The sequence below is a fragment of the Paenibacillus sp. FSL H7-0357 genome (assembly GCF_000758525.1).
In the GTDB taxonomy this organism is placed as follows: Bacteria; Bacillota; Bacilli; order Paenibacillales; family Paenibacillaceae; genus Paenibacillus_AQ.
On record NZ_CP009241.1, the window covers coordinates 7,102,844 to 7,160,514 of the forward strand.

Genomic DNA, 57,671 nt, shown 5'->3' on the forward strand with positions numbered 1-57,671 from the left:
AGAAATCCCGCTCGATGTATGAGCTGCTGGATCAGTTTTTTCAATTGGCGAAGATTGAAGCCGGGGATCTCCCCCTGCAAAACGTCCCCATAGACATGAACAGATTGGTCAAGGAAATGCTGGTCGGCCTCTATCCTTCTTTTCTCAGCCTGTCACTGGAGCCTGTTGTGGAGATTCCGCAAAAACGCTTGTATGCGCTTGGTGATAGCATGGCTGTGGAACGCATCGTAGGCAATTTGCTGTCCAACAGCTTGCGGCACGGGGCTTCCTCCGGAATAATCGGGGCGCGGCTCACCGAAACGGAGGATCACATTTCGCTTGAAATCTGGGATAACGGACCAGGAATTTCGCCAGGGAATTTGAAGCTTATTTTCGAAAGAATGTACACGCTTGAACCTGCCCGCACATCCGGCAGCAGCGGCAGCGGCTTGGGACTCACGATAGCCAGACAGCTGGCGCTCAAGCTGGGGGGAAGTCTCCATGCCGCTTCGATACCGGGGGAACGCACCTCTTTTATTTTGCAGCTGCCTAAGGCTTCCTCCTGCTGAATTGTGGAATATTAAAGAAAAAGTAAGAATTAAGTCATAGTTAAGTAAGGGTATTCCTCTAAGCTGAGTCCATACCTTTACTGAGGAGAGACAATCAATGATTCCTATTCTGCAAACCCGTGACTTAAACAAGCGCTACCGAAACTCGGCCGTAGTTGAAAATTTGAACCTGACCGTGCGCCAAGGTGATATTTATGGTCTTCTCGGCCAGAACGGAGCCGGCAAAACTACGACCCTGCGCATGATTTTGGGATTAATCCAGCCTACCTCCGGCAGCATCGAATGGCTTGGTAATCCGCTGCACAGAACGCTTTACAGCCGGATTGGCTCTATTATCGAAACTCCGGGATTCTATCCACATCTGACAGCCGCCGAGAATCTTGAAATTCACCGCCGGATGAGCGGCATTCCCGAGAGGGAATCCGTGATGGAGCATCTGAAGCTGGTCGGTCTGCAGCAGGCCGCACATAAAAAGGCAAAACAGCTCTCACTCGGCATGCGCCAACGCCTCGGCATTGCCCGTTCACTCATGCATCGTCCGGACATGCTCATCCTGGATGAGCCGATTAATGGGCTTGACCCCCTTGGCATTAAGGATACCCGCGAGCTTATTGTAGACCTGCAGAAGAAGCGGGAATTGACCGTGCTGATCTCTAGTCATATTTTGGGTGAAATCGAGCTTATGGCCAACCGGATCGGTATTATGCATAAAGGCAGACTCATTGAGCAGTTGGATTACGAAGAAATCCAGGGCAAAAACCGCCACTATCTTGAGCTTAAGGTAGACGATGATCAGCAGACGGCCGTGTTATTGGAGCAGCAGCTTGGAATTCACAAGTTCCAGGTGTGGGAAAAGGGAGTGCTCCGCTTGTACGAGGGCTTCGACAACAGCGGTGAAATCAACCGCCAGCTGGTGGTGCACGGGATTGAAGTGAAAGAACTGGCCATCCGCGCCGACTCACTCGAGGATTTCTTCATCCATGTCACCAGCCAAAAGGAGCTGAACTAAGATGCTGTACTGTGAATGGCTCAAGTTCCGAAAATCACCGCTTTTCTGGGCTCTCCCCGCAGTAAGCCTGTTTGGCCCATTGTTGTTTATGGTAATGCGCCTCGGAGAACCAATGTCCTGGGAAGGTTATCTCTCGAATGAAAAGCTGATGTATGCATTCATGACGGTAACCCTTTGGATTGCTCTACTAGCCAGTCAAATCATCTCCAAGGAATATACAGATTTTACGGCTTCTGTGTTATACACCTATCCACGCTCCAGAATGTCGATTATATTCACCAAACTAATCATAGCTTTCCTGATTTTATTGGCCAGCACGTTTATTGAATTTATAGGGATGTATATTACCATTTGGATTTTTAAAGGAGAGCCGTTGCCTACAGAACTGCTGACCGATCAATTAGCACGCGCAGGGCTGTTCCTGCTGGGTCAGCTTGCGGTTCTGCCGCTCTTTGCTCTATTTAGCCAGATCAGCCGTTCACTGCTTGTACCCGTGCTGGTGGCAGTGGCCGCTACGATTACTAATCTGAGTCTTGGACTCAGCGGCAGCAAATATTTTTGGTATTCGCCTTTTTCCGTGGTGGCTGCTCCCTATGTATCCGGTATTGGAAACATCGAGACCGGAAAGATCGTAATGCTGATTGTAATTGTGTTCCCGGTCTCGCTGGCTGCGCTGCTCATGCATACCTTCAAAATGGAAGTAAAATGACCGTTCTAAGATCTGGCCCAGGTCAAGCTGTATATTTCCGCAGTGCAGCCCAAACTCGCGCTTAGCCGGATTATCGTTTCCGCGCACGCACGGATAGTGCTTCCTGTGGTATAGATATCATCAACAATGATAATCTGCAAAGGCCGGTCCTGCGGATTCAATGATTCCAACAGATCTTCAAAACTTGATAGAACTTTAGAATCTCGGCTAGCGGCAAAAGCGTGCTTCATATCTGCCAGCCGCTCGGCCCGGGTCTTAAAGCTCTGTTTGCCGGTATGATGGGTACGGATCAGCATCGGGAGCTGTGGTATCCCTCTGCGCCGGGATAGAATCTCCGCCAGCCGTTCGGCCTGGTTGAACCCTCTCTCCACGAGCCGGGAGTCACTGACAGGAACAGGAATCAGCAAGTCGGCCTGCCAAAAACGATTCCGCTCGTTTTTTCTGGCAGGAAGTGTGGTGTTTGAGAATCTGCTCTGCACCGGACGGCTGCTGTGCATTAGCTGCTCCCGTTCTTCCTTCAGAATGGAATATGCCCTGTCCAGCATCAGGCCAAGCATTGAAACCAGCTTCTCATCGCCGCGATATTTGTACCGTCCCAGAATCTCACGCATCACACTCGTATAAGCAACCGCACTGCGGTTACACACAATTGGACCTGGCTCGCTGCTCCGGGTACAATCGGGACAGCCGACATGGCGTCCGCATTTACTGCAGCGCGGACAGCGAATCCAGGGAATAGCCGCTTCACAGCCCGCACAGATTCCAGGCAGTTCTGTTGCGGGCTGGCTGTGTTTCCCGCAGATCAGGCACTGCTGCAGGGAAGGGGCAAATAAGGATCGAATATTTGCCAGCCTCAAGAGTGAGAATTTCATATCCATTTCTCCTTGCTTATCAACCCTTGCCTGCGGGCAATGGCATTCATTGTCCGAATCTGCGAAATGGCTCCGCGCTGTGACCTTGTCCACTGCGGAGATAAGAAGATCACCGATCCATCTGGATCGTCCTTTGATCTCCCGGCCCGGCCTGCCATCTGGACAAGTGAGGCCTCATCGAACAGACCACTGTCAGCATCCAGAATAAATACATCGCTTCGCGGGACTGTTACTCCCCGTTCAAGAATCGTAGTTGTCACCAGCAGGGAGATTGCCCGGCTGCGGAATCCCGCCACCTTCTCTGCTCTTTCCGGATCCTGGGATGAGGTACCTTCAATGGTTTTGCCCGGAAAACTCCGGCGCAGAAGCGACAGCAGTCCGGCAATATGGGAAATCCGCGACACAAACACAAATATCTGCGCTTCCCGGACAAAAGAGCTGCCCAGTGCCTTCTTAAGCTTCCCAGGCAGAGTTCTGCGCTTCAAGCATTGCTGTACCGGCGCCATGGTCAGATGCTGCGGTACGGGCAAGGGATGGCCATGAAAACGCACAGGCACTCTGGCATGCGGAAGTCTGCCGTTACGTGCTTGGCGCTGCAGCTCCGGTGGCGGCGTCGCCGACAAATAGATAAAACGGCCGTCCGGCTTGCACGCATGCTCGGCAGCAAAGGCCAGCATTGGATCATTGACGTAGGGGAATGCATCCAGCTCGTCAATTATGACCAGATCAAAGCTCTGATGAAAACGCAGCAGCTGATGGGTGGTCGCCAGCACCATCTGGCTCTGGCCCCAGCGGTCCGGACTGCCGCCGTATAGCACGAAGAGCGTCCTGTCCGGGAACGCCCGGCCCAGCCGGGGAGCCAGCTCCAGTACGACGTCGCGGCGTGGCGTCGCTATCAGCATGCGTCCCCCGGCAAGCAGCACCGCCTCCAGAAGCGGGAAAGTGATCTCCGTCTTTCCCGCTCCTGTAACCGCCCAGAGCAGGAACCGCTCTGGGCCCTGGACGGCGGAGCGCTGGCGCGGCTCTGCCAGGAACCCCAGTGCAGCGCCGGCGGCTCCCGCCTGCGCGCTGCTCAACCCCCACCGGCGCGCTGCTACGGTGGGACTGACACCGGCCGTACACCGTACGGCCGGAAGGGCCGCGCTGCGCAGCAGCAGCGCGCAGGCCCGGCTGCGCCCGAGCGCGAGGCAGGCCTCGCAGTAGGCGCAGCCGGCGAGGCCGCACGCGGCGCATGCCGTGCGGCCGGTGGCGACGCTGCCGCAGCGCAGGCAGCGCATGTCCGCGCGGCGGGCGACAGCGCCGCGCAGGGGCAAGCGGAGCCGCGGCAGGCGAAGCGCCGCAGTACGCAGGAGGCTGCCTGCGCTGGGCAGCCGCGCACGGACATCCCTGCCTTTGCTCTCACTCAATTCTTCCGCCCCAACTTCCCTGCTCGTCCTCTCATTCCATGCATCAACGCCTACTCTCCTGCTCTCCCTCCCACTCCACGCATCATCTACCGTATCCCTAGCTCTACACTCACTCCATTTATCGCCCGCCACTTCCCTGCTTCCCCGCTCTCTCCTTGCCTCACCTGCAGCCTTCTGTAAGCTCTCAGTCTGCTTAGCTCTCTTTCCTACCCCCGAGCTCCATCGCCGCAGTTTCCCCTGGCTCTCTTCAGCCCTGCTGCAAGCGGCCTCAAGCTTCAGCCGCCCCTGCAAATGTGCGAGCTGCGCTGCAGCTTGCCAATTGTTTGCCAGTAGCGGATCTTTCTCCTCCAGCAGTGCTTCAACTTCAGACTGCAGCAAAGACCGGCCGGACAGTGCCTCCACTAAGCGATCCGCCTGCGCGCTGAGTGCAAAATGCTCAGTCCGCTCCTTAAAACTGGCGGTTGGATGAACCTGGGTACTGTTCTTCCATTCGCCCCCCGCTTCCCGCTCCTCATTAATCTCAGCCTGCAATAGATTAGCCAGGTAACCAGCCCAATGTTCTTCCGTCCATTCCTGCATGCCCTTCACAGGTTTGACATTGTCACGAAGTTTGACTGCCCAACCGAGCGGTAGATCCGCAGAAAGCAATACCCGTTTGTCCGCAGACTGTCCATTCCAGCCTTCACCTCCCACCCCGCTCCACCAGACATTGTCTACCTGGATATTTAGCGAAACCCACAGGTGCCAGCGTTCCTTATTCTTCACAGCATATAGGGCAACCCTCATCCGCAATCTCTCCTTAATTTATCCTGAGACACAAAAAAGCACACCACTCCATTCATGGAGAGTGTGCTTCACCCGATTCTTGCGTATTTAGTTCTCATTCGCCGCGCTCTGATTGATATCCCCCGCTTTCCGGCATCCGCATAAATGGCAGCGGAGCAGTTGTGCCGGGAAACCGCAAATCGACCAATATACCCTGCTGTAACGGGCTTTCTGCCTGTAAGCTACGATTGTGCATGAACCGGGAAACATCAATGGAGGAACCGCTGCAAGCCAATCTGGAGGCCACAGCTATCGTAGCATCACTTGAATCATCGTCCATTACTGTCACCCGAAATAACTTTCCGGTCAGAAAAGCATGAATACCGATTACCCGGATATACCACTCGACAACAGCTTCATGATTACGGGTAATGAGAATATAATGCAGCCGCTTCCCAGAACGTGCCGTCTGCCGGGTCAGTTCCCGGTTGCGCAAAATATGAACAAGGACAACTGCGGATCCGTATATAACCGCAATCCAGATTAACTGGGCTACCATGGAGATGCACCTCCTCTGTATACCGACACTATATGCCGGAGTTAAAAGGTCGGTGCCTGCCCATGGTTCCAACAAGACTGGGTATAGCCGGGTACATATTTACATCAGCGTTTTGCCAAATCGAATATAACTGTGCACTGAAACAATACGTTTGATTACAGCTGAATCGCTGCAGTCTGTTATGTAATGTTGTTCCGGATCATTGGGATTCTCCAAAACGTTCAGTTAAGGTTAAGCCTGTTATAGGGTTACCCAGCCGTATTTGATGGAATTAATGACTGCTTGAGTACGGTCGTCAACTTCCATTTTTTGCAAAATACTGCTAACATGGTTCTTAACAGTTTTCTCGCTGATAAAGAGGTATTCTCCGATCATCTTATTGCTCTTGCCTTCGGCCATCAGCCGCAGTACCTCTGCCTCGCGCCGGGTCAATGGATTGTTGTCGCCTGCAACGAATTTGACGCCTGCTTCCTTAACGGCTGTTTCGGTCATTGCTCCCGTCTCATTGAGATAGGTCATGCGCCGCAGCTGATTAATCAGCTTGCCCGTAACCTTGGGATGGATAAATGCATGGCCTTCACAGACGGAACGAATGGCGTTAATAAGCGACTCTGCCTCCATATCCTTCAGCAAATAGCCATTGGCGCCCTTGCGCAGTGTTTCAAATACATAGCTTTCATCATCATGAATCGACAAAATAATAACCTTGACTTCGGGGAACATTTCACGCAGCTTTTGAGTAGCCTCCACACCGTTCTCGATAGGCATATTGATATCCATAAGCACGATATCCGGTTTATTGACATTGCAAAACTCCAACACCTGGATGCCGTCACCGCATTCGCCAATGACTTCAATGTCATCCTCCATATTTAAAATACGTTTCAGCCCTTCACGAAACAATTGATGATCATCGGCCAAAAGAACCTTAATGGGCGATTTGCCAGAACTTTGGTTCTCCATCACATTACTCCTTTCCCTTATCCACATTCGTCGGAATGTGGATTACAATTGTTGTGCCCTGATTCTCTGCTGACAAAATTTCCATTCTTCCTTCAAGCAGTTCCACCCGCTCCCGCATGCCTACCAGTCCAAAGCTTTCACGGTTGCTCTGCTCGCTTACCTTCTTAACATTAAAGCCTAATCCATTATCCTTTACGACGATCTTAATCAGCTGCGCCTGATAAGTGATCTCTACTAGCACATAGCTGGGAAAGGCATGCTTGGCCGCATTGGACAAACCTTCCTGAACCAGGCGGTACACCGCCGCCTCCATGGCAGAAGACAGCCTGTGCTCCTTACCCCTCGTTTCAAAGGAGGTTCTGATCTTCGTCTTCTCCTCATAATCATGAACGTATTTACGGAGTGTCGGGATCAGCCCCAAATCATCGAGAGCCATCGGACGTAAATTAAAAATCACCTTGCGCATTTCTTCGAGGCTGTATCGAACCTGTCCCTTTAAGTCTATTACTTCGTCCTGCACCAGGGCAAATTCCTGCTTTACCAGCATTCTTTCTACAATTTCCGTCCTAAGGACTAAATTCGCCAGCATTTGAGCGGGACCGTCATGAATTTCCCGGGCAATTCTCTTCCGTTCCTCTTCTTGAGCCAGGATTATTTTTAGTCCGATCATCTGCCTGTTCTTCGCAGTTTCGACAATTCTAGTCACTTGTCCTAGTTCTCCGGACAAATATTCCAGGACAACGCTCATTTGCGAACCAATCGATTCGGCACGTTCCACTGAGTTCTCCACACTTCGAACCCGCTGTTGCAGTTCATCCCGTCTGCTCCGGAGATAGGTTTCCCTTTCCCTTGTCATCATGAGCTCAAGCTGAAGCTCTGTCGCCTTCTCATACGCAATCCGGATATCCTTCTCCGAGTAGCGGACAAAATCCCGGCTAACCTCAGTCAGCCGGATGCGGGAGCGGTGGTACTGCAGCTCCAGTTTGTCTACCTTTTGCAATGTTTCATCCGTTTCTTCCATAACGCGCTGCAGTTCTTTGGTGAGTGCAACAAGCTCATCCCGTGCAACCTGCAATATTTCAAATATCTGATACTTGCTGCTCTCCATCACGTCGATGGTATTCTTAATGACGCGATCTATCGCATCGGCCTGAAATTCCACGGATGCTTGCCCCATTTCTATCGAATCGTATTAAAGGCTTTCCTTTATACTAACATATCACGATTCGATAGTTACGGTCTTCGTGTTCTGTTCCCATTTTACGGTCAAACCTAGCTGTTCTGAGACCAATCTTAGAGGTACTAAAGTCCTGCCCTGTAGGATCAAAGGGGCTACTTCAGCACTCTGCCGTTTCCCGTTCAACACATATTCCTTGCTATTCACAGTAAGTTCCATAACTTTTGCACCGCGCAAAATCAAGATCTTCTTGGTGCTTGAATTCCAACCTGCACTGCCGCCAAACGCGTCCATCACATATTTAATCGGCACATAAGTACTCTCACCTTTAACAACCGGAGCTACGTCAATGGGTTTATCCGCTCCGTTCAGTGCCATGGATTTGGAACCAATCTTCATTACAGCAGTTCCCTTCGGAAGTCCGGCTTCACTAGAAAGCGACGGCATCACAAAGGAAAGATTGTCAAAAGCAACGGTGCCGGTTTTGGCCCGCTCGTCTTGTCCTTCCTCTACATTCACCACATACAATCTCTTTAAGGAAGCAGGGTATTTAATTCCGGAGCCTGACAAATCAATATTCAAGCTTTTCCAGCCGTTCCAGTCGATAACTTTGGCCAAATCAATATAAGCTGTAGTTCCGCTGCTGTCCACTACTTCCGCCCGCAGCCAATTCAAACTCATATCGCCCATGACATCAATCGACATTGAGGTCGCTGCTGCCGGGATGCTTTTACCGCTCGTACCATTGAATTGGGCGTAGGCATACATTTTGCCACTGCCGGCCGTCATGTCATAGCTGAGCGACAGCACCTTGGAGCCTGCCCGTTCAGCACTGCCGGCCGTAACCCCCGCAGTTCCTGTTACAGTGTTGACATTGGAAGTAAAGGCAATCGGATAAGTTACATTCTCAAAGTCTTCCCAGGTAGAAGCAGCCGCTGCCGACAATACAACTGCAGTGCTGAAGCCGTCATAACGGGCTATCGCATATCCGGTAGTCACACCAGGATTGACAGAATCAACTGTGAGCTTGCCATCCTGCACACTGCCCTTAAAACCAACGAACTCCCATTTGAGTGCTGAATTCGGCACTGAAATTGTTGCTCCGCTCTTGGCAGCCGCCGTCACAGGCACGGATACCGATGCGCCGGCCGTCAGAGGGGCTGTAGCCGTCCCGACAGACAGACCGTTCAGATCCTCACCACCCAGAACAGTGACCTTAGTAGACGCGCTGGCCGTACCGCTGGTCGCTGTCAAGGTGACTGTCCCCGGTTTCACTCCGGTCACTTCCCCCGTACTTACACTTGCACTGCCATTGCTTGCTACCCAAGCCGGGTTTGCTGCAGCTACATCGATTGGATTATAGTACGTATCATAGCCTTTTAAAGAATAGCTTTCCTTTTGTCCGATCAGAAGCACCGGGCTGCCGCTGATTTTAATCCCTTTTACTTCGCCTTTTGGAGCAGAGGTAAATACGCCAAGCCCGTTGACAATGCTACGCTGCTCTTTGCCATACTCTGTATTAAACGTTAGCGTGGTGGAGGTTTCAGCCAAAGGCCGGTCTACCATCGTTGTGGAGCCGCCTCCGTCCAGATTGAGCCCCTTCCAGACACCGATATTCGTCATGAAGGATTGCAGCTCTGTCAGCGACATTCCGGCACTGTTGTCATTTTTCTCGGCTGCGATTACATAGGCATATCGTCCATCCTGTGAATACCCCAGCGCTGTGCGGGCACGGTAACCGCCAAGACTACTGGTTGAGCGCGAGAAGGTCGCGGCTTTACCGCCATTGACCAGTATCGTATGTCCACCTATCATCATCTGCAGATTGGCGGGATCAAGCTCCTGCTGCGTTGTTTTGGAGCGTAGCGTATAGTCTGTGACCAGTTTTTGTCCTACAGCCAGGTGACCCGTAACAAACTGGGAAGCAAGTCCATGTGTCCGCAGAATATAGGCACCTTTAGGAACCGCTATTGCCAGAGCTTTACCGGCTTCTGAAATTTGGGTAATAGTACCATTTTCAACCAGAACCTCTGTGGGGCTGGCTGAGCTGTTCTTCGGCCGCTCCCGCGCAGTCCAGACATCCGTATAAATATAGGCAGCATTAGCATGGCTGTATGTAGAACTGCCGCCTTCAGGTGTATAGGCCCCTTTGTTGATGCCGGATAACGGGAATTGCGAACCATCCTCCGCCGTCACCAGCCCTTCAAACGTAAATTCGTCAATCACAGGCTTGCGGTCCTTGGTAACAGCAAAGGCGTACATTCCATTAATCAGCGACGGCGTTGAAACAACAACTCCGCCCGTTACCTGTCCACCAATAGGAGCGCCTTCACCACTTGTATTGAAATAGTCTCCATTAACTGCAGCCACTGCGCCGGTTTCTGCAGCCATCCCCCCTGTGCTTTGGCGCGTAGTCAGGTTGCCGCCTTTGCCGGTCATCACATCTAGAGATACGTAGGGGTTAGTCAGATCTACACGTACTACATCTGCGAGTCCTGTCGCATTTTTGCCAGAGCGGGTGGTGACAAATTTATATTTCATCATCACTGCACCTGAAGTGATTACTTCCTCACCCAGTTTGGTTACTTTGAAGGAGGCTGCTGCCTGAGCCACCGATGCGGTTCCTGGCCCGAAATGAGGCAACCCTTCACTGCCGATTACCGGCATGATCCACAGCACTCCTGCCAATGAAGCGGCGATCCATCTTTTAGCTGGCGACATTTTCATTCCCCTTAAATCTGCTCTGCTATTCTTGTCCTTGAATACTTCATTCATTTCAGTGTAACTCTCCCATCTCATTGTTAAAAATTTAAACTTCCCCATAGGTTCACATCTATTTTCAAAAATCTATAAACCGTTTTCTATGTTCCCGTTATACCTTTAATAGACTGAATTTATGGGGAAAAGTTGCGAATATTGCTAGATTCATGAATTTAAACTGACAAAAAGCGCCCGGCGCAAAACCGGACGCTTGAGAGCGGACCTACAACTATTGTCGGTAGAAATGGCACACTCGGGTACTCATGGGCTTGCAAGTGGAAACGGCTTCGCCGTCCTCAAAAGGACTGGTATCCGCTTCAGCGAGAAATAGAAGGATAATTTTTAGCGTGAAGCCTATAAATTCTTATATTTTACAAAAAACCAGCCTTTGTGAGCATCCGTTGCAGCATTACTGCCGCTTGAGAGCGGGTGGCATTGCCTTGAGGCTGAAACTGGGCGCCGGGCATACCCAGAATAATTCCTTCCTGCACAGCTTTGGCCACAAATTCGGCGCTTTGCCCCGAAACCTTGCTCTTATCTTTAAAGGCCGAAAGTACGGATGTGCTTGTGCCGTTAAGCGTAATCGGATTTTTGGTGTATTCCATAGCCCGAATCATCATTGTCGCCATATGCTCACGGGTAATATTGGCATTTGGACGGAACGTGCCATCCGTATTACCGGTAATAATTCCGGCCTTGGCCGCTGCTCCAATAGCATCTCCTATTTGGGTAGAAGCTTGAACATCACTGAAACGCTGTGCCGTCTCACGGTCACCAAGCAGTCCAAGTCCTCTGCTTAGCATCACCGCGAATTCGGCACGGGTAATCTTCTGCTCCGGCTTAAAGGTGCTGCCGTAACTGTTGTCTATAATATTTTTGGCTGCCAGCAACGCTACACTTGATTTGCTCCAGTGCTTACTCATGTCTGAAAAGCCCCGGGTAGACAGGAACGTTCCTACCACCTGATTGCCAACCACCTTCGACTGAATGAAGGTATAGCTTCCTGCCCCGCTGATTTTGCTAGGCAGATATGCTGCTTCAGAATAGACAAGGTCCAGTCTGGCTGCTAAAGTCTGGTCACTGACTAAAGAAGAAGTTGTACGGGCCGTATATTCCCCCGGAACACTTAGAACCGTACTATTGGAATAATTGCCGCTGACCGCAGCGGTCAAACGGATATCCACAAGGCTGGTTACACTCTGCAGTCCCTGAGCTTTAAGCGTTGCCTCAACTGGCCCAAATGTGCCGAAAGGTACCTTTTCAAGTCTTAGCATCAGCGAGATATTGCTGCTGTCTGTAGTTAACTTGGATGCAAGGCCGGTCATATCTATGTCATTTAGTGCAAGATTGTACAGGCTGTCACCATAACGTATAGCAAAGGCTGCCTTACTGTCGCGTTTTACTGCTTCCAGCAGGGGCTTAAGCGGTACAACTACATAGGCCCCCAATTCCGTGGAGGGTACTTCGAATGCCAGAGACGGACTGCCCGTTTTATTGAGATAATCATAGCTGGCAGTTAATCGGTCAGACGTAAGGGTATATCTTTTTACCGACTGGTTATATAAGGAACGGTCTTCCGCAGATGCTGCGGAGTCCCCTTTCAATAGCGGATACTCTTTGCCAAATTCACTTGCTGCCAGAGTTCCCAGATACGAAGGACGCCCGGTTGTGGATGTGCCTACACCGGTGAGATTCTGAACATAAAGTGAGCTGAATGAGGCAAGCGCACTGCCGTTCAGATCCAGAATATTACCGGAACCGGACATATAGGATAAATTGACGGCTTGTCCGGGTTTGACTACCGTGGACAACAGCAGCTTCAATGTACTTCCCGATACAGTATACGATTGTACACCCACACTGCTTCCATCTGCTCTCACGCCAAATTGGTTGGTGTACAAGCTTGAGGACGCCTGCATATTTTTGCTGAAGTTTACAATAAGCTCATCACCGGAGATGGTCGCTGAATTAATAAACGGCACTGTTGTTGTACCGTTACTGTTACTGCTGGTGCCTGAAACCGACACTGGCTGCAGGTTAATGTAAGCGGCCCGGTTGCCGTTCAAGTCACTGATACCAGCTGTCCCTGGTACATAAGAGATCGTAGTGGAGTTATTCGTGTTCAAAGCGCTCGCTAGCGTCAAGGTTACCAGATTTCCGCTTACGTCTACGTTTGTCACATAATTAGGTGTATTCCCCACAAGTACGGAGAATTGGCTGTTCATCGGCAAATTAGCCGTTGACAATCCTTCATTATAAGTTAGTACAATCTTGTTTCCCGAGCCTGCAGCGCTTTGATAGACAGGTGCAGTTGAATCACTGGTATTACGGATATAAAAATCGCTGAAATTCGCTATATTCTGGCTATATTGATCTTGGATAGGATAGGATCCGGCATAGTAGGCTATGCGAATCGTCTGTCCATTCGCTGCATCATTACTTAGCCCCAGAATCACCGTGGAGCCACTGGAAGTGGAGGAAACCACTCCAAGTGAAACATTATCTGCATAAACAGAAAACTGGCTGAAGGCATTAGTGGAAATCGCTTTAAGCGTATCATTGAAATTCAGCGTCAGTGTCTTGCCTGACAAAATTCCATCCTTAGGTGCAGGAAGCGCCGTTTGGACTGTATTCGTTACCTGTCGTAGTGAGAACGTAGATGCTGCGTTGCCGGCGGCATCCTGAATCGTTCTAAGACCACCCGTATAGGCTATCTTGACAAATTGGCCTACTGCCACACCCGTACTAAGGGTCACATACACGCTGTCCCCTTGGATATATACACTCTCTACTGCCCTTCTCTCATCGTTGACCGTTACATTAAAGCTGGAAGACAGCAGAGCACCTGCCGAACGAATTGCTTCATCATACTTTAGGCGGATTGTGCGGTTACTTTCAAGCTGTGTAGACACCAGAACCGGTGCCCTCTTATCTAATGCCACCGTTCGGAAACTCCAGGAGTTTTTTCCGCTGAGTCCCTCATATGAATTCGGATTATTTTTTTCAACAAAAGCACCTGGAGGAATATCAACGTAATAAATCGTATCGTTTTCGAGGGCATTTGAAGGCACGATTACGAATTCACTGTCGTTATTTCCGTTAATTACTTTTGATCCCATCTTAGTTCCATTGCTCTTATAGAGGCTCACAGGATTCGTCTCAATATACTTACTTGGACGGTTGAAGGTAATCTTAATGGGCTGATCAAGCGCCGCAGATTCACTGCGGTCTGCCGGGCTGAGCGAGTCTATAGCGTAACCTGTTTGTGAGGTGGTTGTAAAACTCCATACAAACGGTGTTCCTGAGGCAGGAAAAGCATTGCCATCTTGGTCATTAAACGCGCCTGCAGGAATAGTGACTGTGTAAATAGTATTATTCATCAGCGGACTCGTCACCGATGTCGATGCTACCGTTATGGTTCTGGTCCCACCACCGGTAACAGCCGAGGAGTTCACATCAAAGTATCTTGTATCCGCTGCATTAGTGGAAGATAATTTGATCACTCCATTAACCGGCGTCATCGGCTGGTCAAAGTTCAGCTGAATGTTGCCGGCTGGGGATACGGCAGTAGCACCACTGGCTGGGGATACATTTACCGCAGCGCCTGTTCCCTTTGTGGAAAAACTCCAGATGTTCCCACTGGATATTCCAGCGAAGGTTTTATTCTCATCATCCTTAAAGGCATAAGGATCGATTAGAACATAATAACTTTTTCCTGCCGTAAGTCTACTAGCAAGATTCAATCTCACTATCGTGGAAGAGTCATCGCTTTGCAAATTGACTGAATAATCTCCATCATTGACCTTGAATTCCTGAACAACTGAATTGTCTGCCGAGGAAATGAGTTTAATGGATCCACCGCTCTTTTGCAGCTTCTTGTTCAGCTTAAAGCTAAGCTGAGTCAGTATTGTGGAATCTACCCGTGAATAGTTCGCCGGATTGAATTCGCTTGCCCCAATATTCAGGTTCATTTCAGGTGATGTGGTAAATGTCCATGAAGCAGCCGCTGAGTCAGCACCCGCCCCGTCCTTAAACAGTCCTCTGGGAACAGTGACGGTATAGGTTTTGTTCTTCTCCAACTGCTTGCCTAATTTAACTTCGTATTCCGTAGAATTGCTGATTAGCCCAGAACTGCCGATAGGCACCGTCACATATGGCGTGCCTGAGTCTCGCGTAGTAAGGGTGATATCTCCACTCTGCGGATACACCTGACGATCGAATTTCAGCTTAATGGAGGACGATACATTTACATTGACCTCACCTGCTGTTGGCGAAGTTGCCACGCTGAATTCGCTTGCAGCATAAACTGCTGAATTCCCGGGACCAATTGACGAATACCCTGCACTGAGCAGCAGATCCCCTGCCAGAATGAGTGCTGCTAATATTGAAATTTTCCTTTTCATGCGGTGATAGACTCCTCTCAAGCCATACTTTCGTCTTTACATATATTCTTATATTTCGGCTAAACGGCTTCCAAAGTTTAGAAGAGTTCCTCTATAAGATAAGTTCACTTATATATAGTTTCAGCATACGCATACAAAAAAGCCCGTAAAAGCAGCTCTTCCTTGAACCGAAGAATTGCCTTTACGGGCCTGATTCTAAAGCTATAATTTATATCCCAGCCTGATCTTTAAGCATTTCTGCCTTGTCCACACGTTCCCAAGGAAGATCAATATCCGTACGTCCAAAATGACCGTAAGCTGCAGTTTGTCTATAAATCGGCTTGCGCAAATCCAGCATGGAAATGATTCCGGCTGGCCGCAAATCGAAGTTGCTGCTGATTAACTGAGCCATTTTTTCCTCACTGATTTTACCTGTTCCGTATGTATCTACATTAATCGAGACAGGATTAGCAACGCCAATGGCATAGGCCAGTTGAATCTCGCATTTGTCGGCAAGACCAGCGGCCACCAAATTCTTGGCGACATAACGGGCGGCGTAAGCTGCGGAACGGTCGACCTTAGTCGGATCCTTCCCTGAGAATGCCCCTCCACCATGACGGGCATATCCGCCATAAGTATCGACAATAATCTTGCGCCCAGTCAAGCCTGCATCACCTTGCGGACCGCCAATAACGAAACGGCCTGTCGGATTAATGAAATATTTAGTATTCTCATCTAGCAATTCGGTAGGAACAACCGGCAATATAACATGCTCTTTAATATCAGCCTGAATTTGCTCAAGCGAAATTTCTTCGGCATGCTGTGTGGATACCACTACAGTATCTACACGTACCGGTTTTTCGCCATCATATTCAATGGTCACCTGAGTCTTGCCATCAGGACGCAAATATTCCAAAGTGCCATTCTTACGGACTTCAGACAGGCGCCGGGCAATACGGTGGGATAAAGCAATGGGCAACGGCATCAGTTCAGGCGTTTCATTCGTAGCAAACCCGAACATTAACCCCTGATCACCGGCACCAATGTTGGCGGTTTCTTCAGCAACCTGTGCAGGGTCGCGGTTCTCCAGCGCTGCATTTACACCTTGGGCAATATCTGCAGACTGCTCATTCAACGAGCTGAGAACGGCACAAGTATTATAATCAAAGCCATATTTCGCCCGTGTATAGCCAATTTCCTTAATCGTATTACGTACAATGGCCGGTATATCTACATACTCCGACTTTGTACTAATTTCGCCAATGACGAGCACAAGACCCGTTGCTACCGCTACCTCACAGGCGACACGTGCATTTGGATCATTAGCCAGAAAAGCATCCAGTACCGCATCAGAGATCTGATCACAGATCTTATCCGGATGTCCCTCCGTTACGGACTCGGAAGTGAATAAATGACGTCCTTTAATCGACATGTACAATAACCTCCCATATGGATAGTCTGACACTGTATAAGGGGGCTCCTTAACAAATAACAGGCCACATTAAATAAGTATAGTATAAATATCGGAATACCGCATAACTTAAAAAAATGAACCTTTTCCGCATGGAAAAGGTTTATGGCTTTCCTCAAAAGTCATATTATCTTATTTGCCGGATGGTGTCAATTATAGCCAGTGTTACCCGTCATAGCGCAAGGCACTAGCTTATTTAATAAAACAGTAATTCCCCGCAAGCAAACCCTAGAGTGGTTCGGGTATTAAGTAAACAAAGATTGCTCAGCTTGTTTGACCAGTCTCTTTGTAATTTCTCCACCTACAGATCCGTTGTCTCTGGATGTAAGATGTCCGAGGTACTGACTTCGCCCGATTCCACCTGTTCGACCCAAAGCCCCCAGTTCAGAAGCAAACTCTGTATCAGCCCCGCCACCGTAAGAAGCTCCGTATAGTCCGAATTCAGCAGCGATCTCGTATTGCATCTGTTTAAGCATTGCCCGGCTCTCCGGTACAACTGTGCGATTAGTACGTGCCATGTTACAGCACCTCCTGAATTTTTTTAAGATTACAGGAAGTATTGTGTGCTCTTTACCAGGGCCTCAATCGCCTCAATGTTTGTCAACAGTGGTAAACTGTGCCGAAGTATGATGAAACCGAGATTAGGACATCCTATTTATACTCGAGCCTACTTCAATGTATAGGCTCCGCGCACCATAACAACCAGGCCACCGGTCTGACCCTCTTGCACCACTATGCCCCGTCCGGCACGAGGGAAAGATAACAGATGATTGGATGGTACTGCAGTACCGTTAACCAGATCTGCTCCATCCGTTAAATCAGCAACACCATTGCTGTCCTGAGAATAAATAGCCGCCTTTCCGGCGCGAACGATAAATTCGGCACCCGCTCCGGCAATCAGAGTCTGACCTGCTTTCACATCAACGATCTCAACTTCCTCGCCTTTATTTTGGCTAGGTGTTGCTGTAGGCGTAGGTGTTGCTGCAGGAGTTGGTGTCGCTGCTGGAGCCTGTGTAGCGATAGTTCCGCCCTGAATCGCTTTTTGGATCTGTTGATCTACATAGCTTTTGGTAACTACTGGATCTTCGGACGTTCCTGGCTGGTTGCCCACACTCGCACCGTCAGCTTGACCAAAAAAGAGGGATCCACCCCACAGACTGCCTGTAATAAGCACAGCTGCTGTGATTATTTTGTAAGTTGGTTTCATACTAACCTCCAATGTACTGGGATTGTAAGTGCTATAACATAAAAAATCTAAAAAAAAAGAATAGCCTCCGAAGAGGCTATTCTGTGCTTCGGTAATCGGAGATTACTTAGCGGTTACTGTCTTATCACCAACGATAGTGTTACCTGCTTTATCTTTAGCAGTTGCACCATCGATAATTTTAACAGTAATACTGTTTACGTTGTTAGCATTGAGGTCAGAATATCCTGCAAGTCTAACATAGTATTTACCTGCATCGTTACCAACACCAGCAGTGAAACCACCAGTAATTGGTGTTGCAGTCGAGCTGTTGTTCACAATAACTACGAAGTCGCTAGCCTTAAGAGTAGCAGGATCGATCGGCTCGGAGAATGTCAATTGCAGAAGTGAAGTATCTCCTGTAGAAACAGCTGCTGAATCCAAAGTTGGTTTAACACCGTCTTTCAATTCTGGTTTAATGGTAGCGCCGTAAGTACCATTTCCTGCAGTATCAGTAATACCGGATGCAATGAATTCAATTGCTTCAGTTTTGCTGATTGCTGATTTAGGAACGCGTACTTCAACTACTGCTTCTGTAGGAGCTGTTGAAGTTCCAGAAGATCTCAATAGCTGAGCGTAAGAATTTGTAGGAAGTGCTTTGCTGCCCAAAGTATAACTGTTAACATCACGCAGGGATACCACATTCAGACCAACGTTGTCTTTAACTGTTACGGTGAAGACAACTTCAGTATCAGCTCCCTCAGAGTAAGTGATGCTTGTAACTACAGGTCTTTCAGTGTCAGTTGTAGTCGCAGCTGCTGCACTAACATTAACAGTAGTGCCAACTGATTTGTTCTTAGCAAGTGCCAAATCTGTTACTAGACCAGCAGGAAGACGCAGAGTATAAGTTCCGCTAAGACCCTTCACATTTGGATATGTGAGCTTAGTACCGTCAACAATCTTAGCACCACTGAAATCAACACCAGTTACTACTAGACCAGTAGAGTCGCTAATCAATGTTGGTGTTCCACCTACCAGCGTAACATCTTCAGAGAATGGTACAACCAGACCTTTATCAGTGCTGAATGATGCATTAGAAGCTACAGGAGCCGTAGTATCTTTCACAAGTGTGATCGGTTGAGTCACTGGTGTACCAAGCGTGTTGCCCAATGTGTCTTTAACAGTTGCTCCAAAAACAAGTGATCCAGTGTAAGAACCGGAATCTGGCAGTTTGAATCCAGCAGGAACTTTAAACTTAATAGTGTCGCTGTCAGCAGTTGCTTCTACACTAAGGGTTCCTTGGGACTCTCCATAAGTATTCAAGAATTTAACGTTACCAATCAAGGATTGATAGTTAACTTTCTTGTTGAACTTGACAGTGATAATGCTATCACCTGTTGCAGTAACAGAAGTAATTGCAGGAGCAGCAGTATCAGAAGTTACAGCTACGCTTGTTTTGATCGGGTTAGGACTTATCAGGTTGCCAGCAAAGTCACTAACATTCAACAGGGATACATCATAAGTTGTACCTGTCTTCAATGTACCTGCAGTCAAGACGAAGGTGTCATAAGTTTCACGAGTTACTGAAGCGGAAACACCGTTTACGCTAGCAATAATTCCAGCCGGTTTAACTGGCTCACTGAACTTCACAAGCACTTTATTAGTAGTATCCTTAGCTACAGCAGTTACGCTTGCAACTGTTGGAGCTACTGTATCAGCAGCAGTCAACATCTGGCTGTACTGAGCAAGAGCTGTTCCAGTAGTCGTCTTAACTGCATCTGTTACAACAACAGTATATTGGCCTTTAAGGAATTCAAGACCTGGGAAAGTAACAATTGCTTCAGTTCCAGCAGCGTTAACGCTCACTTCAGAACCATCTACAGTAATAGCAGGTTGGTTATTCAAAGGAATTACTCTGATAACACCGGATTTAAGCTTATCGCTAGAAGCTACTGTAGAAGTATCAATTGCACGGTTGAATGTCACTTGCAATTGCTTAGCGTTAGGAGCCGTTACAGAAACAACCTTAGGAGCTGCAAGAGTAACCTTCACGCTGTAGTCAACGTTGTTGTGTTTGAAAGGAACTGTAGTTTCAACGCCTTCTACCAAAGCGGTAGTCAGGGTTACAGTTGTTGTAGATTTATCAGAGAAAGTCACCAATACGCTAGTTGGGTTCAAAGCTTCACCCGAAACTACTGTAGGAGCTTTCGAGTAGTTAGCAGCAGCATAAGCCGCTTCTACTACCAAAGAGCGGGTAGCGTTGGATTTGAAATCAACACCCTTTGCAACTAGACCAGCGTCAACAACTGCTTGTGCGTAACCTTTAGCCCATACAGCGGCGTTGTTGTCAGTTGTAGTAGGGGTTTCAAGTTTCAAAGCACGGTGCAGTACAGCTGCGATTTCTTGAACTGTAACTTTACCGCCGTAGTTAAAGATACCTTTTACAGTGTCAGTTCCTTTCATGTATCCAGCTGCAGTTACAGCTTCAATGTAAGGAGTTGCCCACATAGTTTTAGTGTAACCTTTGTCTTTGTAAGACAATGTTGTAGGAGTTACTTCTGGAAGATCAAACAATTTAGTGATGATCTTCGCGAATTCAGCGCGGTTCAGATCTTTTTCAAGATGAGATTGACCGTCTGGGTACCCTTCAAGAATACCTTTCGCTGCCAAAGCATCAAATTTCGCTTGTGGAGTTGTTGCAGTTTCACCAAATGCTACAGAGGCAAACATCGAGAATGCCATTGCTGTAGATAATGCTACGGATAAAATTTTCTTCATAACCTTTTTTTCTCCTCCTTGGACGTTCATGAACTGAGATTTTTCTTTAGTTGGGTAGCTCATGTCACTCATTAGCCGATGCACCCCCTTTCCCGAGTTGAGCATATTAAGTATAAATAATGTCTGTGACGGGTATCACAGAAACTTGTAAACCGCTTTAAGGCATGACAATACTAGATTCCTAATTCTACCTAAGTATTATACAATGTGCCTCAAGTCACGTAAAGCTAATTTTTCCAATCACTGCGCCTTCATTAATTTGGATCATCCCAAATGTCTGGTGCAAATGACTCTACACTTTAAACGCAGAAGTTCCGGAAAAGTTGCGCCTTACTCAAAAAAAGTTTTTTTGGCATCCCGATGCCGCTCCAATAGAAGAGCATATGTAGTTCTACTAACTATTGCTAATCATGGGTGACTACGGGAAACAGTATAGCACACGAACTTTCGAAACGTCATTAAACAATATTTGTTAAGTTAATAAACATAATCACCTTTTTTCAAACCCAGAAATTTCTTTATCAGCCAAAACAAAAAAGCGCCGTAACCGGCGCTTTCACTTTATAGCATATAACTAACGGATCTTCATCGATAGCTGAATCAATTCCTGCCGCTTCTCAGGGCTTGAATTGACATTCTCGTACATTGTGTCAATCGCTACGCGGTTCTCCCGATAGCTCTTCTCATGCTTAATTGTAGTATGAGACCATTCAATTAATGCATTCTCCGCAATAACAAGATCATTGTATGCATCATGGAATCCTGTAGCTTGTACAAGTTCCTCCATTAGATCCTGTGAAATTTCCTGTAACGCTCTTTTTGCTGTGATTTCCTTTTCCAGGATTTTCGCTCTATTCTCAAACATATTCTTTGCTTTCATATAATCCAATTGTGCTTTTGCTAAAATCGGTTTCATGGATGGCTTTCACCTTTCAGAAAATATTATTTTCAATATTATTGTAACGTAAATGGGAGCAGATTACAAAGATATCTAAATGGAAATGCAACCTGCATGAAGTCACAGCTTCTCCGAAGAGCTATATATAGATCGTTTCTTATTATACCCAATGAAAATTGATTTATAAAGGCATACCCTTAACAACTCCATTTGCATACAAAACGGAGGGCAAGTAACCAGCCCTCCGTAATATCATAACAAATTAAAATGTATCTAGCTCAGGGTTTTAGGGAAGATGGTGGTGCTCTTCTTTAACAGTTCTACTGCGATCTTTCCAGCCTCAGCTCTGGTCATATTAGACTTAGGATTAAAGTTGTAAGAAGCCTTCTTTTGACCAGCTATGCTTACTTCAGCGCCATTCATAATTTTTGCCTTCGACACCGCTTGGACTGCCGACAAGGCGTAAGACTCTATTTTACCGGAATCCAAAAATGACTTGGCGACTGAATCCTTTAATTTCTGATCGTTAGCTGCCAATTTCAATTTCAGGGCTCTGGCAATCATTACAGCTGCCTGCTCACGAGTAATTGGCTGATCCGGAGCAAATACTCCATCGGTAAGTCCAGTCACTATACCTGCTCTCGACGCAGTTTCAATATGGGCATAGTCCCATGTGATTGAACTCGCTCCAGGCACCAGATCGGAATACGTCTTGTTGTCATCATAATTAAGTGGAAGATTCAACCCTTTAACCAGAAGTGTCGCGAATTCACCTCGTGTCGCTTGATCGTCTGTTCCAAATTGCTCAAACCGAAGATTTTTCATAATCCCCTTTGAGTAAAGAGCGTTCAAAATATTTCTGGCCCATTGATGATTCGTGACGTCATTATAGCCTCGGCTCATTTTCATTACCTTATAATACCCAAATTCATCAAAAGGAACGGAGATCGTGTGCTTATTGGTATCTACAGTACCGCCAATATTCTCCCATTCCCTTTTATTGTTGTATTTGAAGACTGTAACAATAGTTCCCGCGTCTTGTACAACATTCGGGTCAAAGGCTAATGTCAATTTCCCCCGCTTAGACGGTGTAATGATACGTTCCGCAGGAGTCTGTGGATCCCCAAACAATCCATCTACAGAATAAGGAGCCAAACCATTCGTAGCTGGAATATGCCCTGGCGTTGATGTGGTTCCAAGCTCACCCAATCCTCCGCTGATCCAATACACTTCCGATATGCGTCCAAAATTGCTGCTCTCATAAGGAGAATTGAACCGGAGCGTAAATTCATCTGGAATCGTCCAAGTTGGTATGCCACTCTCTTTAAAAGTTTCAGGGAAGCCGATGACGTTCCCATAATCGTTACGCCGTTCTACAACACCCGTGGCTGGGTCTGCAATCCCAAACCGCAGCTTGTTATTAGGATAGTACTTCGTCAAATTACGCGTATCCGTACTTTGCATTACCGTTCCTTTAGGGAAGGTTAATTCCACTGCTTTGTTAAACACACTGTATTTGTCTGCTGTTTTAGGTGACATGTATTGTGCATCGACTGCTACTGTACCGGTATAGAATATTGAAATAGTGTCTGTACTTGTCGTAGCACCACGAACAATTTGAATTTTGATGCTGTTAGCTTTATCTGCCTTCAACCCTACATAGTCCAGTACAAATCTCCCTGGCCCCAAATCCGTACGTTTGACTGCTTTCTCTTTGTCTATGATGACATCTGTAGCCCCTTCAGCTTCAATATCAAAATGAACAAAGTTTTTATTAACAACATATTGAGTACCTACAGAAGGCTGAGGAGAGAGAATACGATACGCACTTACTTCTCTAACAATCTCCAGCTTCTGACTGGTTTTGGCTCCTGTACTGTTTATCAGCTCAAGAGTGTAGATATACGTTCCTGGCGTATCATTCACAAGATCCTGAATCCGCATTACAAAGTCTTTTTGACTTCCGGCAAAATTAGTTGTATAGCGTTTATCTGCAAAAGTCGGGCTGGGAGTAACCGATGGATTCGCAATGGCAGGAATATCAAGTGACAGGATATTTTTTGTTCCCATATTCAAATTGAGTTTTACCGCACCGCTTCCTCTAAGTACCAGATCATAAGTTTTCAAGCTGGTAGTATACTGATTATCTTTATATATAAAATCAGGAGTTAAGTTAAATAGTTTGGTCAACAGTTCATCCGTTGGCCCATAGCTTGAATCAGGAAATGTACTTCTAACAGTACCCACAGCGGGTTGAAACTTACTTATGGTTGATACGTTCTCATCGAGAATGTAAATGCGTAATTCCTTGCGGACTTCCCGGGTTTGCCCCTTTTCATCCGTACCTGTGCCTGTAAAGACAATTTTATTTTCTCCAAACACTAATGGCCCCGCGGTCGCATTAATCGCTAAATTAACTTCAAATCCACCTGCGGCGCTTTTAAACCAAGTTTTATCTAAGCCGGTTGATCTTTCTTTTGTTCCATTCACATACATTTCAGCCACGAAGTAATCGGAGTTTGAATTGAAATCAATATATTGCCCCTTAATAGCAAGGGTCTTGCCAGCCTCGGAATCAATAACAATAGTCTGTCCATCTGTAAGGTTGGATACATAAATATAGCTTTTAGAGGCAAAGGAAATATTAACATCTTTATATGCAGAGGAACCCTCAATGTTGAATCTAACGGTCTGGTTCCCGTTTTGGAAATCCTTTATTTTAAAGATATGCTGTGTACCTGAAACAGAAGTTACCAACTCCGGTGTCAGACCTGCAGTGGAAATCGGTAAATATTTCGCAATCAGTTTCGCCGGGCTAGTCACTGCTGTATTTGTTTTAACCAAGATGTAGAACTCACTGGCATCCACCTTAGCCCCATTAAGAGCTACCCCGGGTGGAATATCGCCCGTTCCATCGTATCCTGCAAGATATTTCATATCCGTGATTACGATTCTATCTTTCATATACTGAAAATCAAAAGAACGATTTACGGTTTTGGTTCCATAAGCTACCGAAAGATTATGTGTTTGCGTCTCTAATCTGTTCGCTGGCGTTGCATTGTCTTTGTTTAGGGTCAGCGGCATTTCAAAAGAAACCAGCCGATATGAAGGTGCATTCTTGATAGGAGAGGGTACCAAGACCTCATCTCCCGCGTTCAAACCGATAAGACCAGCACTGTCCAGTGTTATACCGCTCCCATAGGTAGGTGTTGACACTGCTCCATTCATTTTCACTACTGCCGAACCCGCAAAAGGGACTCCCGCATTATCCGAAACCATCATTTGAACCATTAATTTTGCAGTATCTGAATTTTCCGTCATCACCGGCTGATCGCCATACAGCAGATCCTGACCCTGACTTTGCGAATCAACCAAATACATTTTAACTATAGGATTCTTCTCATCATAATAAAAGAGCGTATATTCAAAGCTCAATGTATCTGAGCCATTCTGCACAACTAATTTAAGATTATTGACACCCGGATTAAGCGCCATACGCTGTGAGAAAAACGTTCCATCCTGCAGTAAGGAGGTGTTTGATGCACTTTCATTATTAATGGCAGCAGTAACCTTTGTTGCATTTAACGCTTTACCTTCAAGTGTAATTTCTTTATTGGCTACGACCAATTGTGCTCCTTCGTTCAAATTAAGCTTCTCTGAGCCACCCAGAACTTGAAGTCTCTCGACATAAGGAACCTGATCAAATAGTACATAAAAAGCCTCAGAACGGTCATTGCTTCCCTGTGACCCTGTAAGAGTAATCTTGTTCATGCCTGGAAACAATGTCAGATTTGCGCTAAAGCGGTTGTCAGGACTGTCAATATCCAGCTGGACAACACCTGGCGTTACATGTGTAGCATCCTCTACCCATTTCCCATCATCCCAGTTCAAACGTTGTACATTGGCCCCCAGAGTAGAACTCGTAACTTTTGTAAACGTTCCTGTAACTGGTAAATTAGCATCCGTTACTTGCAATACATTGGTTCTTGAGATTTGTTTTTCTATTGGAGGCAGTAATGTCAGATCAACAGTGTTTCTCAATTTCGTATTATCTGGCGTAAAATAACTGGTAGGCTTAAGCGTATCTGCAGCCACTGCAGTATTCATAAGTCCAGTTGGAATTAAAGATACAATTAAGGCGAACAGAAGCGTCCATACAAATGGCTTTCTCATGCGCTGCATGTCATTAATCTCTCCCTTTTGATGATATTAATTATTTTATCGGTCCTACAGAAGATAATTTGAAGGAATTCCTTGAATTTTCTACACGCTTATAATTTGCGCTTCAACAAATTCCTTCAATAATCCCCTCTGGAATGCAAAAAGCCCACCCTACATCAGGATGAGCTTTTCAAAAAAATATATATTAATAGCAATACAAATCTTAAACAAATCCTACAGCTTCGAGCCTCGTTCCTGACTAACTTTCATTCGCATTCTCAGGAAGAAGTCAATCACAGGACGTTTGGTCTTACTGATGACACCGGTAATCTCCGCACCAATTTGCAGGAAGAACAGCATTACGCAAATGACTACAAAAGTAACCCAGTTTGCTTCGTAAAGTGAGGCAGAGGTCTGGATAACAGCCAATACACCGAAAAATGTAGCAATTCCATAAATGATCAGTACCGTTTGACGGTGGCTGAACCCCAGTTCGCGCAGGCAATGATGCAGGTGGCCTTTATCCGGTGCGAATATTGGTTTCTTCTGCAGCTTGCGGCGTACGATAGCAAAGAATGTATCAGACAAAGGCACCCCTATAATGAGGAGCGGTGTAATAAAAGAAACGACGGCAATTTGCTTAAACCCAAGAAGTGCAAGCAGAGCCAAGCAAAAACCTAAAAACAGTGAACCTGTATCACCCATAAAAATTTTGGCGGGGTGAAAATTAAAGAACAGAAATCCTATGATGCTGCCCAGCAGCAGCAGGCACAGAAGTGCAACCATTGTATTTCCCATCAAGAAGGCCATCACTGCAATGGTGGCAATTGCGATACCAGATACCCCGGCAGCAAGCCCGTCCAACCCGTCAATCAAGTTAACGGCATTCGTGACACCCACAATCCAGAAAATAGTCAGTGGAATAGCAATCCAGCTTTCCAGCGAAGAATACGTATTATGAAAAGGAATATTTACGAAATCAACAGTAATACCAAAACCGAAGACTACTATGCAGGCAGCCGCAATCTGGCCCAGCAGCTTCACCTTTGCCGAAAGTTCAAACCGGTCATCCAAACCGCCGATCAGAACAATCATTCCGCCGCCACACAGCAGCGCTTTGATGAAGCTTACCTCCCGCGGAGTGAAGTCATAAGGAATAATTGGCAATACGGCAAGCAGGCCCAACACAAACGCCAGAAAAATACCAAGTCCGCCAAGGCGGGGCATAATCTTCGTATGCACTTTACGGGCATTCGGCACATCTGTAGCGCCAATCTTAATAGCGAATTTCTTCACCAGCGGCGTCAAGAGTAAGGCGAGTCCCATGCACACAATAAATCCGGCGATGTATATGATTAACATTTGATCAGTCGACCCCCATTTCTCTACCGCATTGAATTATACGCTGAACTAAATACAAATTCCAATTCCGTTTTTGGGCTGCTATTCTTATTTTCACGGTGAATATCCGCATTTTACTGAGCTTTTGTCACTTTATCTTTCTCACGCATCACTTTTACTGCGAATTTCGGCAGCGCAAGCATTCTTTTATAGCGTGTCGGTTCTTTAAGAAGACGATATAACCATTCCGCTCTAAGTTTCTGGAAGGCAATGGGAGCCCGTTTGGTCTTGCCCGAGATCACATCAAAGCTCCCTCCGACCCCCATCATCACCGGAATGTTCAGTCTGGATTTATACTTGGCGATCCAAGGTTCCTGGCTGTCAGCGCCTCTGGCAACAAAGAGCAGATCCGGCTGAGCCTCCAGAATTCCAGAAATAATCTTTTCGTCGTCGTCGGGTCCAAAAAAACCATCATGATATCCCGAGATTACGATCCCGGGATACTGAGTTTGTAACCGGGAAGACGTCTCGTGAATCACTTCCGGGGTAGAGCCCAGCAGATAGACCTTCCAGGTATATCTTTCGCCTTGGCGCAGCAATTCATGTAAAAGATCAAATCCGGCCACACGCTCCGCTACGGGTTCACGACAATATTCCGCAGCCCACACGACGCCTGTCCCATCAGGCACCACCAGTTCCGCCGATTTCATGATCTCCATGTAAGCGGGATTCTCCAGCGCGGTCATAACCATGATCGGATTAGCAGTAATTACCTGATGCGGTTCACGGTTGCGGACAGCTTCTGTCAAATAAGCGACTGTGGCTTTCATATCGATTTTAGACACCCTGATGCCAAAAATTGGAACTGTAGGTACCGGACTTTCTGCTTTCACTATCAATCATCCTTTGCGGTGGAAATATTCAACAATTTGCCGGGCAGGAGCCTCGGCTTCTTCTACTAAAGCAGCAATTAGCGGCTCGCGCTTACGTTTCCAATCATCTCCTGCTTCCAGAAGATGAAGGACTTCAGCGGCAACTTCTCCGCCGTCCAGCGAAGTCGTAGAACCGATGGGCCGACAGTCGATCCGCTCAAGAAAGTGATCGATCTTAGGATCATAGGAGATCCCCATCAGCGGCACACGCCTTCCGGCAGCATAGATGAGACTGTGCAGCCGCATCCCGATCAGCATATCGCATTCTCCTACCTCGCGCAACATCTGCCGGGGATGGAGCGCATCTTCACAGATGCTGATCCTGCCGCCCTGACGCGCAATACCTTCCTCCAGTTTCTGCATCACATAACGGGAAGCCTCATTATCTGAGGAATGATGGAAAGGCAGGAAGCGCAGATGCAGCGGAACTTGCCCACAGGCTTTTAGCAGGCCTTGCGCAATGGCATCCAATTCCTTACGGGACTGCTCCCAGTAACGCACCGATATCCCGACGGTCTTCAATGCAGTATCGCGGGTAATCTCCTCTAAGGGTTGGAAACCCTCGGGAAGAGAGAGTCCCATCACAGGATCAGGAACAACCTCAACAAGTTCCCGGTCAAGACCCATAGTCTGCAGCAACTGGCGAGATTGCTCATCCCGCACAGACACATAGCTGCATTTGCGGAAAACGGATTTGATCAACGGATGGAACAGCTTCCGGTTTACCGGACCAATGCCCTGGGCATAAATATATGTCGGCTTTCTCATCCATTGAGCCAGCTTTATAATCCCCAGGTAATAAGGAATACTCTTGCTGCCCGTCACATCCTGCAGCAGGCTTCCGCCGCCGCTGATGAGACCTGCACTCTCGAAAATGGCCTGGCGTACCTCACCCAGCTTCATCCGGTGGACAGCTTTCACACCATAAGTAGCCGTTGTCCACTCCGGATCAATGGATAATACAACAGGTTCAACCGGTATGCCGGCAGCTTGTGAATGCTTCTGCAGCGCATCTAGAATAGACTGCAGCACTGCCTCATCCCCGCTGTTGCGGAAACCATAATAGCCGGAGAGGATTATTTTTTGAGCAGCGGCGACCATCGTTTCCAACACCCTTCTGCAATCTGCCATACGCCAACGGCGATAAGCCCGATAATCAGACCAATTCCCAGCCCAAGCAATCCGCGGATCAGGGAGATCAACACAGGAGAATGGATATGGGCAAAGGTATCCACCATCGAAAGCTGGCCGATAACCGCAATAATCATAATAAACGCAGCATTCCGGTATTTATAGGCCATGAAAGCACCTAAAATGAACAGCGGATGTGCCAGCAGGAATTCTTTATTGCGCGGCCGGATATTAACTGTATTCTCCAGGAAGGTCCGGAGAGTCATCTCCAATGGACTTACACTGCCGCTGTTGCCGGTCCGGGTTAAGTAATACCAGCCCATGATCGCCAGAACGCCGGCAGCGATAACCATTATGAGTGTAATGGGAGTACGCAGCAGCTGGCCTGTCTTGCTAAAAGTGAATTCACCACGGTACAGAAGCACATACAGCGCAGTCAAGGCAATCGGCGCCAAGTGCAGCAGGCTGACACCACGGAACTGATTGAGCACAAGGCTGTACGTAATGTTGTTCAGAAGTGCAATTACAAACGGTACGGCACTAAGCGAGATCAGTGCTGTCTTCACATAAAGTACAAGACTGTGCACCAAACGCCGCTTGGGACTCATGACCGTATAGGTTAGTTTATTGGTTCGAAGCGGCGGCCCCTGTTCATTAATTTTGCGGATCGCCATTACTGTCGCCACAGTCGGGGCGCTGATAGCTACCGCAAGTGCCAACGCCTGTTCAAAAAGCTGAGGCTTTACTACAAGCAGTCCGGCACTTCCCAGCAATCCCAGTACCCAGGCAGGAAGTGTGAGCCATGGAATGAAAAAAGAGACAAGCAAAGCAACCATGGATACCGCACCAATTACAGCCCCAAGCTTGAAATAACGCTGATAGGAGGAGTCTACAACTTCAAAAGCCGTAGCTTGTCCCAGGGTAAAACCGTTATCCTCAATTTTATCTACAGCACCCCCGGGATCGCTTAGACTCGTTATGAGGTTATCCAACGTGTCGGTCACCTGAGCTTTAGCGGTGTTTCTTGCCGGAATCGTATTGAGATAAATCATCCGGATATTACGGTCTTTGGTTGCAAGCGCGAAACGGTCAGCAATGATTTCCGGTGACAAGCCAGAATCTTTTTCACTGAGAGAATACAACCGTGCGACGTTATAATCGAGCTCATAGGCGAGTTTATTAAAACCTTTTTGCTGGGCCTTAATATTCTCAATTGCAGCAATCCCCATTCCGCGTTCCTTCATAAGTTTTCCAAAGGCGTCTAAACTCTTTAAGTCAGCGTCATCATTATATCCCTTGACCGACTCGCCTTCGAAAAGAATCCGCTTGACCCCGAGTTCCTCATAGCGGTCCAGCAGTTTCTGTACTGCTTCCTGGTTATACTTTAAGGAGTCCACTAGACGGGGGACAATGTTGAACCCTTTGCCATGCAGCATGTCCAGCGTCATCGGATCCGGCTGTAGCGGTTTCATTGTAGCATCTTCAATCGGAGTCTTGATGATCAGACCCTGCTGTCCGCGGAAACTCCAGTCCTCCGTTCCAATGTCAAGACCGCTGAACGCTTCACGTATCATTGCCGAGAGTGCATCACTATTATCTGCGCTCGTAAAGAGGACATATGTATAGTTCTCATTCTCCGGAATCACAGTGTCGGTAAGATTAGCGATATCAGCCGCTCCCCATAACATCAAACGGCGGGCCTTACGGTAATCCTCAAGCGTACTTTCATAAATTGCCATGCTCTGAACGCCGGCATCCTTTAAACGGTCAAGCTGGTCGGAAATATAATCCTTCGGATTAGAGCGGTAGCTGGCCACTTCAACCAGATCGCGGTAATCAAATACAAATTCAACCGTTTTGGATGATTTCTCCGTCTGCAGCCGGTCATAAACAACCGGGAGCGCAGCCAAGACACCAATTATTACGATAATCCACAACCACTTTCGCGAAGCTATATTCCATCGTTGCCATTTCTGCTGCACCAAAAGTACCTCCTCTTTCACTTTGAAGCCTAGTACCGTTTATAAAACAGTCTTCACTGCCAAGCTACATATTAATTAAAATCGCTCTAAACTCAAGCAGAAACGGATGTGCATCCGGTTAGGAGCAGTATCCGTTTCTGCGGGAAGTTAGCTATCTCGTATTATTTCCCGTCAACGCGGGCCATAACCTGCTGCGTAAGTGCAGCAACCTTATCCTTGGCATTCTGGAGCGATTCACCGCGAACCGCAAAGTACACCTTGATCTTCGGCTCTGTACCGGAAGGCCGCAGGCAGAACCATGAGCCGTCGGATAACAGATACTTCAGCACATTTTCCTTAGGCAGGCCATTCAGCCCCAGAGAGTAATCCAGAACCTCGCTTACAGAAGCACCTGCGATTTCCTGCGGGGGATTGCTGCGCCAGTCATCCATGATTGCCTGAATCTGGGCTACACCGTCTTTACCCTTCAACGTCCGTGATTCCAGACTTTCCAGGAAGAACCCAAACTTGCTGTACAGCTCCTGAAGCACATCATAAAGCGTCTTGCCTTGAGCTTTGTAATACGCCCCAGCTTCTGCAATCAGCATGGAAGCCAGAACGGCATCCTTGTCCCGGGCATAATTGCCGGCAAGATAACCATAACTCTCTTCGTAACCGAAGAGGTACGTGTATTCCCCGGACTGTTCGAACTGGGTCATTTTCTCCCCGATATATTTGAAGCCGGTCAGCGTATTGAATACAGTAGCGCCATAATGCTCGGCAACCGCTGCGCCCATTTCACTCGTCACGATGGTCTTGACAACAGCACCGTTCTTCGGCAGCTTGCCTTGTTCCTGCAAACGGCTCAGGTAGTAATGGATCATCAGGGCCCCGGACTGGTTACCAGATAAAACAACGAAGTTCCCTTCATTGTCCCGTACGACGGCCCCCATCCGGTCTGCATCAGGGTCGGTACCGATCAGCAGGTCGGCATTCAATTCTTCGCCAAGTTTTATAGCCAGGGTAAAGGCTTCCCGCTCCTCGGGATTCGGTGATTTCACCGTCGAGAACTCAGAATCCGGCTGCTCCTGCTCTGGCACCACATGGACCTGCGTAAAGCCGATCTTCTTCAGTACACTGCGGACCGGCAAATTGCCCGTTCCATGCAGCGGAGTGTACACAATCTTGAAATCTTTGCCAAGAGTAGAAGCGATCTCTTCACGGGCAACACTCACAGCAGCTACTGTATCTGTAAAAGCTTCGTCTTCTTTCTCTCCCAGCCAATGCAGCAAGCCTTGACTTTCTGCATCTTCACGGGAAATCCGCTTTACACCATTGAAGGAATCAACCTCCAATATGTAGGAAATGACTTTCTCCGCCTCGTCCGGCACCAGCTGTCCACCTTCAGCATTATAAACTTTATAGCCGTTGTATTCCGGCGGGTTATGGCTTGCTGTGATAACAACGCCACCTGACGCCTTCAAATGACGGACAGTAAAGGAAAGCTGCGGCGTCGAACGCAGGGATGGAAACAGATGCGCCTCAATACCGTTGCCGGCCAGCACAAGGGCTGCCTCCAGCGTAAATTCGGGTGAGAAGCGGCGGGAGTCATGCGCGATGACTACGGAAGGTCTGCCTTCTCCAGTATGCTGCTCCAGTATATAATTAGCGAAACCTTGAGTGGCCCGGCCTACTGTATATCGGTTGATCCGGTTGCTGCCTGCGCCGATAACCCCGCGCAATCCGCCTGTGCCGAACTCCAAATCTCTATAAAAGCGTTCTTCCAGTTCCTGTTTTTCATTCGCAAGAAGGTTAAGTTCTGCCTTCGTGTTCTCATCCACAGAAGGGTCCTGCAGCCAACGTGTCAATGTTTCTAGCGCTTTCGGGCTTAATTCAGTCATATGAATCTCTCCTTATCCATATTATGATATATGATTGTATAACAGGTGCTAGCTGAGCGCGAACATAATTTCGCCAGAGGCTACAATCTTGCCCTCCACCTTCGCGGTGGCTTGGCCTTTTCCGATGCTGCCTTTAAGCCGGGTAATCTCCACCTCAAGCGTTAGCGTATCTCCCGGTACTACCTGGCCACGGAAACGGAAACCGTCCAGTCCGGCCAGAAAACCGATTTTGCCCCGGTTGGCTTCAAGTCCCAGAATAGCTACGGCGCCTACCTGTGCAAGAGCTTCTGTAATCAGAACGCCGGGCATTACCGGATAACCCGGAAAGTGACCGGTGAAGAACGGTTCATTTACCGTCACATTTTTGATGCCGACAGCCCGTTTGCCCATTTCTATTTCTGTAATTTTGTCCACCAGCAGAAATGGAGGCCGATGGGGTATTATTTCTTGAATTTGATTGATATCCAGCATTGTCGCAAAGCTCCTTTCGGATGTAACCGCGTGTTTAAACAATCCGCTGGGCAGTACTTTGATTTTATTCTTTTACAAAGTCTGCATAAATATTGGCGGCTTCGGTAAAAACTATAATTATCCTTCACCACCTGCAGCAGTGGAGGTTAAGATAAGGGGCTTTCTCCACCGCACGCGGCAGCATGGCGGAGAGGGCCCTTTTTGGCGTTCCTTGGTCCCCAATCATTATACATTTTCCAGTATAAAAAAGAAAACTCCCTTAGACAACCAGGGAGCTTTAAAACACCTCATATTTAAGGTGCGAACACCAAATCATATACATGCTTCCAGGTACTCCACAGAAGCACATCACTGAATTCCTTTTTGCCTAGAACGACGTAACCGACCACAAGACCACTCGCAAGCGCAGCTACAAGCAGCAAGGGAATCATAATCCACTGGATAATGGCCCATATGGATACTCCACGCTTCTTCACCGGCTGCCGTTGATCTTCTTCCGGTTTCTTATTGTCCTGACGACTCATTCCTTCACCTACCCACGCATAGAATTGGCCAGGCCAAGCATCTGGTCACTGGAGGAAAGTGCCCGTGAGACAAGCTGATAGGTGCGCTGAATCTGCATCATTTCCGTTATTTCCTTGCTGAGGTCAACGTTGGACTGTTCCAGATATCCGGAACGCACTCCTACTGCTGAGGCTTCACCCGGTGCTCTTTGGAGGAAGGCTTGCTGCGCTGTGACTCCGTCAGCAAGCACGTAAAAATTACCGTCGACTGCCTGCATCGCACTCTTGCTTAGCGGTTCTACAATCATAATTGTACCCGCTACCCGGGCCGGCGCATTCTCGCTGGTCTTCGTGAGCACCCGGCCGCTCTCATCAATAGCGGCACTTACATTCGCAGGTACTGTTAAAGGGTTGCCGTCTGTATTCAATACAGGATTGCCTGTATTATCTACCAACATCATATTATCGGGGTTGGACACATCCGGCGTAAAATGAAAATCCCCTTGCCGTGTATAAGCGGTAGCTCCATTCACCTGAACCCCAAATAACCCGTTACCTTGCAGCGCCAGATCCGTCGGATTCCCTGTTTCTTGAAGCGGACCCTCTTCCCAGTTGGTCTTAACCCCAGGCACACGGACCCCAAAGCCGATATTGAAGCCAAGCGGCATGCTGCGGCCGGGCTGATCGTAGTCTTTGGACTGCTGCTGAACACGGGTCAGAACGTCCTCAAACGAACCTTCTTTGCTCTTATAGCCATTGGTACTCATATTAGCAAAGTTATCCGCGATAATATCCAGACGCTGCTGAAGGCTGGACATTGAGACAGAAGCGCTGATTGCCGAATTGTTCATGGATTAATCCCCCTCTATACTCTACCGACTTCATTGACGGTCTTCTGCAGACTGGTGTCGTAGAATTGAATGACTTTCTGGTTCGCCTCATACGCCCGGTATGCAGCATTCATATCCACGGTTACCTGGGTAGGGTCCACATTGGAATTCTCCAAATATCCCTGGCGCACCTGCAGGTTATCTCCTGCGTTAGCATAGCGGATTTCCGCAGCCTCAATATCATCGGCATGGAAGACACCGTTACCGTCGCGCACTAGTTCCTGCGGTCTCGTGATTACACTGACACCAATTTTGGTTCCGGAAGGAAGCCCTGTAGCCGTATTGATCAGATTGCCCTGCCCGTCCACTTTAAGATTATCCTGCGGGCCTGTCAAGACCAGCGGGTTGCCGTTAGCATCCAGAACATTAAATCCTCCGGCGCTGAGCACCTGTCCGGTCGCGCTAACGCTGAAGCTTCCGTTGCGTGTATATAAATTATTGCCTTCGTTATCTTGAACGGTAAAAAATGCCTGCGGCCGGTAGATAACCTCGCCTTCAGGAGTTACATATTTGCCCGACCCGTCAAAAGCTATGTTGTCTCCGGTAGCAGGGTCCGCGACCTGTAAGTCAGTAGACAAGGCAAAGTCAATCGACTTTCCGCTTTCAATCAGATCGCCCTGCAAATATTGGGAAACAGATTGTTCTGCAAAAACCCCTGTGTTGAGGCGGCCTACCGGCTTCGTGGTGCCGCCACTCATGGCTGAAATCAATACATCGGGAAAGGCATGGCTGACACTATCGACCTGCTTGTACCCCGTTGTATTCAGATTGGCAATGTTTTGCGTCGCCGTATCATGTCTGCGCTGCTGCGTGACCATCCCGGCAGCGGCCGTATATAATCCTCTAATCATGAGGGCAATTCCCCTTCCTGAATCTGCTATTATCCTTTATTATCGGCAGCTTAGAACTTTTTCTTAACGACCTTGTCCAAATGATCCAACATAATCCCCGTTCCCTTGACCACACAGTGCATCGGATCTTCAGCTACCCAGACAGGAACATGCAGCTGCTCCGAGAGCAGCTCGTCCAGCCCGTTAAGCAATGCGCCGCCGCCGGTCAGTACAACCCCGCGGTCAATAATGTCGGCCGACAGCTCCGGCGGTGTACGCTCGAGCACTGATTTTGCCGCAGCGACAATAGAGGAAACCGGATCCCATAATGCTTCTTTAACCTCACCGGAGTTAATGGTCAGTGTTTGTGGAAGTCCGCTGACCATATCCCGGCCGCGAATATCCATTTCCGCCTGCATGCCGCCCGGCCGGACTGTTCCGATGGTCACTTTAATATCCTCAGCCGTGCGCTCACCGATGAGCAGTTTATATTTCTGTTTAATATATTTTAAAATGGCATCGTCGAACTTGTCCCCTGCAATTTTAATGGAGGAGGCGGTAACGACGTCGCCCATGGACAGGACAGCTACATCCGTCGTTCCGCCGCCGATATCGACGACCATATTTCCGCTTGGTTGATAAATATCCATACCCGCTCCAATTGCCGCGGCCTTGGGTTCTTCTTCCATATAAACATCCTTGGCCCCGCTGCGTTCCGCCGCTTCACGGATCGATTTCTGTTCAACTGATGTAATATTCGTGGGGGCACAGATCAAAATGCGGGGCTTAGCGTACCAGGTACGGCCGCCAACGCGGTCGATGAAATATTTCAGCATCATTTCCGTAACGGCAAAATCAGCAATAACGCCATCCCTAAGAGGACGAATGGTTGTAATGTTTCCAGGTGTCCGTCCTACCATGCGACGCGCCTGTTCACCTACCGCAAGGACTTTCTTCGTATCACTTTCAAGTGTGACCACGGAGGGTTCATCCAGAACGACTCCCCTCCCTTTAACATGAATGAGCACATTGGCCGTACCGAGATCGATTCCGATATCCTTGCTAAGCATAATGAAAGAGCCCCCAAAGTGTTATTTTAAATGAGATTAGTTAGTGAGTACCAAATTTAAAAATACCATACTTTAGGGGATATACACAATGTAATAAACCTGAATTATTGCTTAAAATTCCGAAAATATCATGGCTTTGCGGCTACGGCAACCTCACGTTTTTTACCGGTCGTTTTCTTATATTTAATTTTTGTGGCTTCTCCCCCCCGCAAATGACGGATTGATTTGTGATATTCGAGAATGTGCTTCACCTGATCGGCCAAATCAGGGTTGATCTCCGGCAAACGCTCGGTTAAGTCTTTATGCACCGTGCTCTTTGAAACGCCAAATTCCTTGGCAATGGTCCGGACTGTATGCCTGGTTTCCACGATGCAGCGTCCGATTTTGATCGTACGTTCTTTGATGTAATCGTGCACGCTCCCGCCTCCCAACTGTGGATAGTTTGGTACATTATATGAGGGGCGGGCCTATATATTCGCGCTTTCAGGGGATGACAAGCCCTGGAAGGCTCATTTTATTTCCTGGACAACCGTAAGAAGGGCCCATTTCGGCGGAAAACAGCTTACTTCTGTCCTGCTATGCTCCGCAGAACACAGCAACAAAAAAACAGGAGGCATTCGCCTCCTGTCTAAAAGTTATGCTTAACGCTGCGGCAGCAGATCCGAAGGATTGACTACCTTGCCATCCTCGTACACTTCAAAGTGCACATGATTGCCAAGATTTTTCTCAATTTCACTGCGTCCGGCCGTTGCCAGCGTGTCGCCTTGCTTTACTTCATCGCCTTGCTTCACTTTGGTGTCGCCGAGGCTCTGATATACCGTCTTCAGATTGTTCGGATGGGTAATCTCTACAACCTTGCCGAACACTGCAACATCTTCAACCCGTGTTACTTCACCGCTAAGCGCTGCCTTGACATCAAACGTCTTGTTGTCCTCACGTGCGATGTCGATTCCGACATTCGGCACGAAGGTGTCATTGTACTGCACCATAGCCGCTACATGGTTCTCTTCCGTCCCATTCTCATCATAGAACGGTTTTACCACTTCCACTTCTCCGGGACTGGCTACAGGCCAGGTCAGAGTTTCTGCCGAAGCGACAACTTCCAAAGCCTCAGGGTCGTTTGCTGCACCGGCTTCTTTGCTGGGTTTAGCGGCATCCTGTGAAACGACTGCGTTGGTGTCGGAGTTCAGCGGCTTCTGGCCGGCATCCTGATAGACCCACACCAAGGTTAGTATAATAGCCGCTGCCGCCGTGTAGACTGCCGGGAATACCCACCGTTTGGAGAACAGCCTGTTCCATGAAGAAGGCTTAGCGCCTGAATCTCCCTGCTTGTTTTTGAGAGATTCATCATGGGTTGATTTGTTTTTTTCTTGTTCATTCATATGTTTATCACCTCAGTAACCAGTGTTACCGGGCGCTTCGCTTTTATACGTATCTTTCAAGTTATTTTTTCAGAAGAGTTGAGACTTGAACAAAAGAGATACCGCTGTAATAGTGTTTGAGAATTTGTGTCGCTGTGCTGCCTTCCTTGGCCATGCCGTTTGCCCCCCACTGGCTCATGCCGACTCCGTGTCCATTCCCGTAAGTTGTGATTATATACTCGCTGCCCTTTCGCTTCCAGGTAAACTGGCTGGAGCGCAGCCCCAGCTTCTCGCGCACCTCCCGTCCGGTAAATACGGTTCCTCCAATCGATATCTCCTTGACCCGGTGTCCCGCAGTCAGAGACAGTACTTTCACAGGCATCTGTGCAGAAGAAGAGGAGACCGGCTTCGCCCCTCCGGAAGCTGTAAGATCCTTGGAAGCAGGTAAAGCCTTGCCGCTTAACCCCAGCTTGCCTATCAGCTCTGAAATACTAAAGGTATAGGTTACCGCGAGATTCGGTGTAATCTCCTGCTCCCAGGGGCTGGCTACACTGCGCAAATAAGGCACGGCGGCATTCCAGTAGTCTTCCGAATTTTCCGTATAGCCTCCACTGGAGGCGAAAAAGGAGGCGGTGATCGGCTGCCCCTTATAGGTCATAATGACGCCGCGCGTTTCGCGGACCGCGCGGCGGAGTTTGGCCAGCCCGGCGCTTTTGCCGCCGCGCACCCAATCCCGTTCCAGCGCCGCCTGCGAGACGTAAGCCTGATGGCTTACCGTATCGGTCACATCCGCGCCCGGAACGGGCACGCCACTGCTGTCGCCGGCCACTAGGCGGCGCATAATGAACGTGCGGGCGGCCACGGCCTGCGCTTTGAGCGCTTCGAGCTCAAAGTCCGCCGGCATTTCGGCCGCCAGCACGCCGCTGACGTACTCCTCCAGCGGCAGGGTCTCTATTTGTCCGCTCTGCGACAAATAGACATGCACTTCCGGCTGCGGGGCCTCCCCCGCAGCCGCCTCAGGCGCCACAGGCCGGTCCGTGGCCTGTGGCATGGCCTTGGGCACCGGATGCGGATGCCCGCCTCCGCGCAGCGGGACAATCGCCAGCGGCAGCAGCAGCGCTGCCAGCAGCGGCGCTGCGAGCCAGGCGGCCGGGGCCAGCCGCTGGATACGGGGCGCTCCGCGCCGGGTGCGTGCGTAACGGCGTTTGAATTTGCGCCGCAGGTAGTGGAAATCTTTCATCTCTATGGCTCCTTCCGTAAGTCACCGGTGATTCTTATAGATATGAGTTTTCCACAACTGCTAGAACGCTATTCTGAGAGTGAGAGAATCAAATTGCCGTGAAGTTAGCAAAATTCTCAATCGGCACAAGTGGAAACGGCTTCGCCGTCCTCAAAAGGACGGTATCCGTTTCAGCGAGAAATAGAAGGATAATTTATAGCGTGAAGCATATAAATTCTTATCTTTTAAAAAAGACCGCACCGCAAATGCGGAGCAGCCTATTTCATTTATATTATTTACGATTATACCCAGGTTGGCTGAATCTGAAAGCGCGGCTTCAGCTCATCGCTTTTGTATGATTCGCTTTTGGTAGCTTCCGGTTTGGCAATTTCTTCTTTAGATGCCGCTACAGCCGGCTCTTCCATGGAAATCCGCCAAATGTCTGCACCAAGTCCCGACAGCTTCTCGGCCAGATTCACATACCCGCGGTCAATGTGATGCGTACCACTCACTTCCGTAGTCCCTTCGGCAACAAGTCCCGCCAAAATAAGCGCAGCGCCTGCACGCAGGTCCGTAGCGCACACTTTAGCGCCGACAAGCTGAGCATTGCCGGTCACAATCGCCGAACGGCCCTCAATCTTGATCTCGGCGTTCATGTTGTGGAACTCATCCACATGCATAAACCGGTTCTCGAAAACGGTCTCCGTTACGACACTTGTACCTACGGAGCGAAGCAGCAGCGCCATCATTTGCGACTGCATATCGGTAGGGAAACCCGGATACGGCAATGTCTTCAGATCAACAGCCTTCAGTGGCTTGTCGCTGATGACGCGCACGCCATTCTCATCAGGAATGATCGTAACGCCCATTTCCTCCATCTTGGCAATAACAGGTCCGAGATGATCGGCAATCGCGCCTTCAACGTATACATCCCCGCCTGTGATCGCTGCAGCTGCCATGTAGGTACCTGCTTCAATCCGGTCAGGAATCACATGATGTTTTACGCCGTGAAGCCGTTCTACGCCCTCAATACGAATGACGCCGGTCCCAGCTCCACGTACAATGCCGCCCATTCCGTTCAGATAGTTGGCCAAATCGACAATTTCCGGCTCTTTCGCGGCATTCTCAATCACAGTTACGCCTTCAGCGAGTGCTGCGGCCATCATTATATTTTCAGTCGCACCCACGCTGGCCACATCCAGATACACCTTGGCTCCACGCAGTCGACCGTTTGATTTCGCTTCAATGTAGCCTTGGCCCAAGCTAATCTCGGCACCAAGCGCTTCAAATCCCTTCAAATGCTGGTCAATCGGCCTTGTACCGATGGCACAGCCGCCGGGCAGAGAAATGCGTGTATGACCCATACGGGACAATAAAGGGCCCATCACCAAAAAAGAAGCCCGCATTTTCCGCACCCATTCATAAGGTGCTTCACAGGAAGTGATGTTTCTAGCATCAACCTCGATGATATCGTTCTGGTATGTAACACCTGCACCCAGAGATTCCAGCACTTTGCTGATGGTCATTACATCGTCTAGCGGAGGTGCGTCCACAATGACGCTAACTCCTTCTTCTGCCAATAGAGAGGCGGCTATGATCGGTAGTACGGAATTTTTTGCGCCGCTTACTTTCACGCTCCCGGTCAATCTGTTGCCACCGCGGACGATAAATTTGCTCATTTCGGTTTCCCTCCGCGTCCATATTTCTGAAATAATTTTGAATTTAAGATTCATTTGTTAAATATCGGATATTCCGTCTGTGCGCCCGATGTGCGGGCACGTTCCTTAAACTTCAGTGTTGACATAATAAAACCTTATTATTCGACACCTTTTTCGCATCCATAGACCTATACAGATATAACCAAACTCACTTGCATTAAAACACATTGCGGAGCAGCCCGCTCCAGCCCAGGTAATCCAGCAGAAACCCCGCCACGAAATGACCGAGGACGATAGCCAGCAACAGATGGAGCAGTCTTCCTTGAGGGCTCTTGGGATATCTTATGACCAAATCGAGCTTAAGGTTCTGAAGTGCCCACCAAGATAATACGACACAGAGCAAAGAAACGATCATTGAAACCAAACCGCTGGTACCGATCGCGCTGGATAAATCATCGTAGATCATTTGTTCCATGTTACCTCCTGTGTGAATGTTACTTGGAAATCGACTCTTATATCATACTTGCGCAGATGAAAAGAATCCAGTACTTTTACGAATTTTTAAACATTTCGCCCATTAAGCCCCAGGTTCATGACAATATGTTCATTTTTTACAGGTTTTTTATTCCAAAAAAAATGCAGCCAAGCTATAGGCTTGACTGCATTTCGTGCTACTGTTGTCCTTTTCCGGTGGACACTTTAATCCGTGTAACGGCGCGTTGCAGCGCCAGCTCCGCACGGCGGTGATCAATCTCATCCTGTTTGCTGCGGGTCTGAAGACGGCGTTGTGCCCGTTCTTTAGCCGCTTCGGCGCGTTCAACATCGATATCCTTAGGCAGCTCGGCACTTTCAGCCAGAACTGTCACCTTGTCTTTATGCACTTCTACGAACCCGCCATGAACGGCGATAGTGACGGAAACACCGTCCGATTTTACAGTGAGCGGAGCAACCTGAAGTGGAGTCACAAGCGGAATGTGTCCCGGCAAAATGCCCAGCTCGCCATTGACTCCCCGTACTGTCAGGCTATTAACCTGCTTGGAGTAGACAAGACGCTCCGGCGTGACAATTTCCAACAAAAAGGTATTCACTTCCATTCCTCCTCAAAGCTTTACCCAGTAAAGCTCGCATCGAAAGCATGATCTAAAGCTCAGAATTACATGGATTTCGCTTTTTCGACCGCTTCTTCAATCGTACCTACAAACAGGAAAGCTGCTTCCGGAAGATCATCGTGCTTGCCTTCCAGAATCTCTTTGAAACTGCGAACAGTTTCTTTGATCGGCACATATTTGCCTTTAAAGCCGGTAAACTGCTCTGCCACATGGAAAGGCTGGGACAGGAAACGTTCAACTTTACGGGCACGGGCTACAATAACCTTGTCTTCTTCACTCAGCTCATCCATCCCCAGAATGGCAATGATGTCCTGAAGCTCGGTGTAACGCTGCAGCAATTGCTTAACGCCTTGTGCGACGTTGTAATGCTCTTCGCCGACAATTTCGGGAGCCAGCATACGCGAACTGGAAGCTAGTGGATCCACCGCAGGGAAAATCCCCTTCTCGGAGATTTTACGCTCCAGGTTGGTCGTTGCATCCAAGTGGGCAAATGCCGTTGCCGGAGCCGGGTCAGTGTAATCGTCCGCCGGTACGTAGATCGCTTGAATGGAGGTAACGGAGCCTTTTTTGGTGGAAGTGATGCGCTCCTGCAATTGGCCCATTTCTGTTGCCAGCGTTGGCTGGTAACCTACCGCTGAAGGCATACGGCCGAGCAGGGCCGATACTTCGGAACCTGCTTGGGTAAAGCGGAATATATTATCGATAAAGAGAAGCGTATCGCGGCCTTCCACATCACGGAAATACTCCGCCATGGTCAGACCGGTCAAGGCTACACGAAGACGTGCACCCGGCGGCTCATTCATTTGTCCAAACACCATGGCCGTCTTCTTGATAACGCCAGAGTCGGTCATTTCATGATAAAGGTCATTACCTTCACGGGTCCGTTCACCAACACCGGCGAATACGGAAATACCGCCGTGCTCTTGAGCGATGTTGTTGATCAGTTCCTGGATAGTTACCGTTTTACCTACACCGGCACCGCCGAAGAGGCCGATTTTACCGCCTTTGGCGTATGGGGCCAGCAGGTCGATAACCTTGATCCCGGTTTCCAGAATTTCCGCTTGGGTTGACAGTTCATCATAAGTCGGGGCAAGACGGTGAATCGGATTCTTCTCTGCGACAACCTCAGCACCGTTATCAATAGGGTTGCCAAGTACATTAAATACCCGGCCGAGTGTAGCTGCGCCAACGGGAACCGAAATCGGTCCACCCTGGTCAATCGCGTCCAATCCGCGAACCAGACCATCCGTGGACGACATGGCGATACAACGGACCAGATTGTCACCCAGGTGATTGGAAACTTCAAGCGTCAGATCAATAATGCGGCCGTTCTCCAAGCTGGTTTCAATCTTGATAGCGTTGAAAATCTCGGGCAACTGGCCGCGTTCGAATTCAATATCAACAACCGGACCCATAATGCTTACAACGCGTCCTTTGTTCATCTTCATTTCCCTCCTCGAAAGCTGTTACATTGAGAAGAAACGGCAGTGCTGTCTTCAGGAGTCTATGCCCCTGAAGCGAGCGGTACGTTGTATCGCTCTACGGCACCCGTTTCTTGTAGATCAAGACTGCGCATTTGCTCCGGCAACGATCTCAGTAATTTCCTGCGTAATCGCCGCCTGACGGGCACGGTTGTACGTAAGTCTAAGGTCTCCGATCATTTTCGACGCGTTCTTAGTGGCACTGCCCATCGCTGTCATCTTCGCACCCAGCTCACTGGCTTTGCCGTCCAGAATTGCGCTATAAATCAAAGTTTCGGCATATTTCGGAAGCAGCACTTGCAGTACGCCTTCCGGTGATGGTTCGTATTCATAGGCTGCACTTGCGCCTGTGTGCTCCTCACCCACTGCATCCATTGGGAGCAGACGGTCAACGGTTGGCACTTGGCTGATGGCATTCACAAACCGGTTATAGCAGATATAAAGCTCATCATATACACCTGTCTCAAACTGCTGAACCGCCGAGTAAGCGATCGACTTAATATCAGAGAATTTCGGTGTATCGGACAGCTCGGTAACTTCCTCTACAATCGGGTATTCACGGCGCCGCAAGAAATCACGGCCCTTACGGCCGATGACGAAGAGCGCATATTCGTCCTTGGAACTATGCCGCTCTGCCAGAAGCATCGTTACTTTACGCAGGATATTGGCATTGTATCCACCCGCTAGACCTCTATCGGAAGTAACAATAATATAGGCGGTCTTCTTCACGGGACGGCTGACCAGCATCGGATGCTGCAAGTCCTGTGTACCGGCAGCAATACTCGATACGACCTCTTTCAGCTTCTGTGAGTACGGACGGGCAGCTTCCGCTTTCTCCTGCGCTTTGCGCAGCTTGGAGGCGGCTACCATCTCCATTGCTTTAGTGATCTGTCTGGTGTTTTGAACGCTCTTGATTTGACGTTTAATATCACGCATACTTCTTGCCATGATTTCACCACCTTAAAGCTTTGACGAAGTCAAAGCTGACCTCGTAAGCATAAACTGAGCTTTGAAGAAGTCAAAGCTAACTTCGTAAGCATATATCAGAGCTTCGGCAGAGCCAAAGCCCGTTTCAAAGCATGGGTAGACAGTTATTTGCGATTAGCTGGTCGCGAAGCCTCTTTTGAACTTCTCGATCGCTTCTTTCAGTGCTGTCTCGTTGTCTGCCGTCAAATCCTTTGTATCAGTGATGGATTTGATAATGCCGGCAGCGCTGCTGTCGATGAACGCCAGGAATTCCTTCTCGAAGCGTTTTACGTCTTTGACAGGAATATCATCCAGGTGGCCTTTAACAGCGGTATACAAGCTGAGCACCTGATGCTCAACAGACAACGGCTGGTTTACGCCCTGTTTCAGAACCTCCATCATACGGGCACCGCGGTTCAGACGGGCTTGCGTAGACTTATCGAGATCGGAACCAAACTGGGAAAATGCCTGGAGTTCGCGGTATTGGGCCAGATCCAGACGGAGTGAGCCGGCAACCTTCTTCATAGCTTTGATCTGCGCTGATCCCCCTACACGGGATACAGAGATACCGACGTTGATCGCCGGACGCTGACCGGAGTTGAACAGGTCGGATTCAAGGAAGATTTGGCCGTCTGTAATCGAAATTACATTCGTAGGAATGTAGGCCGAAACGTCAGAGGCTTGGGTTTCAATGAAAGGCAGTGCGGTTAATGAACCACCACCCAGCTCATCGCTGAGCTTAGCCGCACGTTCCAAAAGACGGGAGTGCAGATAGAAGACGTCACCCGGGAATGCTTCGCGGCCTGGTGGACGACGGAGCAGCAGGGACAATTCGCGGTAAGCGGAGGCTTGCTTCGAAAGGTCATCATAAATGACAAGGACATGCTCGCCTTTGTACATGAAGTACTCGCCCATTGCACAACCTGAGTATGGAGCGATATAAAGCAGTGGGGACGGCTCGGAGGCCGACGCGGTTACAATAATTGTATACTCCAAAGCACCATGGCGGCGGAGTGTTTCTACAACCTGCGCCACTGTGGATTGTTTTTGACCAATGGCAACATAGATACATTTCATGCCGTTGCCCTTTTGGTTGATGATCGCATCAATTGCGATAGCTGTTTTACCGGTTTGACGGTCACCAATGATGAGCTCGCGTTGTCCGCGGCCAATCGGCACCATCGCGTCAATCGCTTTAAGACCGGTCTGCATCGGCTCATGAACCGATTTACGGTCGATAACACCCGGTGCATTGTTCTCTACCGGACGGAATTCTGTCGTATCAATCGGACCTTTGCCGTCCAGCGGCTGGCCGAGGGCATTCACTACACGTCCCAGCAGGGCTTCGCCCACCGGTACCTGCATAATTTGTCCCGTACGTTTAACTTGATCGCCTTCACGAATCGCCGTATACTCACCCAGAATAACAACACCGACGTTGCTTTCTTCCAGATTGAGCGCCATGCCCACTACTCCGTTGGAGAACTCCAGCAACTCGCCTGCCATTGCGTTTTCCAGACCGTAGACACGGGCGATACCGTCTCCGACTTGAATGACGGTGCCAATTTCGGCCACTTCGATATCGGCTTTATATTGCTCAATTTGACTTTTGATCAAAGTGCTGATCTCTTCAGGTCTGATGCCCAATATCCTCACCCCTATCTTCTATGCTTATCGTTAAAAGATTTCTCGAGACGCTCCAGTTTGCCGGACAAACTGCCGTCATACAGCGTATCGCCGATTACGACCTTAAGTCCGCCCAGCAGGCTCTTATCCACGAGATTCGTAACACGAATCTTGCGTTTAGTAAGCTCGCTGAATTCTGCGGCCACAGTATCCTGCTCTTCTTGACTAAGCGCATAAGCAGAGTACACAGTAGCATCGCCGATACCGAGGGCGTCTCCTTCAATTTTGATGTATGTTTCCAGCAGCTCAGCAAAAATATCGGTTCTGCCCCGCTCAACCAGCAATTCCACCATGTTCATCACCGTTGGAGAGAGCTTATCCTGAAATGCTGTGCGAAGCACCTTCAGCTTGTCGGACTTGGAGATGCGCGGTGCATGAATGAACCGTTTCACCTCTTGATCGAGATGCAGTACCTCGACCACTGTCTTCAGCTGTTCTTCCACTTCAAGCGTAATTCCTTTCTCCACCGCTGCACCGTACAATGCTCTGGCGTAGCGCCCAGCAACTACCGTATCGCGGCTCATGAGCGGCCTCCTACCTCTTTGAGGTATTGATCGACAAGCTGTTCCTGCTCGCCGTCAGCCTTGACTTCTTTTTCAAGCAGCTTGGAAGCAATGCGGACCGAAGCCGTTCCAAGCTCGCTGCGCAGGGCTTCCACAGCCTTGTTCTTTTCGTTGGAAATATCGCGGACAGCCTCGTCCTTAAGACGTGCAGCCTCAGCTTTAGCTTGATCCATAAGCCGGTCTGCCTGATTGCTGCTTGTGGCCTGGGATTGTTGAATGATCTGTTGTGCCTCTTGACGCGCCTGCTGCAGAGCCTGCTTCTGTTCTTCTACATAAGCGACCGCCTGCTCTCTGGTCTTAGCTGCTTCATCCATCTGCTGCATCACCAGTTCACGGCGTTTCTCCATAACTGCGAATAATTTGCTGAATGCAAATTTGCTGAGCAGGAAGTAGAGAATTACAAATGCGGCAATTGAAAAAACTATATTCGTCCAAACTATAGTCACTGTGGTCACTCCTTTCCGTTACCGCGGTGTGCGGACATATACAAAAGTAAGGCGCGGATGGCACTTGCCCTCCCCGCCAAACCGTAAGAACGGTTTATTAAGTAAACATGATCAGGAATGCAATAACTGTTGCGGCCAACGGAATTACTTCGACGATACCTACACCGATAAACATTGTTGTCTGCAGTGCGTTACGTGCTTCCGGTTGACGAGCGATGGATTCTACCGTTTTGCTGACGATCATACCGTTACCAAGACCTGCACCGAGTGCGCCCAAACCAACCGCGATTGCTGCTGCCAAAAATTCCATTTGTAAATATCCTCCTTTAATTTTGAATCATTTAGTATTTGTTTAATGATATAAAAATCTCCCGCGAAGAGTATTCCGGCGGCTGCCGCTTTCCTCACGGCAGTTCATTAATGTGCTTCTTCCTCGTGGATCGTCATCTGCGCGATGTACACCATCGTCAGAATCGTAAAGATAAATGCCTGAAGCGCTCCTACAAAGATACTGAAGCCTTGCCAGATTGCCAAGAATGGAATACTGAGGAATCCCAGCTTCAGAATAACCGTGATCAAAACCTCACCGGCAAAAATGTTGGCAAATAGACGGATGGCAAGCGCCACCGGCTTCGCCAGATTCTCAATAATGTTCAGCGGCAAGAAAATTGGAAACGGCTCAATGTAGTGTTTGAAATAATGTTTACCATTCAGCTTAACGCCGAGGTAGTTCATCAATACAAACACGATGATCGCCAGCCCTGCGGTGACATTGATATCGGCAGTCGGCGATTTATACCACAAGATCTCCGCATGCTCGCCATGCGCCAAGTTTTTGGTCGCTTCGATTACATGTCCGAAGATGTACACCGGTTTATCAGCTTCAGTGATGAAGGAAAACGGCAGACCCAGGAGATTGGAGACAAAGATAAACAATATCAGCGTCAATCCCAGTGAAATGTAAGGTTTCCCTTTCTTCAGGTCCATGGCACTGCTGATGACTCCCTGTACAAATTCCACCACCCACTCCATAAAGTTCTGAAGTTTGGACGGATTCTCAACGGACAGGTTGCGGACAGACATCATTACCAATATGAACACTACCAGCGAACTGATTAAAAGCATCAGAACAGCGGATAAATCAATCGGTATTCCGCCGAAATAGATTAATGGCATTTCATGCATAGTATCATCCCCCTTTCTCTTTAATCTGGCTACAACTTATTCCTAATACCTAAATATATCCCCACAGGAATAGAGAGAAGCTGGGGAATGAACAGGCCGGCAATGGTTGCCTCCAGCGAGAAATGCTCGATCTTGACCGAGAACATGGTGACCAGAATCGCAAAACAGATCCGTGTAAGAAAACCAAGGCTGAATGCCTTCCCCTCGTGGTTTGCAGCCGACTTTGTTACCCGCCTTACTTTGGCGGCAAGATAACGAAAGTTGACCAATCCCGCTAACAAACCAAGCGCCATTCCCAGTGTCACGGTACGGGTCTCATGATGAAGTGCCCATCCCATTAACAATCCGGACATCACAACGAGAGTAATCCTGGTAACGGAATTGATCATGGGAGTCATATTATCCATTTTGCTCCCCCAGAAATTTTTTGATTAGCAGGACGACGTTAACGATCCCGAGAAGCATCCCGGTGATTGTACCGATGGCCAGCCAGGATTTGGGGCCGTCCATCTGGTTCTGCAGCCATCTTGCCGCAAAAAAACCTATAATAATGTAAGCGGCAAGCAAAGTGCCTGCACTTCCGATGACTAAAGCGGTCCGTCCCAGTCCGGCTTCGTCCTTTTGTTCCTTCATAGGCTACAATCCCAACTAATTTTACTGAATATCCAGACTCTTTGTCAATTCATTGAAAATTGCTCAAAAGTGCTTGAAAACATGAAAATAATCACAGCAAAGCCTACCAAAACCATATAAACCGTACAGTTTCACTGTATGCTGTTTTTATTCACTTTAGTATATTAGTCGTTGTGCCTTCAATTATTAGTTGTGAACATTCTGTGAAATTCCTCAGGACGCTCTTCAACGGCTCCAAAATGGTGCAAAATCGCATTGACAATTCTCTCGGAGGCTTTGCCGTCTCCATACGGGTTGGCGGCCCGGCTCATCGACTGATACAGATTCTGATCGGTCAAAAGAGCATGTGTCCGTTGATACACCTTCTCCTCGTCCGTTCCCACAAGCTCCAATGTTCCGGCTTCGATCCCTTCCGGGCGCTCGGTTGTATCACGCAGCACAAGCACAGGAACTCCAAAGGAGGGAGCTTCCTCCTGCAGGCCGCCGGAGTCGGTCAAAATCAGGTGGGTATGCGGATAAAAATTATGCAGATCAACGACATCCAGCGGATCAATCAGCTTAATTCTCGGGTGTCCGCCCAGTATCTCATGTGCCGGTTCCTTGACTGCCGGACTCGGATGCACAGGATAAACAATGGCTACATCTTCAAATTCATCAGCGATTCTTTTGACAGCACGGAAAATATGACGGTGCGGTTCGCCTTGAGATTCTCTGCGGTGCGCCGTCATTAAAATTAGTCTTTTTCCTGAAGCAAAATCCAGTACAGGATGCCGGTAGTCCGGCTGTACGGTATATTGAAACACATCGGTAACTGTATTGCCTGTGATATAAATGCTTGACTCTTTTTTGTTCTCGTGTCTCAAATTTCCTGCCGACAAATCTGTCGGAGCAAAGTGCAGATCCGCGAGGACTCCCGTAAGCTGGCGGTTCATTTCCTCAGGATACGGGGACAATTTATTCCAGGTCCGAAGTCCCGCCTCAACATGTCCTACTTGAATTTGCTGCAGGAAAGAGGCATAACTGGCCAAGAAAGTCGTCAATGTATCTCCATGCACCAGCACGAGATCAGGTTTGGCCTCACGCAGTACAGGTTCAAGCCCTTCCAGTACCCGAATGGTGATTTCATTCAACGTCTGGCGGTCCTTCATCACATCCAGATCGTAGTCAGGAGTGATTTTAAAGACCTCGAGCACCTGATCCAGCAGCTCACGGTGCTGCGCGGTCACACATACAACAGATTCGATGTGCTCGGGATGCCTGTTCAGTTCCAGGACCAGAGGCGCCATCTTGATCGCCTCGGGGCGCACTCCGAAAATCGTCATTACTTTAATTTTGGACATAACCCCCAGCCTCTCTTCTAAAATAGATGCTTGTTCTACGTTTATTCTATATTACTTATCTAGAGATTATTTGGTTCCATATAACCGGTCTCCGGCATCGCCAAGCCCCGGAATGATATACCCGTGTTCATTCAGATGGTCATCCAGTGCTGCCACATAGATATCCACATCAGGATGGGCTGCTTGTACAGCGGCGACACCTTCAGGGGCGGCAATCAGATTCATCATCTTAATTTGGGTACAGCCGCGGTTCTTCAAAGAAGTGATTGCTGCAATTGCAGAGCCGCCTGTTGCCAGCATCGGGTCGATAACGATCAATTCCCGTTCCTGCACATCCGTAGGAAGCTTAATGTAATATTCGACAGGCTGAAGGGTTTCCGGATCACGGAACAAGCCGACATGTCCTACTTTAGCTGCCGGAAGCAGCTTCAGAACGCCTTCAAGCATTCCCAGCCCGGCCCGCAGGATCGGTACCAAGCCCAGCATTCTTCCTGAGATAACCTTGCCCTGTGTTTCGGCCACCGGCGTCTGCACAGTAATTGTCTCCAGCGGAATATCCCGCGTGATTTCGTAAGCCATCAGTGTAGCAACTTCATCGACATGCTCTCTGAATTCTTTCGTGTTGGTCCGCACATCGCGAATAAATGTTAGTTTGTGCTGAATCAAAGGATGATCGCAAATCACCAATTTTCCCATTTCTGTCCCTCCGGTAATTGTGAGTCTTGTTCGCCATAGAAAGCGCTTTTGCTTCTTCCATGGCTAAATCCTGTCTATTATATCATCACCGGAGGCTCTTTTCACCTACGATGACTGAGCCCTTTTCATGGAAGCATAAACAAAGGCAAGCTATTCTTTCCAGTACAGTCAGGAAAATACGGAGTACTTTGGAAATAGAGTGCGCTTTAGTTTGTTCTATTTGCTGCATTTAATACTATTCACATTTTTTTCACTTATTTTAATGAAAACTCCATGAACTTTCATGAATATTTCATGACAACATCAGTCTGTTTTCAATTCTAATATGTGAACATTATGTCACATGAAGATTTCGCTTCTTTATATTATCTTCCAAAAAAACCCCCGAAGCAGCCGGGATACCGGCGCAACGGAGGCGAAAGATTTTAAGCTCGGAATAGTCTGGCCGCAAAGTGGATATTTAGTACTGGAGACCCGGATAAATCGGGTATTGATCCGTAAGCTGGGCGACCTCACGGGCCGCTTCAGTCAATTTAGCTTCATCCTTCGGATTCTTCAGCACGTTTGCGATAATGCGGCCGATTGTTACCATAGCCTGCTCGTCCATGCCGCGCGAAGTAACCGCAGGTGTTCCGATCCGGATGCCGCTGGTTACAAATGGGCTGGTAGGATCAAACGGGATTGCATTTTTGTTCACGGTAATACCGATGGAATCCAGTACTTTCTCCGCATCTTTTCCGGTAATGCTCAGATTGCGGGTATCCAGCAGCATCAGATGGTTGTCCGTACCGCCGGAAACGATGTTAACTCCTTCTCCGATCAGCGTCTCCGCAAGTACTTTAGCGTTCTTCACCACATTCTCGGCATAGGTCTTGAAGGATGGCTGCAATGCTTCGCCGAAGGAAACCGCTTTGGAGGCAATCACATGCATCAGCGGTCCGCCTTGGGAACCAGGGAATACAGCTTTATCAATGGCTGCGGCCCATGGCTGTCTGCAGAGAATCATGCCTCCGCGCGGACCACGCAAGGTTTTGTGCGTTGTTGTAGTAACGAAGTGGGCATGCGGAACCGGACTCGGATGAACACCCGCAGCAACCAGCCCGGCGATATGAGCCATATCGACCATGAACAGTGCACCTACGTCATTCGCAATGGAACCGAGTGCTGCAAAATCAATCGTCCGCGGATACGCACTTGCACCGGCTACAATCAATTTAGGACGGTGTTTGAAGGCGGCTTTGCGCACTTCATCATAATCGATCAGGAACGTGTCTTCCTGCACACCATAAGCAACAAAGTTATAAAGCAAGCCGGAGGCATTCACAGGACTGCCGTGTGTCAAATGGCCGCCATGCGCCAGGTTCATCCCCAGTACAGTATCGCCAGGATTCAGCGCGGCAAGATAAACCGCCATATTAGCTTGAGCGCCGGAATGCGGCTGCACATTGACATGTTCGGCGCCAAACAGCTGTTTGGCACGGTCGCGGGCCAGATTCTCCACGATATCTACATCTTCACAACCGCCATAGTAACGTTTGCCAGGATAACCTTCGGCGTATTTATTCGTGAGTACGGAGCCCATGGCCTCCATTACTGCTTCACTGACGATATTTTCCGAAGCGATAAGCTCAATGTTGGCACGCTGACGGCTTAGTTCCAGTCCCATGGCTTCCAGTACTGCAGGGTCACTCTTACGCAATTGTTCCATAATTTTTAATTTCCTCCCTAGTGCTTTAGTTTATGTTGTACTTATTTAATCCCTGATTGTTAATGTATTGCCTAAAAGCTGCTGCCCTGCTTAATCGCAGAGCTGTGCACCACTGGTTTCCGGTGTACGGTATACCGCACGTTCGCCGCCGATAAGAGGCGGTCTGCTCCAGGCCGCATTGACTCTGGCCGAACCGATATAGCGCAAACTCGGGCGAAACGGAACCGCTACCCGGCGCAGATGCATGCCGATCAGCGTCTCACCGATGTCAATCCCGGCATGGGCTTCCACCGTTTCAGCCAAAACAGGGTCGGACATCGAGCGGTACGCCGCGGCAGCCATTGAACCGCCGGCTCCCGGTATCGGCACCGCCGAAACCTCCCTCAGTCCGAGCGACTCCAGCAAAGAACGCTCCATGACAAGCGAACGGTTCAAATGCTCACAGCATTGGTATACGGGATGAAACCCCCGTTTATCAGCAACCTGGCGAACACCCTGCAGCAGTTGCTCTGCCACTTCAAGCGCCCCGCCGGTTCCAATCCGGACGCCGGCTACTTCGCTTGTACTGACTCCGACGACCAGGATTTTTCCCGGCCCCAGCTTGCCGGCTTCCGCCAGTTCGCCTACGACTGCTGCGGTGGCAGCAGCCAAGGAAAGCTCAGTCCCCGCCGGTTCCACCCCTTCCCCGGCTGGCCTGCCGGGAGCGCGTTCTTCCCAAGAGTCCTGCTTCATGACTTCATCCATCACTTCTGCCTCCTCAACGTTGACTGCAACTCATTTCAAGCCAAAACCGTGTTTTTACTGCAGAGGTACCGCTGCGCCACAGCAGGGAATGAACGCTGAAAGATGGTGCGCAGCTTAATCTTACATATATTTTAAACAAAAAAGAGCAGTCCGCAGGAAGCTGCGGATGTGCTCTTTTGCCCAGGCGACCGGCCGTTTATTCCAGTGCTCCATCGTGGTTTGATCCACATTTGTCGCCAGTTACACCGGAACCGGATAATATTTATTTCATCTTAAAGGAAAGGCTGCGAAAAATCAACCTTCTTTACAAATGGCGTAAGGATTCCAATTTATCGAGCAGATTGTAAAGAGCGGTACGGATTTCCGCCGCTGCCAGCTCATAATCCTCACGGGAACCGCCATAAGGGTCGGTAATATCAAAGCTTGGAATACGCTGGCGGATCTCGATTATCCGCTGCAAATCGGTCGCCTTCGGCTCACCGCCCAATGCTATGCTTAGTTCCGCATCTGCATACAAGCTGTCCAGCTCCTGAATATCACTATTAACCGCCTCTTCATCATGGACATATTCTTTCAAGGTATACGTCTTCGTAACCGCGCTAGGAAAATATTGCAGCAAATGCCGTTTATGCCCGCCTGTCAGGGTCAGCACCAGATCCGCCCAGGACACCATCTCTGCGTTCAGCTGTGAGGAGATAATCTGATCATTAATGCCCTCTTCCCGCAAGATTGCTCCAGCGTGTCTGGATATGGAAGTGCCGGAAATGGCGGATACGCCTGCAGACCGCACTTCCAGCTCGATTCCGCGTTCCTTCGCAAGTTTCCGCAGAAGCCCTTCAGCCATAGGACTGCGGCATGTATTCCCGGTGCAGACGAATAAAATATGCAGCATGCTTTCCACCTCCAAATAAAATATAAAATAAATTTCTTTTGCCGTTATTGTATCAGAAGATGAACAGCAATCCAAACGCCAGCAGGATCGCTCCGCCCAGCGCCTCCCCGTAATCGCCCAGTCCACGGCTGACCCGCCTGCCCAGCAGCAGACCGGTAATCGCCATGAGTCCCCCGCAGGCGCCAAAAGCCAGAACAGTTAAAACTATGCTATTCACAAACATGCCAAGCGATACCCCGACAGAAAAAGAGTCCACGCTTACACTCAGTGAGATAAGCAGCATGCCCCAGAAGGTCTGGTGATCCATAGACCGCGTTCCAACATGACCGGCCCGGAAAGAGTTGAACACCATATGTCCGCCGAGCAGAATTAACAGCCCCCCGGCTGCGAAAGTTGTTACCTGGCCAAGCAGATGTCCCACATAGCTGCCGGTAAACAAGCCAAGCAGCGGCATCAGCACATGAAAAAAAGCAATAAGCAGGCTGAGATGCAGCACATGCAAAAGACGGATGCCTTTCATCCCGATTCCTACACCGAGCGAAAATGCGTCCATCCCGAGTGCGATTGCCATAATGGCAATCGTTACAAGCTGGCCCCAGCCAGCATATTCCCCTGCTATGCCCATGCCTATACCCCCAAAGTCCGATAGTCTTGTACAACAACGATATGCGGACAAGACGGCAATCATGACTGAGCGGGAGAGGCCGAAGGCGGGGAAACCGCTGGGTGAAAGGATTCTGGTTAAAAATCAGGCGGCCGGGAGGGACTCGACCGGCATTGCACCGGACCGTGGTGCCCATGCGGGACTTCAACGCAGGGCACTCTGTGAGCGGAGCCGGAAATTATCCGGCGTCGATCACAGATCCACCGGCTGCTTTCATCAGCCGGTTCATGATGGCTGCGCCGAGACCGGCCTCCGGGCAAGCCTCGGCCAGGATATAGGTCGCTCCCGCTTCATCGAAGCGCCGCAACGCGGCATACAGGGAGCGCGCCCCTTCCTCCGGCGAGTCCAGCGAGCCGAGGGAGACGACGCAGGCGGCCGGAACGGCGGGATACAGGGCCCGGTGTTCCTCGAAGAGGAGCAGGCCCGTCACTTCGCCGTTCCGCTGCGCCGCCTGCAGCAGATCTGCGGCGGTCCCCGCCACGCGCTGCGGGGAATCGCCGCGCACTACGCCCAGCCAGCCGCGCGGGGCGTAGTGCGTGTACTTCATGCCCGGCGCGCGCGGCGCCGGGCTGCTGTTACCGGCGGCCTGCGCCGCGCCGGCAGGCTGGCCGGAGGCGGAGCCGGTACCGGCGTCCGCTTCAGCCCGGGCCGTGGACGGGCCGGCTGCAGCGCCGGCAAAGTCCACGGCAGCAGCCGGGGCGGTGTCCACAGCCCCGGCACCCGCAACCGCCGCCAGCTGCTCGGCGGTAATGCCGCCGGGACGGAGCACAGCGACCGTCCCGTCCGGCTGCACCTGCACGACGGTCGACTCCAGGCCGACCCCGGCGGCGCCGCCGTCCAGAACCCCGCCGATGTATCCGGCGAGGTCTTCCATCACATGGGCGGCCAGTGTCGGACTTGGCCGCCCGGAACGGTTGGCGCTGGGCGCAGCAACCGGGCAGCCGGCTGCGCTCAGCAGCGCGAGCGCAAGCGGGTGGTCAGGCATACGCACGCCGACCGTATCAAGCCCGGCCGTCACCAGCGGAGACAACACGCCGGGCCGAACCGGGAGTACGAGCGTCAGCGGACCGGGCCAAAATGCGTCGATCAATGCCGCGCCCACCGGATGCACTTCCGTCACAAGGCCATCCAGATCCGCCCGCTGCGCAATATGCACGATAAGAGGATTGTCGGAAGGGCGTCCTTTGGCCGCAAAAACCGCCTCTACTGCAGAGGTATTCCGGGCATCCGCGCCAAGCCCGTACACCGTTTCGGTCGGAAATGCGACCGTGCCGCCTTCGCGCAGCATGGCTGCAGCCGCCGTGATCGCCCGCTCATCCGCCTCACTCCGCAGTACTAGAGCCGCAGCCGGGTGATCTTCAGTTTCCTTTACGGAATCCAGTTCCCAGTAAACCGTATTCTTTATGTTTCCGCTCCGGCGCTGGGCCGCGAACGGGTAATCTTTCTGCTCTGTCATTTTTCATCACCTTATCATCTCTTTAAATCTCAAAAACGGCCCCACCAGGTGGGGCCGCAGCAAATCCGCTCAAGTTCATCCTATATCGTAACATATCTCGCAACCACGAGCCAGAAAGACTAATATCCGCTCAAGACCATAATCCGCTGATCCAGCTCCAGAGATTGTGCAGCAGCTCCCAGATAAAAAACCGCACTTTCGGGGCCGAAGCTTGTTCATCCCCATTGCCATTCTCAGCCGAAACGGTTGTCACCTTGCCCGCTTCCGCGGCCTTCACCTTGGCTCCATCCTCAGCTCCAGCAGCGGAAACAGTCTTTGCTCCTTTGGCGGAGGCAGCCGCATCTCCTGAGCCTGCATCAATGAAGCATAACGGCGGAAACAGTACGCACCACCAGTTCTGCCCTTTGCCTGCACCGAGCGTAACCCGTACCGCTTCATATTCCCCGGCCGGATACACCGTACCACCGTACATTTTGGTCGGGAAAGGAACCACACCCAGCTCCACCTTATAGGTGTACTCAATCCCCCGCTTTTCCAGTTCGTCCGCGACAAGCGCATTCAGTTCCGGCAGATGGCCCCGGATCAATGTCCGCGCCTGCTCCAGGCTCTGGGGATCTTCCAGTTCCGCTACCCACTGGTTCATTTGTTCAACAATGGAGTCCCGGATCTGGCGTTTGACCAGCTGATCGCCCGTCATATCCGAGTTCGCCAGAATGCGCAAACGGATCGAATCCTGAGGAATGGTAACCTCCGCTATCGCCGCATCACTTTTTTGCCCTTCCCAGGCCATCATCAGGATCATAAAAAAACAAACTAAAATGGCAGTATACTTAACGGTTACGCGCAAGGAATCCTGTATTCCCGGTTTATTGACATCCATCTCCAGCAGCCCCTCTCCCTATGAAACTCTTATGTCCCTAGTATGCCCGGGGAAGAGAGGCTGCAAACCTAGCAATCTATTAATTTATAATTATATAGAGTGAACTTTATAACTACCCAAAAGGGCAAAAGTAGCGGAGGGGAAATTTGGAACTGTAGGAGCGTCAGCGACCGCCTTTGTCTCCGGATTTCAACCGCATAGGTTAAATTAAGAAATCCGGGGACAACAGCGGCCGGAAGTCCAAATATTCACCGTAGATACGTCCTCGCCTCAATAGGGAAATCTTTAATTCAATCTATATAGCAGTTCGATA

49 protein-coding genes and 1 riboswitch (1 of these 50 cut by a window edge) are annotated in these 57,671 nt (G+C 49.3%); of the genes, 3 read left to right on the plus strand and 46 right to left on the minus strand.

All coding sequences use genetic code 11. The features are described from left to right. The 3 genes from H70357_RS31420 to H70357_RS31430 form a co-directional block, all read left to right on the plus strand. Nucleotides 1-548 carry the 3' portion of a sensor histidine kinase gene (locus H70357_RS31420; protein ID WP_038597342.1) on the plus strand. Its footprint begins 412 nt before the window's first position, so 548 of the gene's 960 nt are visible here — the last part of the coding sequence; the start codon falls outside the window, past its left edge; it ends in the stop codon at nucleotides 546-548. Nucleotides 549-645: 97 nt separating this feature from the next. Beyond that, nucleotides 646-1,557: an ABC transporter ATP-binding protein gene (locus H70357_RS31425; protein ID WP_038597344.1), complete on the plus strand. Its 912-nt coding sequence runs from the start codon at nucleotides 646-648 to the stop codon at nucleotides 1,555-1,557. A 1-nt stretch (nucleotide 1,558) separates the two neighbouring features. Further along, a complete protein-coding gene (locus H70357_RS31430; protein WP_038597346.1) occupies nucleotides 1,559-2,266 on the plus strand; it encodes an ABC transporter permease in 708 nt (235 codons plus the stop codon). Between the two features lie 5 nt (nucleotides 2,267-2,271). Here the strand turns inward: H70357_RS31430 and H70357_RS31435 are convergent, their stop codons facing one another. The 46 genes from H70357_RS31435 to spoIIR all read right to left on the minus strand — a co-directional run bounded on the left by H70357_RS31435 (nucleotide 2,272) and on the right by spoIIR (nucleotide 57,358). Further along, nucleotides 2,272-3,138, minus strand: coding sequence for a ComFC family protein (locus H70357_RS31435; RefSeq protein WP_052092352.1), 867 nt, complete (start codon nucleotides 3,136-3,138; stop codon nucleotides 2,272-2,274). Continuing rightward, the gene (locus H70357_RS31440) at nucleotides 3,135-5,330 is read right to left on the minus strand and encodes an ATP-dependent helicase ComFA (protein WP_038597348.1); all 2,196 of its coding nucleotides are present in this window, start codon (nucleotides 5,328-5,330) and stop codon (nucleotides 3,135-3,137) included. The genes H70357_RS31435 and H70357_RS31440 overlap by 4 nt, the downstream gene beginning before the upstream one ends. A gap of 94 nt (nucleotides 5,331-5,424) precedes the next feature. After that, nucleotides 5,425-5,868 carry a glycosyltransferase family A protein gene (locus tag H70357_RS31445; RefSeq protein WP_052092353.1) on the minus strand — a complete coding sequence of 148 codons (444 nt, stop codon included), beginning with the start codon at nucleotides 5,866-5,868 and terminating at the stop codon, nucleotides 5,425-5,427. 240 nt (nucleotides 5,869-6,108) lie between these two features. Beyond that, the gene (locus tag H70357_RS31450) at nucleotides 6,109-6,831 is read right to left on the minus strand and encodes a response regulator (RefSeq protein WP_038597350.1); all 723 of its coding nucleotides are present in this window, start codon (nucleotides 6,829-6,831) and stop codon (nucleotides 6,109-6,111) included. Nucleotides 6,832-6,835: 4 nt separating this feature from the next. Continuing rightward, nucleotides 6,836-7,993, minus strand: coding sequence for a sensor histidine kinase (locus H70357_RS31455; RefSeq protein WP_038600984.1), 1,158 nt, complete (start codon nucleotides 7,991-7,993; stop codon nucleotides 6,836-6,838). A 57-nt stretch (nucleotides 7,994-8,050) separates the two neighbouring features. Next, nucleotides 8,051-10,783, minus strand: coding sequence for a stalk domain-containing protein (locus tag H70357_RS31460; protein ID WP_081966018.1), 2,733 nt, complete (start codon nucleotides 10,781-10,783; stop codon nucleotides 8,051-8,053). A gap of 356 nt (nucleotides 10,784-11,139) precedes the next feature. Next, complete coding sequence (locus tag H70357_RS31465) at nucleotides 11,140-15,171, minus strand: Ig-like domain-containing protein (RefSeq protein WP_038597353.1); 4,032 nt, start codon at nucleotides 15,169-15,171, stop codon at nucleotides 11,140-11,142. Between the two features lie 208 nt (nucleotides 15,172-15,379). After that, nucleotides 15,380-16,582: a methionine adenosyltransferase gene (metK, locus tag H70357_RS31470; protein ID WP_038597355.1), complete on the minus strand. Its 1,203-nt coding sequence runs from the start codon at nucleotides 16,580-16,582 to the stop codon at nucleotides 15,380-15,382. 284 nt (nucleotides 16,583-16,866) lie between these two features. Next, nucleotides 16,867-17,139, minus strand: coding sequence for an alpha/beta-type small acid-soluble spore protein (locus H70357_RS31475; RefSeq protein WP_038597357.1), 273 nt, complete (start codon nucleotides 17,137-17,139; stop codon nucleotides 16,867-16,869). Nucleotides 17,140-17,288: 149 nt separating this feature from the next. After that, entirely contained in the window at nucleotides 17,289-17,828 is a 540-nt protein-coding gene (locus tag H70357_RS31480; RefSeq protein WP_038597360.1) for a hypothetical protein, read from the minus strand. A gap of 102 nt (nucleotides 17,829-17,930) precedes the next feature. After that, nucleotides 17,931-20,654, minus strand: a complete 2,724-nt coding sequence (locus H70357_RS31485; protein ID WP_038597362.1) for a hypothetical protein — start codon at nucleotides 20,652-20,654, stop codon at nucleotides 17,931-17,933. Nucleotides 20,655-21,156: 502 nt separating this feature from the next. Next, nucleotides 21,157-21,498 (minus strand): hypothetical protein, encoded by a 342-nt coding sequence (locus H70357_RS31490; protein WP_038597365.1) that lies wholly within the window; start codon nucleotides 21,496-21,498, stop codon nucleotides 21,157-21,159. Nucleotides 21,499-21,753: 255 nt separating this feature from the next. After that, nucleotides 21,754-25,662 carry an S-layer homology domain-containing protein gene (locus H70357_RS31495; RefSeq protein WP_038597367.1) on the minus strand — a complete coding sequence of 1,303 codons (3,909 nt, stop codon included), beginning with the start codon at nucleotides 25,660-25,662 and terminating at the stop codon, nucleotides 21,754-21,756. 213 nt (nucleotides 25,663-25,875) lie between these two features. Next, a complete protein-coding gene (locus H70357_RS31500) occupies nucleotides 25,876-27,003 on the minus strand; it encodes a glycosyltransferase family 4 protein (RefSeq protein ID WP_038597370.1) in 1,128 nt (375 codons plus the stop codon). A 113-nt stretch (nucleotides 27,004-27,116) separates the two neighbouring features. After that, a complete protein-coding gene (locus tag H70357_RS31505) occupies nucleotides 27,117-27,881 on the minus strand; it encodes a WecB/TagA/CpsF family glycosyltransferase (protein ID WP_379145783.1) in 765 nt (254 codons plus the stop codon). Further along, complete coding sequence (csaB, locus tag H70357_RS31510; protein ID WP_038597375.1) at nucleotides 27,882-29,015, minus strand: polysaccharide pyruvyl transferase CsaB; 1,134 nt, start codon at nucleotides 29,013-29,015, stop codon at nucleotides 27,882-27,884. Next, on the minus strand, nucleotides 28,991-31,027 hold the full coding sequence (locus tag H70357_RS31515) for a DUF5693 family protein (RefSeq protein WP_038597378.1): 2,037 nt from the start codon (nucleotides 31,025-31,027) through the stop codon (nucleotides 28,991-28,993). Before H70357_RS31515 ends, csaB begins: the two co-directional genes overlap by 25 nt. Before the next feature lie 161 nt (nucleotides 31,028-31,188). Beyond that, on the minus strand, nucleotides 31,189-32,907 hold the full coding sequence (locus H70357_RS31520) for a phospho-sugar mutase (RefSeq protein ID WP_038597380.1): 1,719 nt from the start codon (nucleotides 32,905-32,907) through the stop codon (nucleotides 31,189-31,191). A gap of 48 nt (nucleotides 32,908-32,955) precedes the next feature. Then, complete coding sequence (fabZ, locus tag H70357_RS31525) at nucleotides 32,956-33,378, minus strand: 3-hydroxyacyl-ACP dehydratase FabZ (RefSeq protein ID WP_038597382.1); 423 nt, start codon at nucleotides 33,376-33,378, stop codon at nucleotides 32,956-32,958. Nucleotides 33,379-33,671: 293 nt separating this feature from the next. Beyond that, nucleotides 33,672-33,902, minus strand: a complete 231-nt coding sequence (locus tag H70357_RS31530) for a DNA-directed RNA polymerase subunit beta (RefSeq protein WP_038597385.1) — start codon at nucleotides 33,900-33,902, stop codon at nucleotides 33,672-33,674. 8 nt (nucleotides 33,903-33,910) lie between these two features. Continuing rightward, nucleotides 33,911-34,732, minus strand: a complete 822-nt coding sequence (locus H70357_RS31535) for a flagellar hook-basal body protein (RefSeq protein WP_038597387.1) — start codon at nucleotides 34,730-34,732, stop codon at nucleotides 33,911-33,913. 14 nt (nucleotides 34,733-34,746) lie between these two features. Further along, a complete protein-coding gene (locus H70357_RS31540; protein ID WP_038597390.1) occupies nucleotides 34,747-35,622 on the minus strand; it encodes a flagellar hook-basal body protein in 876 nt (291 codons plus the stop codon). Nucleotides 35,623-35,672: 50 nt separating this feature from the next. Continuing rightward, nucleotides 35,673-36,671, minus strand: coding sequence for a rod shape-determining protein (locus tag H70357_RS31545; RefSeq protein ID WP_038597393.1), 999 nt, complete (start codon nucleotides 36,669-36,671; stop codon nucleotides 35,673-35,675). Between the two features lie 128 nt (nucleotides 36,672-36,799). Further along, complete coding sequence (gene spoIIID, locus H70357_RS31550) at nucleotides 36,800-37,087, minus strand: sporulation transcriptional regulator SpoIIID (protein WP_038597396.1); 288 nt, start codon at nucleotides 37,085-37,087, stop codon at nucleotides 36,800-36,802. 225 nt (nucleotides 37,088-37,312) lie between these two features. Next, on the minus strand, nucleotides 37,313-38,053 hold the full coding sequence (locus tag H70357_RS31555) for a stage II sporulation protein SpoIIQ (protein ID WP_038597399.1): 741 nt from the start codon (nucleotides 38,051-38,053) through the stop codon (nucleotides 37,313-37,315). 61 nt (nucleotides 38,054-38,114) lie between these two features. Next, nucleotides 38,115-39,272, minus strand: a complete 1,158-nt coding sequence (gene spoIID, locus H70357_RS31560) for a stage II sporulation protein D (protein WP_038597401.1) — start codon at nucleotides 39,270-39,272, stop codon at nucleotides 38,115-38,117. A 281-nt stretch (nucleotides 39,273-39,553) separates the two neighbouring features. Continuing rightward, complete coding sequence (gene murA, locus H70357_RS31565) at nucleotides 39,554-40,930, minus strand: UDP-N-acetylglucosamine 1-carboxyvinyltransferase (RefSeq protein WP_038597404.1); 1,377 nt, start codon at nucleotides 40,928-40,930, stop codon at nucleotides 39,554-39,556. A 196-nt stretch (nucleotides 40,931-41,126) separates the two neighbouring features. After that, entirely contained in the window at nucleotides 41,127-41,384 is a 258-nt protein-coding gene (locus H70357_RS31570) for a DUF1146 family protein (RefSeq protein ID WP_038597407.1), read from the minus strand. 196 nt (nucleotides 41,385-41,580) lie between these two features. Further along, nucleotides 41,581-41,997 (minus strand): F0F1 ATP synthase subunit epsilon, encoded by a 417-nt coding sequence (locus tag H70357_RS31575; protein ID WP_038597409.1) that lies wholly within the window; start codon nucleotides 41,995-41,997, stop codon nucleotides 41,581-41,583. Between the two features lie 65 nt (nucleotides 41,998-42,062). Then, nucleotides 42,063-43,460 (minus strand): F0F1 ATP synthase subunit beta, encoded by a 1,398-nt coding sequence (gene atpD / locus H70357_RS31580; protein WP_038597411.1) that lies wholly within the window; start codon nucleotides 43,458-43,460, stop codon nucleotides 42,063-42,065. Between the two features lie 120 nt (nucleotides 43,461-43,580). Then, a complete protein-coding gene (gene atpG, locus H70357_RS31585) occupies nucleotides 43,581-44,447 on the minus strand; it encodes an ATP synthase F1 subunit gamma (RefSeq protein ID WP_038597413.1) in 867 nt (288 codons plus the stop codon). Between the two features lie 153 nt (nucleotides 44,448-44,600). Beyond that, nucleotides 44,601-46,112 (minus strand): F0F1 ATP synthase subunit alpha, encoded by a 1,512-nt coding sequence (atpA, locus tag H70357_RS31590; protein WP_038597416.1) that lies wholly within the window; start codon nucleotides 46,110-46,112, stop codon nucleotides 44,601-44,603. A gap of 11 nt (nucleotides 46,113-46,123) precedes the next feature. Further along, nucleotides 46,124-46,675, minus strand: coding sequence for a F0F1 ATP synthase subunit delta (locus H70357_RS31595; RefSeq protein ID WP_038597419.1), 552 nt, complete (start codon nucleotides 46,673-46,675; stop codon nucleotides 46,124-46,126). Continuing rightward, nucleotides 46,672-47,160, minus strand: coding sequence for a F0F1 ATP synthase subunit B (atpF, locus tag H70357_RS31600; protein ID WP_038597421.1), 489 nt, complete (start codon nucleotides 47,158-47,160; stop codon nucleotides 46,672-46,674). The genes H70357_RS31595 and atpF overlap by 4 nt, the downstream gene beginning before the upstream one ends. A gap of 97 nt (nucleotides 47,161-47,257) precedes the next feature. Beyond that, on the minus strand, nucleotides 47,258-47,470 hold the full coding sequence (atpE, locus tag H70357_RS31605; protein WP_036699216.1) for a F0F1 ATP synthase subunit C: 213 nt from the start codon (nucleotides 47,468-47,470) through the stop codon (nucleotides 47,258-47,260). A 107-nt stretch (nucleotides 47,471-47,577) separates the two neighbouring features. After that, a complete protein-coding gene (gene atpB / locus H70357_RS31610; protein WP_038597425.1) occupies nucleotides 47,578-48,345 on the minus strand; it encodes a F0F1 ATP synthase subunit A in 768 nt (255 codons plus the stop codon). 29 nt (nucleotides 48,346-48,374) lie between these two features. Beyond that, nucleotides 48,375-48,752, minus strand: coding sequence for an ATP synthase subunit I (locus H70357_RS31615; RefSeq protein WP_038597428.1), 378 nt, complete (start codon nucleotides 48,750-48,752; stop codon nucleotides 48,375-48,377). Further along, complete coding sequence (locus H70357_RS31620; RefSeq protein WP_052092354.1) at nucleotides 48,745-48,978, minus strand: AtpZ/AtpI family protein; 234 nt, start codon at nucleotides 48,976-48,978, stop codon at nucleotides 48,745-48,747. The genes H70357_RS31615 and H70357_RS31620 overlap by 8 nt, the downstream gene beginning before the upstream one ends. Before the next feature lie 179 nt (nucleotides 48,979-49,157). Continuing rightward, entirely contained in the window at nucleotides 49,158-50,318 is a 1,161-nt protein-coding gene (gene wecB, locus H70357_RS31625; protein ID WP_038597431.1) for a non-hydrolyzing UDP-N-acetylglucosamine 2-epimerase, read from the minus strand. Between the two features lie 66 nt (nucleotides 50,319-50,384). Beyond that, nucleotides 50,385-51,014, minus strand: a complete 630-nt coding sequence (upp, locus tag H70357_RS31630) for a uracil phosphoribosyltransferase (RefSeq protein WP_038597434.1) — start codon at nucleotides 51,012-51,014, stop codon at nucleotides 50,385-50,387. A 460-nt stretch (nucleotides 51,015-51,474) separates the two neighbouring features. Continuing rightward, a complete protein-coding gene (gene glyA / locus H70357_RS31635; protein ID WP_038597437.1) occupies nucleotides 51,475-52,725 on the minus strand; it encodes a serine hydroxymethyltransferase in 1,251 nt (416 codons plus the stop codon). Between the two features lie 87 nt (nucleotides 52,726-52,812). Continuing rightward, nucleotides 52,813-53,466: a TIGR01440 family protein gene (locus H70357_RS31640; RefSeq protein WP_081966020.1), complete on the minus strand. Its 654-nt coding sequence runs from the start codon at nucleotides 53,464-53,466 to the stop codon at nucleotides 52,813-52,815. Between the two features lie 171 nt (nucleotides 53,467-53,637). Continuing rightward, nucleotides 53,638-53,720: riboswitch (ZMP/ZTP riboswitch) on the minus strand. A 50-nt stretch (nucleotides 53,721-53,770) separates the two neighbouring features. Further along, nucleotides 53,771-54,358 carry a low molecular weight protein arginine phosphatase gene (locus H70357_RS31645; RefSeq protein WP_038597440.1) on the minus strand — a complete coding sequence of 196 codons (588 nt, stop codon included), beginning with the start codon at nucleotides 54,356-54,358 and terminating at the stop codon, nucleotides 53,771-53,773. Nucleotides 54,359-54,410: 52 nt separating this feature from the next. Then, nucleotides 54,411-54,983 (minus strand): manganese efflux pump MntP, encoded by a 573-nt coding sequence (locus tag H70357_RS31650; RefSeq protein ID WP_038597443.1) that lies wholly within the window; start codon nucleotides 54,981-54,983, stop codon nucleotides 54,411-54,413. A gap of 217 nt (nucleotides 54,984-55,200) precedes the next feature. After that, nucleotides 55,201-56,478 (minus strand): L-threonylcarbamoyladenylate synthase, encoded by a 1,278-nt coding sequence (locus tag H70357_RS31655; protein WP_038597446.1) that lies wholly within the window; start codon nucleotides 56,476-56,478, stop codon nucleotides 55,201-55,203. A gap of 130 nt (nucleotides 56,479-56,608) precedes the next feature. Continuing rightward, nucleotides 56,609-57,358 carry a stage II sporulation protein R gene (gene spoIIR, locus H70357_RS31660; RefSeq protein WP_231578348.1) on the minus strand — a complete coding sequence of 250 codons (750 nt, stop codon included), beginning with the start codon at nucleotides 57,356-57,358 and terminating at the stop codon, nucleotides 56,609-56,611. Nucleotides 57,359-57,671: the final 313 nt, after the last annotated feature.

Excerpts from the sequence above, each read along its gene's own strand:
- H70357_RS31425 (WP_038597344.1), top strand. The coding sequence starts at position 646 with ATGATTCCTATTCTGCAAACCCGTGACTTAAACAAGCGCTACCGAAAC.
- H70357_RS31430 (WP_038597346.1), top strand. The coding sequence starts at position 1,559 with ATGCTGTACTGTGAATGGCTCAAGTTCCGAAAATCACCGCTTTTCTGG.
- H70357_RS31435 (WP_052092352.1), bottom strand. The coding sequence starts at position 3,138 with ATGAAATTCTCACTCTTGAGGCTGGCAAATATTCGATCCTTATTTGCC.
- H70357_RS31440 (WP_038597348.1), bottom strand. The coding sequence starts at position 5,330 with ATGAGGGTTGCCCTATATGCTGTGAAGAATAAGGAACGCTGGCACCTG.
- H70357_RS31445 (WP_052092353.1), bottom strand. The coding sequence starts at position 5,868 with ATGGTAGCCCAGTTAATCTGGATTGCGGTTATATACGGATCCGCAGTT.
- H70357_RS31450 (WP_038597350.1), bottom strand. The coding sequence starts at position 6,831 with ATGGAGAACCAAAGTTCTGGCAAATCGCCCATTAAGGTTCTTTTGGCC.
- H70357_RS31460 (WP_081966018.1), bottom strand. The coding sequence starts at position 10,783 with ATGAATGAAGTATTCAAGGACAAGAATAGCAGAGCAGATTTAAGGGGA.
- H70357_RS31465 (WP_038597353.1), bottom strand. The coding sequence starts at position 15,171 with ATGAAAAGGAAAATTTCAATATTAGCAGCACTCATTCTGGCAGGGGAT.
- metK (WP_038597355.1), bottom strand. The coding sequence starts at position 16,582 with ATGTCGATTAAAGGACGTCATTTATTCACTTCCGAGTCCGTAACGGAG.
- H70357_RS31475 (WP_038597357.1), bottom strand. The coding sequence starts at position 17,139 with ATGGCACGTACTAATCGCACAGTTGTACCGGAGAGCCGGGCAATGCTT.
- H70357_RS31480 (WP_038597360.1), bottom strand. The coding sequence starts at position 17,828 with ATGAAACCAACTTACAAAATAATCACAGCAGCTGTGCTTATTACAGGC.
- H70357_RS31485 (WP_038597362.1), bottom strand. The coding sequence starts at position 20,654 with ATGAGTGACATGAGCTACCCAACTAAAGAAAAATCTCAGTTCATGAAC.
- H70357_RS31490 (WP_038597365.1), bottom strand. The coding sequence starts at position 21,498 with ATGAAACCGATTTTAGCAAAAGCACAATTGGATTATATGAAAGCAAAG.
- H70357_RS31495 (WP_038597367.1), bottom strand. The coding sequence starts at position 25,662 with ATGCAGCGCATGAGAAAGCCATTTGTATGGACGCTTCTGTTCGCCTTA.
- H70357_RS31500 (WP_038597370.1), bottom strand. The coding sequence starts at position 27,003 with ATGTTAATCATATACATCGCCGGATTTATTGTGTGCATGGGACTCGCC.
- csaB (WP_038597375.1), bottom strand. The coding sequence starts at position 29,015 with ATGGTCGCCGCTGCTCAAAAAATAATCCTCTCCGGCTATTATGGTTTC.
- H70357_RS31520 (WP_038597380.1), bottom strand. The coding sequence starts at position 32,907 with ATGACTGAATTAAGCCCGAAAGCGCTAGAAACATTGACACGTTGGCTG.
- fabZ (WP_038597382.1), bottom strand. The coding sequence starts at position 33,378 with ATGCTGGATATCAATCAAATTCAAGAAATAATACCCCATCGGCCTCCA.
- H70357_RS31530 (WP_038597385.1), bottom strand. The coding sequence starts at position 33,902 with ATGAGTCGTCAGGACAATAAGAAACCGGAAGAAGATCAACGGCAGCCG.
- H70357_RS31535 (WP_038597387.1), bottom strand. The coding sequence starts at position 34,732 with ATGAACAATTCGGCAATCAGCGCTTCTGTCTCAATGTCCAGCCTTCAG.
- H70357_RS31540 (WP_038597390.1), bottom strand. The coding sequence starts at position 35,622 with ATGATTAGAGGATTATATACGGCCGCTGCCGGGATGGTCACGCAGCAG.
- H70357_RS31545 (WP_038597393.1), bottom strand. The coding sequence starts at position 36,671 with ATGCTTAGCAAGGATATCGGAATCGATCTCGGTACGGCCAATGTGCTC.
- H70357_RS31555 (WP_038597399.1), bottom strand. The coding sequence starts at position 38,053 with ATGAATGAACAAGAAAAAAACAAATCAACCCATGATGAATCTCTCAAA.
- spoIID (WP_038597401.1), bottom strand. The coding sequence starts at position 39,272 with ATGAAAGATTTCCACTACCTGCGGCGCAAATTCAAACGCCGTTACGCA.
- murA (WP_038597404.1), bottom strand. The coding sequence starts at position 40,930 with ATGAGCAAATTTATCGTCCGCGGTGGCAACAGATTGACCGGGAGCGTG.
- H70357_RS31570 (WP_038597407.1), bottom strand. The coding sequence starts at position 41,384 with ATGGAACAAATGATCTACGATGATTTATCCAGCGCGATCGGTACCAGC.
- atpD (WP_038597411.1), bottom strand. The coding sequence starts at position 43,460 with ATGAACAAAGGACGCGTTGTAAGCATTATGGGTCCGGTTGTTGATATT.
- atpG (WP_038597413.1), bottom strand. The coding sequence starts at position 44,447 with ATGGCAAGAAGTATGCGTGATATTAAACGTCAAATCAAGAGCGTTCAA.
- H70357_RS31595 (WP_038597419.1), bottom strand. The coding sequence starts at position 46,675 with ATGAGCCGCGATACGGTAGTTGCTGGGCGCTACGCCAGAGCATTGTAC.
- atpE (WP_036699216.1), bottom strand. The coding sequence starts at position 47,470 with ATGGAATTTTTGGCAGCAGCAATCGCGGTTGGTTTGGGCGCACTCGGT.
- atpB (WP_038597425.1), bottom strand. The coding sequence starts at position 48,345 with ATGCATGAAATGCCATTAATCTATTTCGGCGGAATACCGATTGATTTA.
- H70357_RS31615 (WP_038597428.1), bottom strand. The coding sequence starts at position 48,752 with ATGGATAATATGACTCCCATGATCAATTCCGTTACCAGGATTACTCTC.
- H70357_RS31620 (WP_052092354.1), bottom strand. The coding sequence starts at position 48,978 with ATGAAGGAACAAAAGGACGAAGCCGGACTGGGACGGACCGCTTTAGTC.
- wecB (WP_038597431.1), bottom strand. The coding sequence starts at position 50,318 with ATGTCCAAAATTAAAGTAATGACGATTTTCGGAGTGCGCCCCGAGGCG.
- upp (WP_038597434.1), bottom strand. The coding sequence starts at position 51,014 with ATGGGAAAATTGGTGATTTGCGATCATCCTTTGATTCAGCACAAACTA.
- H70357_RS31640 (WP_081966020.1), bottom strand. The coding sequence starts at position 53,466 with ATGGATGAAGTCATGAAGCAGGACTCTTGGGAAGAACGCGCTCCCGGC.
- H70357_RS31645 (WP_038597440.1), bottom strand. The coding sequence starts at position 54,358 with ATGCTGCATATTTTATTCGTCTGCACCGGGAATACATGCCGCAGTCCT.
- H70357_RS31650 (WP_038597443.1), bottom strand. The coding sequence starts at position 54,983 with ATGGGCATAGCAGGGGAATATGCTGGCTGGGGCCAGCTTGTAACGATT.
- H70357_RS31655 (WP_038597446.1), bottom strand. The coding sequence starts at position 56,478 with ATGACAGAGCAGAAAGATTACCCGTTCGCGGCCCAGCGCCGGAGCGGA.
- spoIIR (WP_231578348.1), bottom strand. The coding sequence starts at position 57,358 with ATGGATGTCAATAAACCGGGAATACAGGATTCCTTGCGCGTAACCGTT.